The sequence below is a fragment of the Streptomyces sp. NPDC096176 genome (genome assembly GCF_044763255.1).
Taxonomy (GTDB): domain Bacteria; phylum Actinomycetota; class Actinomycetes; order Streptomycetales; family Streptomycetaceae; genus Streptomyces.
Genome location: NZ_JBIWFV010000005.1, coordinates 451,322 through 505,596 on the forward strand (window position 1 = coordinate 451,322; position 54,275 = coordinate 505,596).

Genomic DNA, 54,275 nt, shown 5'->3' on the forward strand with positions numbered 1-54,275 from the left:
GGCTCTCACCGGCGCCGGCTTGCCCCATCTGTCCCCGGGCGAGGAGACGACGGCCGAGTCCCGGCTCACCCTGGTCCCTGCGTCGCTGGCCAAGGGCCTCGAGTACGACCACGTGGTCCTCGAAGAACCGGCCACGATCGTCGCCTCCGAACCGGACCTCCGCACAGGCCTGCGCCGCCTGTACGTGGCCCTGACGAGGGCGGTCTCGGGCCTGACGGTGCTGCACGCGAAGGCGCTGCCCCCGGAACTCGGCTGACGCCCGTCGGCCCGGGCGAGACCGCCACCGGAACTCGCCGGCACCCGCCTCAGGCACCGGCCTGCCGCGCCCCATTCGGGCCACGCCCCGGAACCGACTGACACCCGCGTTCGGGCCACGCCCGGTCGGGGTGCGAACCAAGGCCACCGGACTCGGCACACACTCGCGTCCGGGACCCGGCGGCCGCGCCCCGAACGCCGACTACCCGTCCAGCGCCTCGCGCCACTCGCGGACCGCGGCCGGCGACACGGGTGCCGCCCAGCCCTGCGGGCGGGCCGCCCCGCCGATGTGGAAGCCGGTCACGCCCGCCGCCCTCAGACGAGGGACGTGGTCCAGGCGGAGGCCGCCGCCGACCAGGATCAGCGGCTCGTAGCCCGGTTCGCCCTGCCGCGCCGCCTCCGCCAGGAGCGTCGGCATGCCGGCGTCGACGCCGGACGCGGAGCCCGCGGTCAGGTACGTGTCGAGACCGGGCAGGTCCGCGAGTTGCTTGCGCAGCGCGTCCCGGTCGGGCGCATGGTCGATGGCGCGGTGGAAAGTCCAGCGGCAGCCGTCCAGTACCGCGAGCAGCCGTTCCACGGTGACCAGGTCCGGCTGACCGTGGTCGTCCAGGAAGCCGAGGACGAACTCGTCGGCGCCCGCCTCGCGCAGCTGCTCCGCCGCGCGGACGAGGGCGTCGGCGTCCGCCGGGCCGCCGACCGTGAAGCCGTCGGTGAGGCGGAGCATCACCCGCAGTGGGATGTCGACCGCCGAGCGGATCGCGGTGAACGTGCGGAGGGACGGCGTCAAACCGTCTGCCGCCATGTCGGTGACCAGCTCGAGCCGGTCGGCCCCTCCGGACTGGGCGGCGACCGCGTCCTGCGCGTCGAGAGCGATCACCTCAAGGAGTGCGTGGTTGCTCATGGGACCCATTCCTCCAGGGGGCGGCTGCACAGTCGGCGGTAGAACGATCAGGGTCTAACAGGTCTAGTCCAATGACCAGCCTAATACCCGCCGAGCGCGAAGGCAGCCTCAAACGCTCCCTCCGCGACCATCCCCTTGCATCCCCATGCAGGCAGGGGGTATACATGGAAATCAAGATACCCCCAGGGGGTATTAGCGACTGTCAGGAGGAGTTCATGTCGCAGACGCGGACGGAGCCCGCCACCGAACGTGCGGTGGAGCTCGCCATCGGCGGTATGACCTGCGCCTCCTGCGCGGCACGTATCGAGAAGAAGCTCAACCGCATGGACGGCGTCGAGGCGACGGTGAACTACGCGACGGAGAAGGCGAAGGTCACCTTCGCCAAGGACGTCGCCGTCGCCGACCTGATCGCGACGGTCGAGGCCACCGGATACACCGCCCACGAGCCCGCCCCGCCGCGCACGGAGAGCGCCGGCCGGGCCGACCGGTCCGGGGACGAGGACGAGGACGAGGCGGCCGAGGAGCTGCGGCCCCTGCGGCAGCGCCTCATCGCCGCCGTGGCACTGTCCGTTCCCGTCGTCGCGATGGCGATGGTCCCCGCGCTGCAGATCGAGTACTGGCAGTGGCTGAGCCTCACCCTCGCCGCACCGGTCGTCACGTACGCGGCCTGGCCGTTCCACCGTGCCGCCTGGACCAACGCCCGGCACGGGGCGGCCACGATGGACACCCTGATCTCGGTCGGCACGTCGGCCGCGTTCCTGTGGTCACTGTGGGCGCTGTTCTTCGGCACCGCCGGCACCCACGGCATGACGCACCGCTTCGAGTTGACGATCGCCCGCAGCGACGGCGCGGGGAACATCTATTTCGAGGCCGCCGCGGGCGTCACCGCGTTCATCCTGGCCGGGCGTTACTTCGAGGCCCGCTCCAAGCGGAAGGCGGGCGCCGCGCTCAAAGCGCTCCTGGAGCTGGGCGCCAAGGAGGTCACCGTCGTGCGGGGCGGGCGGCAGGAGACGATCCCCACGGCCGACCTGCAGGTGGGTGACCGGTTCCTGGTCCGGCCCGGGGAGAAGATCGCCACCGACGGCACGGTCGTCGAGGGTGCGTCCGCCGTGGACGCCTCGATGCTCACCGGCGAGTCCGTCCCCGTCGAGGTCGGCGTGGGCGACACCGTCACCGGCGCCACGCTGAACGCCGGGGGACGGCTCGTCGTGGAGGCGACCCGCGTCGGCGCCGACACCCAACTGGCCCGGATGGCCAAGCTGGTGGAGGACGCACAGAACGGCAAGGCCGCCGCCCAGCGGCTCGCCGACAGGATCTCCGCCGTCTTCGTCCCCGTTGTCATCGCACTGGCCCTCGGCACGCTCGGCTTCTGGCTCGGCAACGGCTCCGGACTGACCGCCGCGTTCACCGCCGCCGTCGCCGTCCTGATCATCGCCTGCCCCTGCGCTCTGGGGCTGGCCACTCCGACCGCGCTGATGGTCGGCACCGGCCGCGGCGCCCAGCTCGGCATCCTGATCAAGGGCCCGGAAGTCCTGGAGACCACCCGCAAGGTCGACACGATCGTCCTCGACAAGACCGGCACCGTCACCACCGGCCGGATGACGCTGCTCGCCGTCCACACCGCGGCCACCACCACCGAGACCGAAGTGCTGCGGCTGGCAGGCGCGTTGGAGAGCGCCTCGGAGCACCCCATCGCCCGGGCCGTCGCCACCGGTGCCGCGGAGAGGGTCGGCACCCTGCCCGCCCCCGAGGACTTCGCCAACGTCCCCGGGCTCGGCGTCCAGGGCGTCGTCGAGGGCCACGCCGTCCTCGTCGGCCGCGAAAAGCTGCTGCGGGTGGGGGCGCCTCCCCTGCCCGAAGGGCCAGGGGGGAAGGCCCTGGAACTGCCCGCCGACCTCGCCCGGGCCAAGGACGAAGCGGAAGCCGCCGGCCGCACCGCGATCGCCGTCGCCTGGGACGGCGAGGCCCGCGCCGTCGTCGAGGTCGCCGACGCCGTCAAGGACACCAGCCCGGAAGCCGTCCGCAGACTGCGCGCGCTGGGCCTGACGCCCATCCTGCTCACCGGCGACAACGAGGCCGTCGCCCGGAGCGTGGCCGCTGAGGTCGGCATCGACGAGGTGATCGCGGAGGTCATGCCCGAGGACAAGGTCGACGTCGTCAAAAGGCTCCAGGCCGAGGGCCGCAGCGTCGCCATGGTCGGCGACGGCGTGAACGACGCCGCCGCACTCGCCCAGGCCGACCTGGGCCTGGCGATGGGCACCGGCACCGACGCCGCCATCGAGGCCGGCGACCTCACCCTCGTACGCGGCGACCTCAACGCCGCCGCCGACGCCATCCGCCTCTCCCGCAAGACCCTCGGCACCATCCGCTCGAACCTCTTCTGGGCCTTCGCCTACAACGTCGCAGCCCTCCCCCTCGCCGCCGCCGGCCTCCTCACCCCGATGATCGCGGGCGCGGCCATGGCCTTCTCGTCCGTCTTCGTCGTCGGCAACAGCCTGCGCCTGCGCGGCTTCAAGGCCGCATGAGCCGAAGCGGTTTCAACGCCGCCTGAGCCGAATCACGCACGCGGCCGCCCCGACCCGCCACGGTCGAGGCGGCCGCATCGCGTCTAAAGTCGCCCCATGACCGACCGCACCGCCGACCTCCGCGCCCACTGGGCCCAGGCGCTCCAAGGGGCCCGCGAAGGGGCGAGCGACCCGGACCCGCTCCCGTACGCCGACAACCTGCTCGCCCGATGGGCGGAGCCACAGCGGCGGTACCACACCACCGCCCACCTCGTCGCGGTACTCGACCGCATCGACGAGCTCGAGCAGTACGCGGACGACCCGGACCTCGTCCGGCTCGCCGCCTGGTTCCACGACGCCGTCTATCTGCCGGACCGTTCCGAGAACGAGGAGCGCTCCGCCCGGATCGCCGAGCGCGCGCTGCCCGAGGCGGGGCTGGGCGCCGAGGCCACCGCCGAGGTCGCCCGCCTCGTGCGTCTCACCGTCACCCACGACCCGGCCGACTCCGACCGCAACGGCGAAGTGCTGTGCGACGCCGACCTGGCGATCCTCGCGGCGGCCCCGGAGGCGTACGCCGCGTATGCGGCCGCCGTGCGCGAGGAGTACGCGTTCGTGCCCGAAGAGGCGTTCCGGGACGGGCGCGCCGCGGTACTGCGACAGCTGCTGCGGCTGCCGCGGCTGTTCCGCACTCCGCACGGGGAACGCGAGTGGGAAGCGGCCGCCCGCCACAACCTGACGGTCGAGCTGGAGCTGCTGGCCGCCTCGTGAGAGAGCGCCCCCACGGGGCCTGTCCGTCTTCGCTCCCGGCACCAGCGAGTTCATGCTCTCCGGGCACCTGCCCCCGATCGCGCACGACATGGGCGTCTCGATCCGCCGGGCCGGGCTGCTGTCGTCGGCGTTCGTGGCTCCGCGTCCCGTGTCCTCAGCGTGCTCGCGTGCGCGGGTTTCCGGGCGGTCGGCAGGGCCGTCGCAACCGCCATGGTTCCGGTGACCGGTGGCCCGGTCCATGGCCGTGATGACCGGCGGGCTGTCGATCGCGATGTCCTCGGCGTACCGGCGGGCGCGTCCCTGGGTGAGCACCTCGGGTGGCGGTCCGCACACCGAGCGCGTTGATTCCCCGCGTTGATCACTCCATCGTGGGACGCTGATCCGAACGGTCTCGCGCAATGACCCGCGCCCTAGATTCCGGGTGTCAGGGCCACAGGAAGGAGACCTCACGATGACCACCATGCTGGTCGAGCCCGAGCTGTCGGAGGAAGACATGCCGTCGTGGGACTACCTGCTGAGCACGTGGCAGGAGCTGGACGTGCCGGAAGGCTGGCGCGCCGAGATCGACGAAGGGCTGATCACCTTGGTACCGCCGCCGGACGACGGACACAACCTCATCGCAGACCAAGTGCACTGGGCCGTGCGGAAGGCCGCCCCCGAGGGCTGGGGTGTGTTTCAGACCCTTGGGCTCTTTCTCTACCGCGACGAACGGCTGTTCATCCCCGACCTCGTCGTCGTCCCTCGGAAGCTGATCGCCGAGCGGGCGAGGAAGAAGGAGAAAGCCCCCCTCGCGGCGGCCGAGGCGGCACTCGCTGTGGAGATCACCTCACGCGGCAACGCCTCGCACGACCGGTCGGCGAAGCTGCGCTCCTACGCCGCCGGTGACGTTCCGCTGTATCTGCTGATCGACCGGTTCGACGAGGCCGGACCCACGGTCACGCTCTTCTCCGACCCGCACGAGGGCAAGTACCGCACGGGGCTGCGCAGGCCGTTCGGCGAGACGATCCCGCTGCCGGAGCCGTTCGACGGCGAGCTGGACACCTCGGAGTTCATCGCCTGACGGCGCTCAGGCCCGCCGGCCCTTCGGCCTGCGCAGCCCTGTCGCGGTCAGCAGCCTGACCACTTCGCGGCTCGAGATCTCCACCGCGCCCGCGGCCACGGCGTCCGCGTAGCGGTGGGAGGGCACGTCGTAGTGGTCCCGTTCGAAGGCGCGCGCCGGGCAGCCGATCCTCGCCGCGAAGGTGTGCAGTTCCTCGAACGACACGTCGCTGACGAGGTGCGACCACATCTGGCCGTGGCCCGGCCAGGTCGGCGGATCGATGTAGACCGTCACTGAAGACCGCCCACGGGGGCCACGACCACGCCCGCCTTGCCGCACACCCAGTGCGGATCGGGGCCCAGCTCCGGCTCGACCTCCAGGGCATGCGGGTCACCGGCGTCGCAGACCGGGCACAGCGGCCAGCGGCCGTGCCGCTCCAGCAGCGCGTCCTGGACGTCCTGGGCGACCAGCCCCGCGACGTACGCGACGCCCTCGGGCCACTGCCCGACCCACCAACGGCGGTGGGCGACCGCTTCCTCGACGAGGGAGACGACGTCGGCGTCCGCCACGTCCCTGGCCGCCAGATCCGCGAGGACCAGGGCGCGTGCCGCGTGCAGTGCCCGCTCCAGTGGTATCGAGTCGTCGTCCATACGCCCATTGTCTCCGGGGCTTGACGCCACCCGAAACGCGAAAATATCTTTCATATGTGACCAATCCAGTGAAGGAAATTTTCAGCGGCGACGCTCCCGCCCCTGCCGCCCTGGCGGCCAAGGTCCGCACGCTCTCGCCGTCCATGACCCGCTCCATGCAGCGGGTCGCCGAAGCCGTCGCCGACGATCCCGCAGGCTGCGCCGCCCTCACGGTCACCGGCCTCGCCGAGCTCACCGGCACCAGTGAAGCCACCGTGGTCCGCACGGCCCGTCTGCTCGGCTACCCCGGCTACCGCGACCTGCGTCTCGCGCTCGCCGGCCTCGCCGCCCACCAGGAGTCCGGCCGCGCGCCGGCCCTGACCACCGACATCGCCGTCGACGATCCCATCGCGGACGTCGTCGCCAAACTCGCCTACGACGAGCAGCAGACCCTCGCCGACACTGCCGCCGGACTCGACACCGTGCAGCTCGGCGCGGCCGTCGCCGCCGCGTCGACCGCCCGCCGCATCGACATCTACGGCGTCGGCGCGTCCTCGCTCGTCGGCATGGACCTCGCCCAGAAGCTGCTCCGCATCGGCCTGATCGCGCACGCGCACGCCGATCCGCACCTCGCGGTCACCAACGCCGTGCAGCTGCGCTCCGGGGACGTGGCCATCGCGATCACCCACTCCGGTTCCACCGGGGACGTCATCGAACCGCTGCGGGTGGCGTTCGACCGCGGGGCGACGACGATCGCCATCACCGGCCGTCCCGACGGCCCGGTCTCCCAGTACGCCGACCACGTCCTGACGACGTCGACCGCCCGCGAGAGCGAGCTGCGCCCGGCGGCCATGTCGTCCCGCACGAGTCAACTGCTCGTCGTCGACTGCCTGTTCATCGGCGTGGCCCAGCGCACGTACGAGTCGGCGGCCCCTGCCCTCGCCGCCTCCTACGAGGCGCTCGCGCACCGCCACAACGCCCGAACCCGCTGAACCGAGCCCCCCACGCACCGAGAAAGCCGAGCCGCCTTTCATGACCTACACCCACGGTGAACTCCGCGCCCAGCTCGCCGCTCTCACCACCGAGGCCTTCCGCCCCGAGCTCGCCGACATCGACCGGCTGCCGACACTCGAGATCGCCCGGATCATGAACGGCGAGGACACGAGCGTGCCCGTCGCCGTCGCCGCGCAGCTCCCCGCCATCGCCGCCGCGATCGACGACACCGCGGAGCGCATGGCCCGTGGCGGCCGGCTCGTCTACGCGGGCGCGGGCACGGCCGGGCGTCTGGGGGTCCTCGACGCCAGCGAGTGCCCGCCCACCTTCAACACCGACCCGTCGGAGGTCCTCGGCGTGATCGCGGGCGGCCCCACCGCCATGGTCAAGGCCGTCGAAGGCGCGGAGGACAGCAAGGAACTGGCCGCCGCGGACCTGGACGGGCTGAAACTCACGCCGGACGACACGGTGGTCGGCATCTCCGCCTCCGGCCGGACCCCGTACGCGGTCGGCGCGGTGGAGCACGCCCGGGCGCTGGGCGCGCTCACCGTCGGCCTGTCCTGCAACGCGGACAGCGAACTGGCCGCCGCGGCGGACCACGGGATCGAGGTCGTGACCGGCCCCGAACTGCTCACCGGCTCCACCCGGTTGAAGGCGGGCACGGCGCAGAAGCTCGTGCTCAACATGATCTCGACGATCACCATGATCCGGCTCGGCAAGACGTACGGAAACCTCATGGTCGACGTCCGCGCCTCCAACGACAAGCTGCGCGCCCGCTCGAGGCGGATCGTCGCGCTGGCGACGGAGGCGCCGGACGAGGAGATCGAGGCGGCACTGGCGGCGACGGACGGCGAGGTGAAGAACGCGATCCTGGTGATCCTGGGCGGCGTCGACGCCCCGGCGGCGGCGACGCTCCTGTCCCGCAGCAGGGGCCACCTGCGCGCGGCGCTGGCAGCTGCACCCGGCGAGTAACGGGGCGCGTCCCGGGCCTGGTGGGCGGCCGACCGGTGCCGCGCCGACCTGGCGCGCGGGTCCGGGGCGGCCACGAGCGACGCGCCCGAGGCCCTTGAGCCGCGGGGCCCCACCCCAGCCCCGCCGGCGCTTGAGGCGCGGGGCTCGGGGCAGCGCCCCGAAACCCCGGCCGGCCACCCCCGCAACCCGGCCCACTACGGCCCCCCATGCCCCGCCGGCCCTTGATGCCCGGTGACGCCGGGGCAGCGCCCGAGCGACGGCTGCGGCCTACGCCGCTCCCGGAACCCGGCTCTGCCCCGCCGGCGCTTGAGGCGCAGGGGCCCCACCCCAGCCCCGCCGGCGCTTGAGGCGCGGGGCTCGGGGCAGCGCCCCGACAACCCGGCCGCGCCCACAACCCGGCCCACTACGGCCTACGCCGCCCCCGCCCGTTCCTTCACCGTCACGCGGCCCTTGCGGATCGTCGCCACCCGCCGGGCCCTCCGGGCCAGCGACGAGTCGTGGGTGACCATCACGAATGTGAAGGCGTGCTCCTGCCACAGGCCTTCCAGCACGTCCATGATTTCGTCGCGCATCGACTCGTCGAGGTTGCCCGTGGGTTCGTCCGCGAGCAGCACCGCCGGGCGCTTCACCAGCGCCCGCGCGATCGCCACGCGCTGCTGTTGGCCGCCGGACAGCTCACCGGGCAGGTGCCGCAGCCGCTCGCCCAGCCCCACCGACGCCAACGCCTCCGCCGCCCGTTCCCGGCGCTCGGCCGCCTTGAGGCCGATCGGGACGAGCGCGGTCTCGACGTTCTCCTGGGCCGTGAGCGTGGGGATCAGGTTGAAGCTCTGGAAGACGAAGCCGATCTTCTCGGCCCGCACCCGCGTCAGTCTCGCCTCCGGCAGCGTCGCCAGGTCGGTCCCGTCCAGGACCACACTGCCCTCGCTGGGCCGGTCGAGGCCGCCGAGCATCTGCAGCAGCGTGGACTTGCCGCCGCCCGTCGGGCCCTGGATGACAAGACGTCCGCCGTCCTCGATGGTCAGGTCGACGCCGTCGAGGGCGTTCACGGTGTCCTTGCCCCGCCGGTAGCGCTTGGTGACGCCACTGAGCTGGTACATCATCAACTCCTGTTGCTACGTGGAAGAAAGGGCGCCCGGTCCGCGCCGGGTCACTCGACGCGGCGCAACGCGTCGGCCGGCCGCAGCCGGGAGGCGCGCCAGCCGCCGAAGCCGCCCGCGACGAGGCCGCCGGCCACCGCGAGCGCGACCGCGAGCCCGATCGTGGTGAGCGAGACGGGCGCGGTGAGCGCGATGTCGAGGGCCCGGGAGGCGGACTCCCGTACGGGCCCGCCGCCCCCGGGCCCGGCGACCCGGAGACCGCCACCGCCTCCCGAACCGCCGGCAACGCCCGCACCCCCGCCGAGCTGCGCGGTGAGCGTCGGGCTGAACGTCGTGATCAGCCACGCCCCGGCGACTCCGACGGCGATACCGAGCGCGCCGCCGACGAGCCCGTTGACGAGCGCCTCACCGGCCACCTGACGGGTCACCCGGCCGCTCTTCCAGCCGAGCGCCTTGAGCGTGCCGAACTCCCGTACGCGGCGGCTCACTGCGGACGACGTGAGCAGTCCCGCCACGAGGAACGCCGCGCCCAGTACCAGGACCGACAGCCACTTGCCGACGCCGGAGGCCAGGTCGGACGCGGTGGACAGGGATCCGGAGACGGTGTCGGCGAGGTCGGCGGAAGTCGTCACCGTCGTACCGGAGATGTTCTTCTGGATGGCCTGCTTGACGCTGTCGATCTTCTGGGAGTCGGCCGCCTGGACGTAGACCGTGGTCACCTTGTCCTCGGCGTCGGCGAGCTTCTGCGCCCGGGCGAGCGGCAGGTACACGTTGGCCGCGGCGTCGCCGCTGTCCGCGGTGGCGACGCCGATGATCGTGAAGTCGGTCCCGGAGATGGTCAGTTCCTTGCCGACGGCGAGGTTCTTCTCCTTCGCGTACGCGCTGTCGAGGACGGCGACCGCGGCGTCGGTCTCGGTCTTCTCGAAGGTCCGCCCGGAGGTGATCTTCGAGGAGGTCAGGGGGCCGAGTTCCTGGTGGGTGACGTCCGTTCCGTACGCGGTGTACGAGTCGACGTCGAAGTCGGCGCCGCCCCCGCGGACCGCGCCGCCTCCGGAGCCGTCTCCGGGCCCGCCCTGACCGGGCTGCTTCTCGACCGCGCCGCGCTTGAACTCGCCATTGACCTTCATGACGTTCACGCTCAGCCCGCCGACCGCACCGGCGACGCCGTCCTGCTTGTCGACCTGGCCGACGGTCGAGGCGGCCAGGGTCTCGAAGCCCTGGACCATGACGATGTCCCGGCTCTGCTCGGCGTCGTCGCCCTCGTCCTTGGCGTCGAACCGGAACCGGGGCTTCTGTACGCCGCCCTCGCCGGGCGGCTCCGCGGCCTTGGTGACGGTCATGTCAGTGCCGAGTCCGTACAGCGACTCCAGCACCTTGCCCTGGGCGCGGTTCATCCCGGACGACACCGAGTTGACGACGATGACCAGCGCGATCCCGAGGGCGAGCCCCGAGGCGACGACGAGCGCCGCTTTGCGGCGGCGGCGCAACTCGCGCCGGAGATAGGTGAAGAACATGGCGCGAACGTATGGACGGGGCGTGATGAGGAGTTAAGGCGACGATGAGAGCTGCATGAGTGTTCCGATCGAGACCTGACCGGGGCTCAGCGCCCCGTTTTGTCCGCAGAGGGTGGGCAGCGACGCCGAGCCTCAGACCCCAAAGACATTCTGCAAAAATACTTTTGCTGAATCTCGGGTGCGCTCTAGGGGTCACGCCGGCAATGCTGCTGGATTGAACGCTAAGGAATGATCTTGTTCCCTCGCCGACGGTGGAGGGCAGCCCGTCTCTTAGGACGCCAAAGGCGCGGTCGTCTGTTCGTCGTGCTCGCGCAGCATGCGCATGACGGTCGCGGGTGAGGGGTGCTGGCCCTTCTTCTTGCCGGTGGTGATGACGAGCCGTTTGGCGATGTCGCGCAGGCTCATCTCCTGCTCCCGCAGGTGGAGGGCCATGGAGAGCATGGAGTCGTCGGTGACGCCGCCGATGGTCTTACCGCGCTTGCGGGCAGACTCGTGGCCTTCGAGGGTGCGGTCGCGGATGTATTCGCGTTCCATGCCGGACAGGGCGGCCAGCACGGTGAACACGACGCCGGAGGGGTCGTGCGAGCCCTGGAGCTCACCGGTGAGGACTCCAGACCGACGTCGCTCGCCTTCAGTTCCTCAGCCAGGGTCGCCAGTTCGATGCCGCGGCCGAGCCTCTTGTGCTCGTGGACGACGAGCGTGACCCGCACCCCGGAGGCACGCAGTTCGCCGGCGAGGGCGACGGCCTTGTCCAGTTCGGGGCGCTGGGTGGCGCGGGTGGAGATCTTCTCGGAGAAGATCCGGGTGGCCCAGGCTTCGGTGAGCGAGTCGAGCTGGGAGTCGAGGGACTGCCGGACGGTGGATGCACGGGCGTACCCCAGGCGGGCGTGCCCGACGGGTTCGGCGCCGGCGTTCCTCGGCCGGGGCAGCTCGGCCCAGGCGGAGCCGGGCTTGCGCACGGCGGGGGTCGGCACGTTGAGGATCTTGGCGAGTTGGGGCACGAGGCGGAAGCGGGCGGTGTGGTACTGGATAGCCACCTTGCCCTTGCCAGTTCGGCACGGCGACCCCGCGGGGGCGGCGCAGGAGGACATCGGGCAGTCGTGCGATTGCACGCGCTTGAAGTCGTCACTCACAAGCCCCGACTGTTCATGAGTGGTTTCAAACTGTCGAGCCGTTTGCAACAACCCATGAAACATGGTTCACCCTGGGCACGTCCGCCGGGTGACGGTGTTTCACAGGCCGCCGCCTATGAAACACAGATGAGGCTGGGTGTCGCGGTGTGGCTGGGTCAGCGGTAGCGGTGGCGGCGGCGGTATCCGTACGCGGCGAGCAGTGCTGCTGCGACAGCCGCAACGACACCGCCGACCGTGAGTGCGGCTGCCGAGGTGTTCCCGCCCTTGTGGGGGGCCCGGTGCGGCGTGTGGATGGTGATGCGGCCGCTGGTCTCCCGTTTGACGAGCCCGCTGGTGAGGGTCAGTCGTGCGGTCCACACACCGCTCGCCAGCCCCGGGTCGAGTGTGGCATTCGCCAGTGTCGAGTGGCCTGGGCCGATGGTGTCTGCCTTGACGTTGAACGGGCCTGCGTACATCCCGCCCGGGCCATCTGACAGGGTGAGTTTGCCCGTGAGGTCCAGGGCCCGCCCGCCGGTGTTCTTCACTCGGGCCGTGACCACCGGTACGCCGTTGGCGGCGCGGGCGCCGGCCAGATTTTCGATGCGGAAGTCCGAGCGCGGTTCCCCGCCGGGCCCGACGGACAGATAGATGCGCACCCCGGCGCGGCCTACGTGGTGTACCTGCTCGGAGGGGTCGCGCTTGGGATTGATCTCTGCCCAGATGACACCGTAGTGTTCGCCGCCGGTCGCATTCTTCGCCACGGTGATCTCGGTCCACACTCTTGCCGTCTCGTCGGGCTCCAGGACGAGTTCGCTGTGCTCCAGTGTCACCCAGCCGGTGAGCTCGTTGGCGGGGCGGCCGGGGGCGAAGGTGAAGCCGTCCTGGGCCGCGGCGGCCCCGGGGTAGAGCTGTACGCGCTGTCGCGTGTCCGACTCGTTGGTGACCGCGATCCGTCTGCGAACCTTCTGGCCCGGTGTGACGTGGTCGATGATGTAGCGGTGGGCACGGTAGTCGTCGCGGCGGCTGACGGGTGCGTCGACGAGCCGGACGCCGATGCGCACGTCGTCGGATGACCGCCGTGCCTGTGCGGCCACCGGCGGCGCGATGGATCCGACGAGCAGGGACACCGCCAGGAGTAGGCCACCCACGGGCTCACGAAACCGAATGGGTCACCGTTCCGCTGTAGAGCCCGCCAACGGCGTCCTGCGGGATGGTGATCTCCAGGGTGGGGTTCCAGCTTGCGCTGTTGTTCCCGCTGCCGGAGGTCTTGGAGAACGCGGTGCGTGGCCGCTCCAGGCTGACCCGGTCGGCCCGCGTTGGTTGGCCGGGCACGAAGTTGCCCGTGCCGGTGGTGGCGGTCGCCGGCCCGGACCAGTAGTCCACCAGGTTCGGCGGGATGGTCTCGGTGGGGTCGTCCGTTCCGGTGTCGAACTGCGTCGCGACCACCGAGGCTGTCCATGTGGCGTTCGCCGCGGCCCGCTGGTCGATCACTTTCACGGTGCCGAGCTGACCGCTGACCGTCTGTCCCGGGAACCCGGACCCCAGGTCGCGGGAAGAGGGCACCTCGATCGTGAGATTCGCCGTTGCCACGGTGAAGGTTACGGTCGTGTCCCCCGACGGCTGGGCGACCGCAGGAAGCGGTGCCGCGCCGACCACGGCGATAGCGGCGACACACGAAAGCAATACTTTTCTGCGCACGGCACCACCGTAGTTCGCTGAGTGCCGAAATCTCCGCATTTGGGCAAGTTATGCGACTGAGTGGGTGACCGTCCCGGTGTAGGCGCCGCCCACGACGGTCGCCGGCACCGCGACGATCAACGTCGGCCGCCAGGCGGTGGTGTTGTTCCCGTTGCCCGTCGTCTTGGTGAACGCCGTACGCGGGACGCTGAGGCTCTGTGCCTGCGCGCTCGTGGGCTGGCCCGGCACGCGGGTGCCGGGACCCTGGGTTCTGGTGGCCTGGCCCGACCAGTAGGAGAACTGGTTCCTGGAGATCTGCCGGGCGGTGCCGCCGCCCGGTGTGGTGAAGTCGCTCGCGGCCACCGTCGCGGTCCAGACCCGGCTCTGCCCGCCCCGTCTGTCCGACACCTCGACCTCGCCGAGCTGTCGGCTGATCGATGAACCGGGGAAGGTCGCGCCGAGATTCGCCGTGGCCGGCACGGTGATCGACAGTGTGCTCGGCTGTTGCGTGACGTGTCCCGGGGCGTGGTTCGCCACCGGCGCTGTTGCGCCGGGCAACACCGTCACCACAACCGCCGACCCGACGCCCATCAGCGTCCACGCCATGTGCACGCCGCGACTATAGATCCCGCTGTAGGTGCTTCTGGCCCCTCGTCACCCATTCAGGCGGTTTCTATCTGGCTGCGACCGGTTAGCGTTCCTCAACCGGATTTCGCCCGTCCGCACCCCCCGGGGCGGATCCTCGCCCAGGAGCCCCCATGCGTAACTGCGCGCGCACAGCGACATACACCGTCCTCGCCCTGGTCCTTGCCGCCTCCGCCAGCCCCGCCCTGTCCATGCCCGCGCACCACCACCGCATGGCGAACGGCCGTCCGAGCTGGAGCCCGGCGCCCCAGGACCCCACCCTGATCCGGCTCCGTAACCGCACCTTCGATCCGACCACACCGGAGGCGGAACGCACCCGGCCGCAAGGGCCCCTGCGGTCGAAGAGCGGCCGCGCGTACCTGGTCCAGTTCGCGACCACGCCCCTCGACAGCCACCGCGCCGCACTGACCGCCCTCGGCGCCCGGATCGGCGCCTACATTCCCGACGCAACGTACGTGGTGCACATGAACGCCGCGACCCGAAGGCAGGTCGCCACGCTGCCGTACGTGCGATGGATCGGCCGGTACGACGCCGGCGACAAGCTCGAAGGCGGGGCCGTGCCGTCGAGCACCCGCCGATACCTCATCACGCTCGTGAAACGCAGCGCCGCCGACCAACGGGCAGTGGCCCAGCGGATCAGAACGATCGGCGGGAAAGTACACGTCGCATCGGCGAGCCGACAACTGATCGAGGCAACCCTGGAGCCGGCACAGGCGCTTACCGTGGCGCACCTGGACACGGTGCTCGCCCTCGACGTCTGGACGGCACCGGAAGTCGACATGGACAACGCCCGCGACGCGGGCGGCGCCAACACGGTCGAGACCGCGCTGGGCTATCTCGGCCAAGGCGTACGCGGTGAAGTGATGGACACCGGACTGCGCACCAGCCACCAGGAGTTCGCGGCATTTGCGCCGATCATGCATACCGCCAACACCACCAGCACGAGCCACGGCACCTCGACGTACGGGCAGATCTTCGCCACGGGCGTCAACTCCACTGCCCGCGGTCTGCTCCCTCAGGCGCAGCCCATCTTCGCCGCTCAGACCCTGGTGACCGACCGGTGGGCGCACACCGCGCAACTCGTCGACCCGGCAGGCCCGTACCGGGCGGTGTTCCAGTCCAACAGCTGGGGCAGTGCGCTGACGTTCGGCTACAACTCGACCTCTGCGGCAATGGACGACATCGTCTTCGACCACGACATCCTCATCTGCCAGACCCAGGGCAACACCGGTAACCGCTCCGGCCGGCCACAGGCGTGGGCGAAGAACGTGCTGTCCGTGGGCGGCATCTACCACTACGACACCGTCTCCCGCACCGATGACGCGTGGAACGGCGGCGCGGGCATCGGCCCGGCCGCGGACGGGCGGATCAAACCCGACCTGTCGAACTACTACGACGCGGTCCACACCACCGCGAGCGGCGGCGACGCCGCATACACCAACACATTCAACGGCACCAGCGCCGCCACCCCGATCACCTGCGGCTACGCCGGCCTCATCCACCAGATGTGGGCCGACGGGGTCTTCGAGGGCAGCCCCGGGCAGGACCGCGACGTCTTCGCGTCCCGGCCCCATGCCGCCACCGCGAAAGCGCTGTTGATCAACTCGGCCGACCAGTACTCCTTCACGGGAGACACCCACGACCTGGCCCGAATGAAGCAAGGCTGGGGCACGGCCAGCGCCGGCAACCTGTACCAGCAGGCACAGGGCAACAACTGGCAGCTGCCGATCCTGGTCAACGAGACCGACCTGCTCACCCAGGGCCAGAGCGCGACGTACACACTGACCACCGACGGCAGCGAGCCGCTGAAGGCGACGATGGTCTACACCGACCCGATGGGCTCCCCGTCGGCGGCCCAGGCGCGGGTCAACGATCTGACCCTGAAGCTCACCGCCCCGGACGGCACCATCTACTGGGGAAACAACGGACTCGCGGCAGGCAACTGGTCAACGCCCGGCAGCTCGGCGAACACCATCGACACCGTCGAGAACGTGTTCATCCAAACCCCGGCCGCCGGCACCTGGACGATCCAGGTCATCGCCAGCCAGGTCAATCAGGACGGACACGTGGAAACCCCCGCGACCGACGCTGACTTCGCCCTGGTCACCACCGGAAAGGTCACCGGCTGACTCCAGGGCGATGGCCCGCGGGGCTGTTACGCCGGGTTCTCCTCCATTCAGTCACGGACGGCTTGCTCCAGCGCATCCTGCACTTCGGAGTCCAGGAGTACGCAGCGGGCCTTGAACCGCTCGCACCGACGCTCGACGTGTGCCCAGAGATCAGCCGGGCCCGGCTCTCCTACCGCCGGGCCGAGAAAGTCTTTGGGGAGAACACCCTGCTCCTGGCCAACCCGCTCGCCTCACTCGAGAACATCGAGGATCTGGACGGCTGGACACTGCACCGGCTCAGGCATAGCGCGTTGACACACGACGCGGAGAACGGAACGTGCATGCCGATGCTGCTGGCCGGCTCCCTCCACGCCCCCTGGAACCCTACGCTCCTCCCGGAGTCGACGCCGTCGCCCGGCACGTCGCCGAACGTGACCCCGCTGCCGGCCGTCGGGGTTGATCACAGCAGCCCCCGGCGGAACTCCGGCTCCACCGGGGCGTCCACCACCAACTTCAGACACGACGGATCATCAATCCCCAGCTGCTCCGCGACGAACTCGGCCACCCCGGGCGGTACTTCAGCCGACGCCGACAAGAAGGTGCCCAACATCCGTACGGTGCCCCACTGAACCGCCCAGCCCAGCCGATTGTGAGGCCGACGCTTGGCCGCCGCCTGCCCCAGCGCCACCGCGTTCAGCCGGAAGAACTCCTCCAGCTCCTGCACTGACGGCTCACCGGCGAAGCGCCCGTAACCGTCCCGGCAGTGATCGAACCGAGACTACCGAACCGTGATCATTCCTTAGCGTTCAATCCAGCAGCATCACCGGCGGGACCCGCTCTACGCTCCCCCCGTGACCGATGCCGAACGACACCGCGTGCTCGACCCCCGCGAAGACGCCGCCGCACTCAAGGCCCTGACGCATCCCCTCCCTATCCGCCTGCTGGGCATGCTCCGCATGGACGGGCCCGCCACCGCGAGCGAACTGGCGGTCAGGACGGGCGAGTCGTCCGCGTCGACCAGCTACCACCTGCGCGTGCTCGCCAAGTACGCGTTCATCGCGGAGGCCGAGCACCGCGACGGACGTGAGCGGCGCTGGAAGGCCGTGCACGAGGTCACCAGCTGGAGCAACGCCGCGATGACCGGCTCCGACGAGGCGCAGGCGTTCGTCGACGTGGCACGCCGCGCCCAGCTCGACCACCTCGAGCGTTCCCTCGTCCGCCATCAGGAGGATGTGACCGCCGGGCGGCTCGGCGACGAGTGGCGGGAAGCATCCGGGTTCACCGACGTCGTGGCACGGCTGACACCCGAAGCGCTCACGGAGCTGTCGGAGACCTTCAGCCGCGCCGTCACCGAGCTGGCCGCCCGCGACGAGGGCGATCCGTGCGCCGAGCAGGTCGTGCTCTTCACCGCGGGTCTCGCCGTCCGTCCGGAGGACCACTCATGAACCGGCTCCTGGAACCGCGTTCCGCCCGCCGCCGGTTCGTCGCGGTCACGTTCCTCTTCTGGCTCCCGGTCGGCCTCTACATCCCCTCCCAGGTCCTGCTCCTGACCGAGCGCGGCATGAGTCTGGCCGTCGTCGCCGGGCTGTTCGCCGTCCACTCGATCACCGTGTCCGTGATGGAACTGCCGACGGGTGGACTGTCCGACGTCATCGGCCGCCGTCCCGTCCTCGCCGCCGCGGGGATGCTGAACCTCGCCGCCCTCACCGTGATGGCGCTCGGCACCACCGTCTGGGCGCTGGCAGTCGCGATGTTCCTCATGGGCTCCGGCCGTGCCCTGTCCAGCGGGCCCGCGGAGGCCTGGTACGTCGACACCGTCCAGGCCCACTCCGGCCCCGGCGCCGAGCTGCGCACGGGACTCGCACGCGGCGGCACCGCGTCCGCCGCCGCGCTCGCCGCGGGCACGCTCCTCGGCGGCGCTCTGCCCCTTCTGCTCGGCCTCGGCCCCGACCCGGGCTCCTGGCTGAGCGCGGCCACCGGCGGCCGGGTGCTGCCGCTGTCGGTCCCGGCGCTGCTCGGCGCGGCGGTCGGGGTGGCCTTCGTGGTGTACGTGCTCTCCGCCCTGCCGGAACCGCCCCGGCCGCCGGCGACCCTGCGCTCGGTGTTCCGCGGCGTGCCGGCCACGGTGGCGGGCGGGCTGCGCCTGGGGGCCGGGGACACGCTCATCCGCAGGGTCCTGCTGACGACGGGCGCGGTCGGCGCGGCGCTGGCCACCATCGAACTCCTCACCCCGGGGCGCGCCGCCCGGCTGACCGGGGCGGCCGAGTCAGGCGCCGTGCTCTTCGCCGCGCTGGCCTGCACGGGCTTCGTCTGCACGGCGGTCGGCAGCCACTGCGCACCGCCGGCCGCGCGGCTGACGGGCAGCAGCGAGCACGCCGTACTGGCGAGCATCGGCATCAGCGCGGGCGGCCTGACGCTGCTCGGCGTGACGACCGCGTGGGACGGCCCCGTCGCCCTGGCCCTCGCCGTCACCGGATACGCGCTCGTCTACCTCGGTCTCGGCGCGGCAGGACCGAACGAGAACGACCTGCTCCACCACCGTGTCGACAGCTCGGTCCGCGCTACGGCCCTCTCCGTGAAGTCCCTCGCCCTCCAGTCGGTCGGCGCGCTCGTGGGCCTGGCTGTCGGCTCGCTCCCGATCGGCCCGCTGCCGTGGCTGGTGGGCGCCGCGGCCCTCCTGCTCGGCGCTCTGCTGTGGACCCGCCGGGCGAAGCCCGTGACGCCCGCGGGGACGGCGAGCACCGCTGGGCCGCTGTCCACGAAGGAGCCGGTTCCCGGGAGTTGAGCAGCGGGCAGGCGTCGGTCCGCACGTACGCCCGCCCGGCCCTTGACCGCTTCAGAAGAAATCGTCCTGCCCGCGGTCGCGTCGGGCGCCCTCCCGTGCGGCGGGAACCGCGGCGCTCCGCCGAGGTCCTTCCGCAGCGGCGACATTCAGGCGGCGTCGTCTCCACCAGAACAGCAAGGCCGCTGCGGCTGGAACCACGGGCAGCAGACGCAACACCAACGCGCCGGTGGCCAGCGGCTCTTCCTGCGGACCGGGGTCGGCTGCCCCGCGCTGCGCGGGCACCTGCGGTTCCGGTTCGAGGTCGGCTGCCTGACGCGGTGTGGGCGCGCCGAGCCAGATCGCTCCCTTGCCGTCGTCGGACGGCGCGCTCAGCGAGCGGTTGACCTTCTCGGGGAGGTTCGCGAAGTCCGCAGTGAAACGGTCGCCGGAGACCTTCGTGAAGGGAATCCTGCTGAAGTCGACGCCACCGTAGACATAGCTGCGTACATAGGTGGTCCCGCCTTCGGTGGTCCTGTCGGTGACCTTGAACTCGCCCTTGGTGTACGACTCGACGAACCGGTCGAAGGTGTCGGTCGGCTTCCAGGGGCCGGTGATCCGCCAGTCGTCGATGTCGCCGGTGCCGATGAGGTCACCGTAGGTGGTGTCCTTGCTGCGGCTCAGGTCGCGGTACCACTCGGCGGCGACCCGGGCGAGATAGACGCGGCGCAGTTCGGCGTACTCGGGCGCGGTGTTGATCGCCTTCTTGAGCTCGGTGAGGATCAGGCTGCGGAAGTGCTGCTCGTTGTGGTTCTCGGTGGCCTTGTCCTGCTGGGGGCACGAACCGGTGGCGGACTCGCCCCGCTGCTCCAGGTACTGGGTCTCCATCCTGACGTCGAGGGGCGCGTCGAGGATGTAGAGCTTGTCGCCGTCCTGGCGGACCGATGCGGGTGCGGGCAGGATCCACGTCCGGTACGACATGCAGTCCCCCCGGATGCCGTCCCAGAACTTACGGCCTCGTACGGAGTGGGGGTGAATGAGCTTGCCGATCGTCTTCTTCATCAGCAGATCGGCTTCGAGCAGGACACGTCCGGCGTCCGTACGGCCGAGCCGGTCGTCGACGATGCGGTCCGGCTCGTTGGGATTGAGGTTGACCCAGAACGCCGACGGGTCGAGGGCGAGCCAGACGAAGAACGCGTCGGAACTGCCCTCGGCGGCTTCGAGGCCCGTCGCCGGAGAACTGCCGCCGTCGGCGGAGACGGGTGCCTGGAAGGAGTACTGCAGACCACTTCCGTCGCCGGGGTCGGAGAGATAGCGCAGTTGCAGGGACGAGAAGTCGATCCCGCCGGGCGCCTGGGGCACGGGCTGCGTCAGCGCTCGGCTCAGGCCGTCGGCGGTGCCGCCCGCGGTGTCGCTCTCTCCGCACGGGTCGGCCGCCGTCGGTGCTTTGCGCGGAGCGGTCAGCGCGTTGGTCGTCAGCTGGGAACGCATGCCCAGGGCCTGGCCGTCACACGGTTTGGCGGAGCGGGGGTTCCGGAAGAACTGGTTCTCCTTCCTCATCTGCAGCATCCGCTGCTGCTCCGCGGCCTTGCGCTGCTTGCTCAGCTGCTTCTGTGCCGCCACCTCCCGGGCCACGGTGGCCTCCTCGGCGCGGGCACTCGCCTTGGCACTGTTGATCAGATCGTTCATCTCGTCGGCCGAGCCCAAGCCGTCCACGACGGCGTACATGACATCAGTGGTGGCAGGGATCCTGCCCGCACACCGCGGCTTGCACGGCGAACGATCGCTGTAGATCACGAAGAGCCGTTCCTCGGCCACCGGTTTGCGCGCGTTCTGACTCAGGAAGGCCAGGTCCCAGACGAGGATGTGCTCTTCGGAGTGGTTGCCGACCACGCCCGCCGAGGCCTCGTTGGCGCGCGGGACGACGACGAACTTCTTGATCCCGGGGCGTGCTTCCATGTGTAACCGCTCGTACAGCGCAGGGTCGTCGTGCTTCAACGCGGCGGTCTCCACCACTTCCAGGCCCCGGGTGTCCACGTCGTCGAGTCCCGTGATGTCCACGAACCCGATCGCGACGTTCCGCGACCCGTCGATCCGTTGTGGGTTCGCGCCCCCTTCGAGCTGTGACCGGTGGCCCCACACCGCCTGCCGGTACACGTACGACCGGTGACCGATGGGATCGCGGTACCAGTCGCCGTCGATCCGGGTCATCGATCTGCCGGACGGGGCGGGTTTGCGGTCCCTTTCCGCCGTGGGTTTCTGGGTGCGGACCGACGACTGCGTCTGCGCCCCGGCGGACGCCTCCGCGGGGCCGCCGCCCGCACCCAGCAGTAAACCGAGCATCAGCACGGATGCGGCCAGGTCCCGCGGCCCGGTGCGTCGTCTGGTCAATGACATGTCGCTCCCCCTGATTCCGTTGGTCGGCGAGCCGCGTCCGGCCCGTCGGGGGAGGGCTTTCCCTCCGCCGAACACCCCAATGCCTCCACATGCACCGGCACGTGGCGTGACGTGACCGTTGAGGGGCTCGCCGCCGGGCCCGTCACAGCAGTCTTGCCCGCGCGTTCACCTCCCGCACCCGCGCCCTCAGCGCCTCCCCCGGTGTCGCCGGCCGCACGTCTCCGGGCGGGCAGTCCCACTCCCTGCCACCGCCCGGCGGCCGCAGTTGCACATACGTGCCGACCTGCCCATCAGGATGCCGACCCGCCCGTCCCGGACGTCGACGACGTACCCGCCTTCGCCCGGCGCGCTCACTTCTCCAGCCCCTGCAGCACGGCCGCCAGCCGCAGGGCCGTGTCCAGGTCGCAGCGCCCCAGGTCGATCAGCGGATACGGCGCCTCGCCCGCGAGCGACACCACATCCACCCGCAGCGACGGCAACGTCACCGACACCACCTCCAGCCCGGCCCTGAGCTGCGCCACCACCTCCTCGGCCGTCCGCAGCCGCTCGGCCGATCGCACCACCGTCATGCCCTCCGCACCTCCAGTACACAGTGTTCCGATTCCTCACCCAGCGTGTACAAGCGCGGGCTAGCCTGGGAAGAGACGGCGGCCCAACAACGCGACCTGTCGATCGGGGAGTTGCACCATGCCCGGACCCAAGGACCTCGACCCGTCGACCTCGCCGCGCGCCCTGCTCGGCGCGGAGCTGCGCCACGCCCGCACAAGAGCCGGCCTCACGCAGGACGAGCTGGGTGAGCCGATGTTCGTCAGCGGCTCCTACATCGGACAGATGGAAGCCGGCACGCGCCGCATCCTCCCCGAGCACGCCGTGCGCCTGGACGAGGTCCTGGGCACGGATTCCTTCTTCACCCGCAACTGCGAGGTGTCCAACAAGTCGCGCTATCCGGACCACTTCGCCGAGGCGGCGGAGGCGGAAGCGGCGGCGGAGACCATCAAGGAGTACGCGCCGCTGCTCATCCCGGGCCTGCTCCAGACGGAGGCGTACGCACGGGCCGTGTTCCGCGCGTACCAGCCGACGGCCCCGAACCGGTCATCGACGAGCTGGTGGCGGCGAGGCTGGACCGCGCACGCCTGTTGACCGATCCAACAACGCCGTTGTTGTGGGCAGTGTTCGACGAGGCTGCCTTACGGAGGAAGACGGGCGGTCCGGCGGTGATGACCGGGGCGCTGCGCCACGTGGCGGACCTGGCGCGACGGCACCGGATCATCGTCCAGGTCGTGCCGTTCGCGACGGGCGCGCACGCCTCGATGAACGGCGCGCTCAAACTGATGTCCTTCCCGGACGCGCCCCCGCTCGCCTATCTCGAAAGCCCCGGCGCTGGCCAGTTGGAGGACGATCCGGCCACGGTCACCCGCCACCAGCTGACCTACGATCTCGTCAGGGCCAGCGCACTGTCGCCGGAAACGTCCCTGGCCCTGATCGAGTCAGTGGCGGAGGATTACGCGCATGAAGACGAGCAGCCTTGAGTACGACCTGACGACGGCCGTCTGGCACAAGTCCAGCCACAGCGGCGGCGACTGCCTCGAAGTCGCCACCTGGCGCAAGTCGACCTACAGCGGCGGCGATGGCGGCAACTGCCTCGAAGTCGCGGACGGCCACCCGGACATCGTCCCCGTCCGTGACTCCAAGGACCCCGACGGCCCGCACCTCGCGTTCCCCGCCGCCGCCTGGTCGGCCTTCGTCGCCGACCTCAAGCGCGGCTGAGTCAGTAGTTCCGGAGCTCAAGTCCCGAGATTCGAGCGCTCTTGACAATGATCAGGGCGGTGGGGCCTGTTTCAACCCACCCACCCGCCCTGTCGAGTTGACGTCACGCGACCGACTTGCCACGCAGCGTCATCACGCTCTAGCGTTCCGATAAACGAACAACCCCCGCCAGGTGCTGGAACACCTGCGGGGGTCTGACCATCAAGATCGAAAGAGACTCGATCCATGGCTGACTGCCAGCTTAGTGCTGCCCCGCATCCCCTCGCCAACCCCGGCTACGGCAAGCGTCTCGCGCCGGATCAACGTCCCCGCACGGACCACGACTTCGACCACCTCCCGAAGCGGGACCGGCCCCTCGCCGCGTACATCGACAAGCTCGCCGAGAACAGCGACATCTCGGTGAAGACGCTGGCCAAGCACACCACCTACGGCCAGTACGCCACCGCCCGTATCCTCAGCCGCCTCATCGAGGCCGGTCATTTGCGGCGCGGTCTCGAGCTGGTGGAGAGCGAGGCGGGATCGCTCCTGTGGGTGACCCGCACCTGGTGGTCCCGTACCGCGCGCGACGATGCCTGGTGGGCGGCGTTCCAGCGCGGTGACGTGCCCGTGGAGAAGCGCCGGCCGACCCGCTCGCGGTCGTACGTCCTGCTGGCGGCGCTGGGCCGTGAGCAGCCGGTGATGTCGCTGTCGCACGCCGAGTGCGAGGCGCTCGCGCCGCTCGTGGAGGAGTGGTTCGCGCGCGGCTCGGACGCCCGCCGGATCACCCAGGCGCTGACGGCCGGCCTGCCGTCGCCCGTGCACGCCCCCGCCGCGCTCGCCCGCCGCCGCCTGATCGACAAGCTGCCGCCGGAGCCGGTGCGTGTGCCGCCGCCGATCCGGGTCCTCGAATGCGCCAAGTGCGGGGCCCCGGGCCGGTCCGACGCGTTGGTGGACGGCGCCTGCGCCCGCTGCCGCGGAACGTCCCCGCCCTCACCACCGACTCTCCCCGCCGCCCGCGTCCGCGCCCACGCCGCCGAGGCCCGCGCGGCGGCGACCCGCGCGCTCGAAACGACCGCCGGCCCCACGGCGGCCGTGACCAGCACCGATCCGCAGCGCGCGACAGAGGCCCCGCCCCGGCGTTGAATGGAACCCATGGGTGTCGAACGCGGTTCGGGACACCGCAGGAGTCGAGCGCTCACCGCAGCGGTCATGGCTTCCCTGCTGGCGACGACCTGTGTCACGGCCGCCGACGCTGCAACGCCACCCCCACCACGGCCCCAGCTGACCGACACACAGGTGAACAACGCGGTCGCACGGCTCGACAGCATCGTCCTCGACGGCATGAAGCGGACCGGCGTGCCGGGCGTGGCCGTTGCGGTCGTCCACAAGGACCGGGTCGTCCACATCCGGGGCTTCGGCGAACGGGAGGCCGGCAAGCCCGGAGCCGTCACGCCGGACACGGTGTTCCAGCTCGCGTCGGTGTCGAAGCCACTGGCCTCGACCGTCGTCGCCGGAGCGGTCGGCGACAAGGCGATCGCCTGGGACGACCCCGTGGCCGGACACCTCCCCGGCTTTGCCCTCAACGACCGGTGGGTGACCGAACACGTCACCTTCGCCGACCTGTTCTCGCACCGCAGCGGCCTGCCCGACCACGCGGGCGATCTGCTCGAGGACCTCGGCTATGGCCGCGGCTACGTGCTTTCGCGCCTGCGTCACGAGCCCCTGGCACCCTTCCGTGCCTCGTACGCGTACACCAACTTCGGCGTCACGGCCGCCTGCGAGGCCGTGGCCAATACGAAGAACACTCCCTGGGAGGATCTGGCCGAGGACACGCTCTACGCCCCGGCCGGCATGAACTCCACGAGCTCCCGTTTCGCCGACTACGAGCAGGCGGGCAACAAGGCGGTCATGCACGTCAAGGCGGACGGCGACTGGGAGCCGAAGTACGTACGCGACACCGACGTCACCTCCGCCGCCGGCGGAGTCAGCTCGACGGCCCGCGACATGACCCGCTGGATGCGCCTGCAACTGGCGGGCGGCACACTCGGCGACGACCAGATCATCCCCACGGCCCCGCTCGCCCGCACCCACCTCCCCGCGATCGTCTCCCAGCCCCCCGCCAACCCTGCCGGCCGCGCAGGCTTCTACGGCCTCGGGTGGAACGTGGGCTACGACGCCCAGGGCAGACTCCGGCTCGGCCACTCCGGCGCGTTCGCCCTCGGCGCCAACACCAACGTCAGCATGCTGCCGAGCGAAGAGCTGGGCATCGTCGTCCTCACCAACGGGGAGCCGGTGGGTCTCGCGGACGCCATCTCGTTCAACTTCTACGACACGGCCCAGTACGGAGAGCCGGCCAGCGACTGGCTGACCAGGATCGGCAAGGTCTACGAGCAGGAAGAGCAGAAGGCCCGCTCCCCCACCGACTACACCAGGCCACCGTCCGACGCGGCCAACGCACAGCCCGACGACACGTACACAGGGACCTACCGCAACGACTACTACGGTCCCCTGACAGTCACCGCCGCGGCCGACGGCAGGCTCATCCTCCAACTGGGACCGAAACCTCAGCGGTTCCCGCTCACCCACTACGACGGGAACACCTTCAGCTTCACCACGGTGGGCGAGAACGCGGTCGGCCCGACCGGCGTCACCTTCACCGTCCACTCGGCCGGCAAGGCCTCGAAGGTCCGCGTGGAAAGCCTCGACAAGACGGGTCTCGGCACGTTCACACGCGAGTAGCGCACGCAACGAAACGCGCCGGCGCTTCCCCGAAGAGCCGACGCGTCGCCCTCGATATCGAGAGGCCCGAGGCCCGTCTCCGAGCGTAAGATCGGGCCCATGAGCCGACGACGACATTGATCCACCGCAGCGGGTCCAGGAACGGGCTGTCGCGGGCCGCCGCACGGGTGAGCACCCGGCGTCCCCCGTCCGTTCCTCCGAAGGACCACACGCATGCTCGCCTCTTCGTCGTGCCCGTCCGACCCCCGCGTCCGCAGTCTGCGGCGAAGGCTGTACGCCTACGCGGGCCTTGAGGACTTCGTCCTCCTCTATCCGCTCTACGCCCTGCTGTTCGCCGAGAACGGCCTGACCACCGCCGAGATCTCCTCGCTCTTCGCCATCTGGTGCATCGTCGGCCTCGTGGTGGAAGTGCCGTCCGGCGTGTGGGCCGACGTCGTGTCCCGCCGCGCCATGATGGTCGTCGGCCCGTTGCTGACGGCCGTCGGTTTCGCCCTGTGGGCCCTGACGCCCTCGTACCTCACCTACGCCACCGGCTTCACGCTCTGGGCCGTCGGCGGCTCCCTGCGGTCCGGCTCGACGGAAGCCCTCGTCCACGACGAGCTCGAACGGCTCGGCGCCGCCGACCGGTACGGGCAGATCATGGGCAGGGCCGCCGCGGTGGGCATGGCGGCGACGGCCGCCGCCACCGCCGCCGCCGCGCCCGCGCTCGCCTTCGGCGGTCACGCCCTGGTGTGGGGCGCCAGCATCGCCACCTGCCTGCTGTGCGCGGCGGCCGGCGCGACGCTCCCCGAACACCGCGCCGCCGTCCACCGCGAGAAGGCCGAACGGCCCGGTTGCATCGCGACGTTGTGCGCCGGAATCACAGAGGTGCGCGGCAGCCGGGCCGTCCGGCGGACGATGATCCTCGCCGTCGTGATCACCTCGGTATGGGGTGCGCTGGACGAGTACGTGCCGTTGCTGGCCGCTTCCACCGGCGTCGCGGACGAGACCGTCCCGCTGCTGGTGCTCATGGTGTGGGTCGGCGTGACGCTCGGCTCGCTGCTGGTGGGGCCGGGGGAACGGCTCTCCGGCCGCGCCCTCGGCGCGATGGTCGCGGCAGCGGCGGTGGCGCTCGGGGCGGGCGCCCTGTCCTGCACGGCCGCCGGATTCGCGGCTCTCGGGGCGGCGTTCCTGGTCTTCCAGCTGGCGGACGTGCTGGCCGACGCCCGCCTCCAGGCGGCCATCACCGGGCCGAGTCGTGCGACCGTCACCTCGCTGACCGGCCTGGGCACCAACGTCGCCTCCCTGCTGGCCTTCGGTGCGTACGCGGCCCTGTCCCCGCACGCGTCGCACGGCACGGTCTTCGCCCTGCTGGCCCTGCCGTACCTGGCGGTAGCCGTCGCCCTGGGCCGCCCTGTGCCGTCGACGAACCCGACCCCGGCGCCCTCCGGGCAGGTGGCGGAGTAGGAACCGGTCGAGGACGTCGGCACGAACAAGCCGCTTGCCACACACCACCCCGGCACGTACGGTTTTCTGTACGTACAGGATTATGTACATGATGGGAGCCGACGATGCGCACGATGACCTACACCGAGTCCCGGGCGAAGTACGCCGAGACGCTCAACGCGGTGGTCGACGACCGCGAAGAGGTCATAGTGACCCGGTCCGGTCGCGAGCCGGTGGTGATCGTGGCGCTCGCGGAATACGAGTCCTTGAAGGAGACCGCTTACCTTCTGCGCAGTCCCGAGAACGCCCGACGCCTGCTGGCATCCATCGACCGCCTGGAGAACGGCGGCGGCACCGTCCGGGAGCTTGCCGAATGAAGTTCGTCTGGGACGAGTCGAGCTGGGCGGACTACGTCTGGTGGCAAGCCCAGGACCGCAAGGTCCTCAAGCGGATCAACACCCTGCTCCAGGACATCGCCCGCAACGGCAACGAGGGCATCGGCAAGCCCGAGCCGCTGAGGCACGGCTTCCAGGGCTACTGGTCCCGCCGCATCACCGACGAGCACAGGCTCGTTTACAAAATCGTCGACGACGAGATCCGGGTCGCCGCCTGCAGGTACCACTACGAGCGCTGAGGCAGGACCCCCGCACCCTCCGGGCCCGCCCGAGGGACGCTCGACACCGAGAAGCTGAAGGGGTACGCGGACTGACGGGCGTGCGCGGAAACGCCCGAGGGCGGCACCCCCTGGGAGTGGGGTGCCGCCCTCGGTCAAGGACGGTTGATCAACCTGTCGGTCGATCAGAAGTCCATGTCACCGCCCGGCATGCCGCCACCGGCAGGCGCGGCGGCCTTCTCCGGCTTGTCGGCGATGACGGCCTCGGTGGTGAGGAACAGCGCCGCGATGGAGGCCGCGTTCTGCAGGGCAGAGCGGGTCACCTTCGCGGGGTCGATGATGCCCTCGGCGATCATGTCGACGTACTCGCCGGTCGCGGCGTTGAGACCGTGACCGACGGGCAGGTTGCGCACCTTCTCGACGATGACGCCACCCTCGAGACCACCGTTGACGGCGATCTGCTTGAGCGGGGCCTCGAGCGCGAGCTTCACGGCGTTGGCGCCGGTCGCCTCGTCACCCGTCAGCTCGAGCTTCTCGAAGACCGAGGAGGCCTGGAGCAGGGCCACGCCACCACCGGCGACGATGCCCTCCTCGACGGCCGCCTTCGCGTTGCGAACGGCGTCCTCGATGCGGTGCTTGCGCTCCTTGAGCTCGACCTCGGTCGCGGCGCCGGCCTTGATGACGGCCACGCCGCCGGCCAGCTTCGCGAGGCGCTCCTGGAGCTTCTCACGGTCGTAGTCCGAGTCGCTGTTCTCGATCTCGGCGCGGATCTGGTTGACGCGACCGGCGACCTGCTCGCTGTCACCGGCACCGTCGACGATCGTGGTCTCGTCCTTGGTGATGACGACCTTGCGGGCGCGGCCCAGCAGGTCCAGGCCGGCGTTCTCGAGCTTGAGGCCGACCTCCTCGGAGATGACCGTGCCGCCCGTGAGGATGGCGATGTCGTTCAGCATGGCCTTGCGACGGTCGCCGAAGCCCGGGGCCTTGACGGCGACGGACTTGAAGGTGCCGCGGATCTTGTTCACGACGAGCGTGGACAGAGCCTCGCCCTCGACGTCCTCGGCGATGATCAGCAGCGGCTTGCCGGACTGCATGACCTTCTCCAGCAGCGGAAGAAGGTCCTTCACGTTGCCGACCTTGGAGTTGACGATCAGGATGTACGGGTCGTCCAGGGACGCCTCCATACGCTCCATGTCGGTGGCGAAGTACGCCGAGATGTAGCCCTTGTCGAAGCGCATACCCTCGGTGAGCTCCAGCTCCAGACCGAAGGTCTGGGACTCCTCGACGGTGATGACGCCTTCCTTGCCGACCTTGTCCATGGCCTCGGCGATGAGCTCGCCGATCTGGGTGTCGGCGGCGGAGATGGAGGCGGTGGAGGCGATCTGCTCCTTGGTCTCCACGTCCTTGGCCTGCTCGAGCAGGGCACCGGAGACGGCCTCGACGGCCTTCTCGATGCCGCGCTTCAGGGCCATCGGGTTGGCGCCGGCGGCCACGTTGCGCAGACCCTCGCGGACGAGCGCCTGGGCGAGGACGGTCGCGGTGGTCGTACCGTCACCGGCGACGTCGTCCGTCTTCTTGGCGACTTCCTTGACCAGCTCGGCGCCGATCTTCTCGTACGGGTCCTCGAGCTCGATCTCCTTGGCGATGGAAACACCATCGTTGGTGATCGTGGGGGCGCCCCACTTCTTCTCGAGGACGACGTTCCGGCCCTTGGGGCCAAGGGTGACCTTGACGGCGTCGGCGAGCTGGTTCATCCCGCGCTCGAGACCGCGCCGTGCCTCCTCGTCGAACGCGATGATCTTGGCCATGTGAAGTGGTCCTCCCGGACTGGGGTGGATTGCTTCGGATCGCATCCGGTGCCCGCGACGGACGGCCTGCGTGCCCTGTGGTTCCTTGCCCCACCGGGTGTGCGGACCTCACCGACCCGATCCAAGTTCTGTCACTCTCACTGGGAGAGTGCTAACGCCAATGATTAGCACTCGACCCCCGAGAGTGCAAGCGGCTTCGAAGAAGCCTCGATGCGGCGCGGCGGTCGGGAGACGGAGGGCGCAAGGACTTCGAGGATGCGGACACGCCGGGCGCGGACACGCAGGGCGCGGACACGCAGGGCGCGCCCTGCGCGCACGCACGAGGGGCCCGCCTCCCGTGACCGGGATGCGGGCCCCTCGCGCGTGAGTGCGTCGGTGGCCGATCGCGCCTGGAACAGATCAGACGGCGAGCTTCACCATGTCCGCCTGCGGACCCTTCTGGCCCTGCGAGATCTCGAATTCGACTCGCTGACCTTCTTCAAGGGTGCGGTACCCGTCCATCTGGATCGCGCTGTAGTGGACGAAAACATCCGCACCACCGTCGACCGCGATGAAGCCGTACCCCTTCTCCGCGTTGAACCACTTGACGGTGCCCTGAGCCATGCCTAACTCCCCTATTACTGGCCCTTGCGCAGGACCGCACTTCGCGACCCTGGGTCAGACCTCCACCCCAGCAGGAGGGGTGTGCGCCGGAACGCGTCGACCGCGGCTGAATGTATCCGCCCAACTGCCCTCTGCAACAGGTCAGTCGGACGAGAAATCTGGGCAGGACCGAACGGCCGATTCATATGAATTCATGTAATTCCGGGGCAAGTCGGGCCCGGCAAATGACGCCTAAGAGGCAATTCGATCGCACAGTTTGGCCGCATTCTTGCGGAACTTGAAGGCATTCTCGAGCGGCCGGCGGAGGGGGCTTCCCAGACCCTATCGCGCTCAACCATGCAGAATTGCCCCCTCCGCTTCTCTTGCGGAGGGGGCAATTTCTGTAACTGCGGGTAAATCTCTGGGGAAGGCTCAGTCGCCCGACCCTCTATTTCCGTCAGCCGCCGGCGACCGCGGGAATGATCGACACGCCCGCGCCGTCCGGCGTGGCGGTCTCCAGACCCTGCTCGAAACGGACGTCGTCGTCGTTCACGTAGACGTTGACGAAACGGCGCAGCTTGCCCTGGTCGTCCAGGACACGGGCGGCGATGCCGGTGTGGTTCTTCTCCAGGTCCGCGATGACCTCGGCGAGGGTCGCGCCCTTCGCCGGGACCTCGGCCTGGCCGCCCGTGTACGTACGGAGAATGGTGGGGATGCGGACGTTGACACTCATGTTCGTCACCTCTCGGCGGAGTACGGCGGGTTGCGGATTCAGTGAGCGGCCAGGCCCGCGTCGCGGAACGCGTCCAGGCTCGGGCGGATGACGGCGGTCGCCTGCGAGGTCTCCGCGACCGCGTCGAGGGTCTTGAGGCCGTCACCGGTGTTGAGGACGACGGTGGTGAGCGCCGGGTCGAGGACGCCCGCCTCGATCAACTTCTTCGTCACGCCCACGGTCACGCCACCCGCCGTCTCGGCGAAAATGCCCTCGGTGCGGGCCAGCAGCTTGATCGCGTCGACGACCTGCTCGTCGTTGACGTCCTCGACCGCGCCGCCCGTGCGGCGCGCGATGTCCAGCACGTACGGCCCGTCGGCCGGGTTGCCGATGGCGAGCGACTTGGCGATGGTGTTCGGCTTCTGCGGGCGCACGACGTCGTGCCCGGCCTTGAAAGCCGTGGACACCGGCGAGCAGCCCTCGGCCTGGGCGCCGAAGATCTTGTACGGCTTGTCCTCGACGAGTCCGAGCTTGATGAGCTCCTGCAGACCCTTGTCGATCTTCGTCAGCTGGGAGCCGGACGCGATCGGGACGACGAGCTGGTCGGGCAGCCGCCAGCCGAGCTGCTCGCAGATCTCGTACGCGAGTGTCTTGGAGCCCTCCGCGTAGTACGGGCGCAGGTTGACGTTGACGAAGCCCCAGCCCTCACCCAGCGGGTCGCCGATGAGTTCCGAGCAGAAGCGGTTCACGTCGTCGTAGTTGCCCTCGATACCGACGAGTTCGCCGCCGTACACCGCGGCCATGACGACCTTGCCCTGCTCGAGGTCGTGCGGGATGAACACGCAGGAGCGGAAGCCGGCCCGCGCGGCGGCGGCGCCGACCGCGCCGGCGAGGTTGCCGGTGGAGGAGCAGGAGAGCGTGGTGAAGCCGAAGGCGCGAGCGGCCTCGATGGCCTGGGCGACGACGCGGTCCTTGAAGGAGTGCGTCGGGTTGCCGGAGTCGTCCTTGATGAACAGGCCGCCGGTGACGCCCAGTTCGCGGGCGAGGTTGTCGGCCTTGACGAGCTTGGTCCAGCCCGGGTTCAGGTTGGGCTTGTCGGCCACGTCGACGGGGACGGGCAGCAGGGGGGCGTAGCGCCAGATGTTGGCGGGGCCCGCCTCGATCTGTGCGCGGAGCTTCTCGACGTCGCCGCTCGGCAGGTCGTAGGCGACTTCGAGCGGCCCGAAACACTCGGCGCAGGCGAAGATCGGTCCGAGTGCGAAGCGCTGTCCGCACTCGCGGCACGAAAGTGCGGCGGCGGGTCCGAGATCCACGGGCGTGGTGGCGGGGGTGCTTGCGACAGTCTGCGCAGCCATGATGGCGAGGCCCTTTCTCCTCATCTTCCTCGTGACGCACTTCGCCACAAGACGGAATTGGCACCTTCCCCACCGTGACCTCGCGGTCGGCGGGAGGGTTGCCGGGGCTTCAACGGGCCGTTCCCTCTGCCCCTCTGGATGAGCGGTATGGCACCGGACATGCGGTCCGGGCGTTTGTGTGCGTCGACCCCCCGAGATGCGAGGGTCGTTCGCGTTGCTCAAGACTGTAACCGAACCCTCGGACGGTTGAGATAGTCGTCCGACCCGCGAGATGGATCACACGACCTACTGTCAAGGGAGACGCGACGTGCTCGATGAGGTGGCGCGTTGGTTGAGCCGGCGCTCCTGGTCCGCATCCGACCGCTCGCTCGACCGGCTGATATCCGCCAAGGTCAGGCAAGGGTCGACGGTCAGTGTCGTGCTACCAGCGCTGAACGAGGAAGCGACGGTCGCAGACATCGTCACGATCATCCGCCGGGAGCTCATGGAGGCCGTGCCGCTCGTCGACGAGCTGGTGGTGATCGACTCGGCCTCGAGCGACCGCACGTCCGAGGTGGCCGCCGCGGCCGGGGCCCGGGTGGTGCACCGGGACTCGATCCTGCCGGGACTGCCCGCCGTGGCCGGCAAGGGAGAGGTGCTCTGGCGGTCACTCATGGTGACGAGCGGCGACATCGTCTGCTTCGTCGACGCGGATCTCCGCGACTTCTCCCCCGACTTCGTCTCCGGCATCGTCGGTCCGCTGCTGACCGAGCCCGAGGTCCAGTTCGTCAAGGCCATGTACGACCGCCCGCTGGGCGGGGGCGCCGCGCCCGGCCCCGACGGGACACCGGCCCAGGGCGGCCGGGTGACCGAGCTGGTGGCCCGCCCGCTGCTCAATCTGCACTGGCCGCAGCTCGCCGGCTTCGTCCAGCCGCTGGGCGGCGAGTACGCGGCACGGCGCTCCCTGCTGGAGCGACTGCGCTTCCCCGTCGGCTACGGCGTGGAGCTCGGCCTGCTGATCGACTCGCTGAACCTGGTCGGCCTGGACGCCCTCGCGCAGGTCGACGTCGGCACCCGCAAGCACCGCCACCAGGACGGGCAGGCGCTCGGCAGGATGGCCGCGACGATCTACCGCACGGCCCAACTGCGACTGTCCCGGCCTCACTTGGTGCGCCCGTCGATCACCCAGTTCGAGCGGGTCGACGACGGCTTCGCGCCACGGACCTACCAGGTGGACACCGAGGAACGTCCGCCAATGCTCGAGATCGGTGAGTACGCGGCGCGTCGCGCGGCATAAGCAGGAACCGCCGGTCATTTTGCATACATTTCCGATGTATGGGACTCATCGGATTTCTTGCACCGGCGCGCGGCAGGCACCGCAGGGCCACGCCCTTTGTCGGCCGCGAGCGGCTGACCCGGCTCATCGGCACGCTGGCGGTCACCGCCGCCGCGACTCTCGGCCCGGCCGCCCCTACGACGGCACTGGCGGCCCCCGCGGCGTCGGTGGCTCCGGCGGAGCAGGACACGCCCCGCGAACACCACGTGGAGATGGCCCGCACCGGCGGCACGGCGGAACAGCTGTGGCTGCTCGGCGGTGTCGCGCTGAGCCTCACCGCGGTCGGCATCGTCGCGGTGGCAGCCGCCCGCGGCCGCCGCCGCGACCACTGACCCCGCACCTGGGCCCGGCCCGCCCAAGGGCGCGCAAGCCCCGGACGCAAGCCACCCGCACCGGCCGTGCCCGAGCGAGGCCCGGCCCGCGGCCCGCGACCCGCCCGAAACCACACGTTTGAGGCCCGGCGGTACGGGCTAGGGTTCGGCACATGGTCTCCGACGCAGCACAGATCCTCGTCGCGTCCAACCGCGGCCCTGTCTCGTACACGCTGACCGAGGACGGAGGGCTCGACGCCCGCCGCGGCGGTGGAGGGCTCGTCTCCGGCCTGTCGGCCATCGGCTCCGACGCACAGTCGCTGTGGGTGTGTTCGGCGCTGAGCGAGGGCGACCGGGAGGCGGTACGGCGCGGGGTGGGAGAGCCCGGTGTACGGATGCTCGACATCGACGCGGCCGTCCACGCCGCCGCGTACAACGGCATCGCCAACTCGGTGCTGTGGTTCGTCCACCACATGCTGTACCAGACGCCCCTGGAGCCGGCCTTCGACCAGGACTTCCGGCGGCAGTGGAGCGCGTACCGGCTGTGCAACCGGGCCTTCGCCGAGGCGATCGCCGCGGAGGCCGCCGACGACGCGGTGGTCCTGGTGCAGGACTACCACCTGGCGCTGGTACCCGGCATGGTCCGCGAAATCCGCCCCGACCTGCGGATCGGGCACTTCTCGCACACCCCGTGGGCGCCGCCCGAGTACTTCGGGATGCTGCCGGACGACATCGCGGAGGAGTTGCTGCTGGGGATGCTGGGCGCGGACCGCCTGGGGTTCCTCACCAAGCGCTGGCTGCACTCGTTCCAGCGCTGCGCCTCTTCCGTGCTGTCCCAGTACGACGGGGCGTCGCTGTGGCCCAAGGACCACGAGCCGGCCTTCGAGTACCGGATGCCCGGCCACGGCCGCAGACGGACCCGGCTCGGGGTGCACGGCCTCGGAGCCGACGCCGACTTCCTGCGCGAGCGCGCCGCCCGGCCGGACGTCGAGGAGCGCATGGCCGCCCTGCGCGAGCAGGTCGGAGAGGGCCGCAGGACGATCGTGCGCGTCGACCGCACCGAGCTGTCCAAGAACATCGTCCGGGGGCTGCTGGCCTACCGGGAGCTGCTGGAGCAGCACCCCGAGTGGCGCGAGCGGGTCGTGCACATCGCGCTCGCCTATCCCTCGCGCCAGGATCTCGCGGTCTACCGCGACTACACGGCCGAGGTCTCCCGGCTGGCCGACGAGATCAACGCCCAGTACGGCACGGACGGCTGGACCCCGGTCGTCGTGCACGTCAAGGACGACTTCGCCCGCTCACTGGCCGCGTACCGGATGGCCGACGTGGCCCTCGTGAACCCCATCAGGGACGGCATGAACCTGGTCGCCAAGGAGGTCCCCGTCGTCACCGACCTCGGCTGCGCCCTGGTGCTGTCGCGGGAGGCCGGCGCCCACGAGGAGCTCGGCGACGAGGCGATCACCGTCAACCCGTACGACGTCAGCGGCACGGCCGCGGCCCTGCACGAGGCGCTGTCCATGCCCGCCGACGAACGGGCCGAGCGCTCCAAGCGCCTCGCGGCGGCAGCGACCGCGCTGCCGCCGCGGCAGTGGTTCCTCGACCAGCTGGACGCACTGCGCGAGGGCGCCTAGCTAGGACCTCGTGCCCTCCTGGATCCGCCGCGCCAGGGCGGCGAGGAAGTCGACCAGCTCCGCAGGGCCGGGCAGCAACAGGTCGGCGCGCTCTGCCAGTTCGGGGACCTCGGCGCCACCGCTGCACAGCAGCAGACCGGGCAGGCCGTCCGAGCGGAGCTTGTCGACGGCGCCGTACGCGGGCAGGTCGCCCAGGTCGTCACCGGCGTAGAGCACGACCTCGGCACCGACCTCGCGCACGTACTCGGACAGCGCCACGCCCTTGTCCATGCCGGGCGGGCGCAGTTCCAGGACCATACGGCCCGGCTCCAGGATCAGGCCGTGCCGGGAGGCAAGCGCGGCGAGGGGTTCGCGCAGGGCGTCGAAAGCGGCCTGGGGGTCCTCGGCGCGGCGGGTGTGGACCGCGACGGAACGGCCCTTCTCCTCGATCCAGGTGCCCTGCCAGGCCCCGATCCCGTCGAGGAAGCCGGGGAGCTCGGACCGGACGGCCGCGACGCCCGGGTCGGGGGCCGGCGCTCTCACGGTCCCGGTGACCGCGTCCCAGCGTTCCGCGCCGTAGTGGCCGAGGACGACGAGGTGGTCCAGGCCGTCGACACCGGCGAAGCCGCCGTAGCGGACGGCGACCCCGGCGGGCCGGCCGGTGACCACGGCGACGGAAGCCACGTGCGGCGCGAGCGCGGCCAGTGCGGGGACGGCGCGTTCGTGGGCGCGCGCCTGCTCGGGGTCGGCCACGATCTCGGCGAGGGTGCCGTCGAAGTCGAGAGCGATCACCGCCCTGTCGGGCCGGTCGAGGAGCGCCGCGAGGCCCTCACGGCCGGCTGGAGTGGACGGCGTCGGCATGGAGTCTGCGTACTCTGCGTGCGGGGAGCTGCCCATGCGTCCGACCCTAGCGGCGACTTCTCCTCGCGTCCCTCACACGCCGAAGCCGGTTGACGGTCACCGGGTCGTGGGCAAGGGCGCGGGCGTCGTCGAGAAGGGCGTTGAGCAGCTGGTAGTAGCGGACCGGGGAGATGCCGAGCTGCTCCCTGATCGCCCGCTCCTTGGCGCCGGGCCCCGGCCAGGAACGCCGTTCCATGGCCAGGACGGCCCGGTCGCGCTCGGAGAGCTCCTGGTCGTCGGTCATACGATCCAACATATCGGCGGGCACTGACGGTCCGGTCCATGTACGGGGTGCGGGGCGTACGGGGTGCGGGGCCCGGCGCACCTCGGGGCGTCTACTCGGCGCTCTCGGCCGTCTTGGCGTCGCGGGATATCCGTTCCAGCGTGCGGGTGGGGCTGCCGCCGGGGCCCACGGCGTCGCCGATGTTCTTCTTGATGTTCTCGCTGGCCGACGCCCATGACGTCTTGCCGACCGGCGGGAGCACGGAGCCCGGGAGCACCTCCAGGAACTTCTTGAGGTGCGCCTGTTCCGGGTCGTCCTCCATCGCGTCCCGGGCGGAGACCGTCACCGGCAGCAGGTCGTTCTGACCGGCGAACTCGAGGACGTTCTTGTCGGTGAAGAGGAAGTCGAGGAATTTGCCGATCTCCTCGCGGTGACCGTTCTGCTTGAAGCCCATGATCCAGTCGGCCACGCCCATCGACGCCTCGGCCTTGCCCTGCCGGCCGGGCAGCGCGACCGTGCCGACGTCGACGCCCGCCTTCTCGGCCGCCCGCAGCAGGGAGGGGTGGCCGTTCAGCATGCCGACCTCGCCGCGGGTGAACGCGGCGAAAGCGTCCTTGCGGTTGAGCTCGCCGGGAGCGACCGGGCCGGTGAGCTTCTCGTCGACCAGGTTCTCCTTCAGCCACTCGAAGGTGTTGATGTTCTGATCCGAGGCGATGGCGTACCTGCCGAGCTCGTCGGTGTAGCCGCCACCGCCGCTGAGCAGCCACATCTGCGTCTCCGCCTGGGCCTCCTCGGGGCCGAGCGGCAGCGCGAAGGGGTACGTGACGTCGGTGTTGAGCTTCAGCTTCTCCGCGTCCGCCTGCAGCTCCGCCCAGGTGTCGGGGGTCCCGGTGATCCCGGCCTCCTCGAAGAGCTCCTTGTTGTAGAAGAGCAGCCTGGTGGAGGCGACGAACGGCAGCCCGTACTGGACGCGCTTCGTCTCGCCCGCGTCGACGAGCGGCGGGAGGAAGTTGGACTGGACAGGGATGGAGAGCATCTGGTCGGCGGAGTACAGCTTGTCCGCCGCGGCGTAGTCGGCGTAGGCGCCGATCTGCGCGATGTCGGGGGCCTCACCGGCCTTGACCATCTCGGCGACCTTGCGGTCCACGTCGTTCCACGACTCGATCTGGACCTCGACGTCGATGCCGGGGTTCTGGGCCTCGAACGCGGCCGTCAGATCGGCCCAGTACGTCTTGCTGCTCGCTCCGCCGGCCACGTCGTAGTCGGCGGCCACCAGCTTGAGGGTGACGTCACCGGAACCGCCGGAGGTGCCGCATCCCGCGAGCGAAACCGTCATGCCCAGTGCGGCGACGGCCGCGGTCACACCAAAGAAGCGCCGCTGCACAGCTCTTCCCCACCCTCTGCTTCATAGATCCGTGTTGTCCGTTTGTCCCAGTCGGTCCCCCGCGACGTCCTGTGAGATGGGGAGCGATCTTTCCCCACCCGGAGATACAAGGTCTACACCACTGCGGTCTCACTTTCACAACGCCTGCACCCCGGGTCCGTTCCCCGGCAACGCGTCGCCGCCGCGCCGGGAGAGCCGCCGCCTCCCCGCGGGTCGGCCGGGAGGCGCCGTCGCGGTTTGTATGGAGCGGCAACAATTTCGGGAGTGGACTAGACCTTTTCCGGCTCCACGCGCGAGACTGTTCGCGTGAGACACGTCATCGCCCTCGATGTGGGCGGCACCGGTATGAAGGCTGCCCTGGTCGGGGCGGACGGGACACTCCTTCACGAGGCGCGGCGGGCCACCGGGCGCGAGCGCGGGGCCGACGCCGTCGTGGAGTCGATCCTCGGCTTCGCGGCGGAGCTGCGCGCCCACGGGCAGGAACACCTCGGCCGGCCCGCCGAGGCCGCCGGCGTCGCCGTCCCCGGGATCGTCGACGCCGAACATGGCATCGCCGTCTACGCCGCCAACCTCGGCTGGCGCGACGTCCCCCTGCGCGAGCTCCTGAGCGGGCGGCTCGGCGAGATCCCCGTCGCGCTCGGGCACGACGTGCGCACCGGCGGACTCGCGGAGGGCCGTATCGGGGCCGGTCAGGGCACCGACCGGTTCCTGTTCGTCCCCCTCGGCACCGGCATCGCCGGCGCCATCGGCATCGGCGGCGCCATCGAGGCAGGCGCCCACGGCTGCGCCGGCGAGATCGGCCACATCGTCGTCCGCCCCGGCGGCCCCGCCTGCGGCTGCGGGCAGCGCGGCTGCCTCGAGACGCTGGCCTCCGCCGCGGCGGTCACCCGCGCCTGGGCCGCCGCCTGTGGCGACCCGGACGTCGACGCCGCCGACTGCGCCAAGGCCGTCGAGGCAGGCGACAAGGCCGCGACCGCGGTGTGGCAGGAGGCCGTCGACGCCCTCGCCGACGGCCTCGTCACCGCACTCACCCTGCTGGACCCCCGCACCCTGATCATCGGTGGCGGCCTCGCCGAGGCCGGGGAAACCTTGTTCACACCCCTTCGGGCGGCGGTCGAGGAACGCATCACGTTCCAGAAGCTGCCCACGATCGTCCCGGCGGCCCTCGGGGACACCGCCGGATGCCTGGGCGCAGGGCTGCTCGCCTGGGATCTACTCGCCAAGGAGGTACCCGCCTGATGGCCGCCAGCGCCGCTCGCGCCACGAGCACGGTTCACGCCACGAGCCCGCACCGCCCGCCGAGCACAGTTCTGGCCGGTGCACGGGTGGTGCTGCCGACCGGGACCGTCGACAACGGACGCGTCGTCGTCGAGGGCACGAGGATCGCCGCGGACGCGCCCGCCGACGCTCCCGTGCGCGACCTGTCCGGGCACTGGATCGTCCCCGGCTTCGTCGACATCCACAATCACGGAGGTGGCGGGGCCTCGTTCACCTCCGGCAGTGCCGAGGACGTCCTGCGGGGCGTGCTGACGCACCGGCGGCACGGCACCACCACTCTCGTCGCCTCCACTGTCACCGGCGACATGGCCTTCCTCGCCCACCGGGCCGGTTTCCTGGCCGAGCTCGTCCAGCAGGGCGACCTCGCGGGCATCCACTTCGAGGGGCCGTTCATCTCGCCGTGCCGCAAGGGCGCCCACAGCGAGGAGCTGCTGCGCGACCCCGACCCGGCCGAGGTCCGCAAGCTGATCGACGCCGCCCACGGCACCGCGAAGATGGTCACTCTCGCAACCGAGCTGCCGGGCGGCCTCGACTCCGTGCGACTGCTCGCCGACCACGGCGTCATCGCGGCGATCGGCCACACGGACGCGACGTACGAACAGACCCGCGAGGCCATCGACGCGGGAGCCACCGTCGCCACCCACCTCTTCAACGCCATGCCGGCCCTGGGCCACCGCGCCCCCGGCCCGATCGCGGCGCTGCTGGAGGACGAGCGGGTCACCGTCGAGCTGATCAACGACGGCACCCACCTCCACCCCGCCGCGCTCGAACTCGCCTTCCGCAGCGCGGGCGCGGGACGGGTCGCGTTCATCACCGACGCCATGGACGCGGCCGGCTTCGGCGACGGCCGTTACCAGCTCGGCCCCCTCGAGGTCGAGGTGAAGGACGGCGTCGCCCGGCTGGTCGAGGGCGGCTCGATCGCGGGCTCCACCCTCACCCTGGACACCGCCTTCAAGCGGGCCGTCACCGTCGACCGCATCCCCGTCGAGGACGTCGTCACGGCCATCTCCGCCAATCCGGCGAAGCTGCTCGGCGTGTACGACAGGGCCGGCTCGCTGGAGCCCGGCAAGAACGCGGACCTCGTGGTCCTCGACGCGGACTTCACGCTCAAGGGCGTGATGCGCCACGGTGACTGGGTGGTCGACCCGGCCCTGGTGTGATTCCGCCCGCGATGCACGGCAAGGCGGTCGGTCCACGGGGTCTTGGGCCAACCGCCTTCCGTTTGGCATGATCAGGACCCGTACGAGCATGGCAAACGCGTTCTTCGGGGGTACACGGGTGATCCTGACGGTCACACTCAATGCCGCCCTCGACATCACCTACCGGGTCGCCGCCCTGACCCCACATGCCTCCCACCGGGTCGGCGAGGTCGTGGAACGCCCCGGCGGCAAGGGCATCAACGTCGCGCGCGTCCTCGCCGCCCTCGGCCACGACAGCGTCGTCACCGGTTTCACGGGCGGACCCACCGGGACCGTCCTGCGCCGGATGCTCGCCCCTCTCGCGCCGCACGACGCGCTCGTGGAGATCGCGGGCACCACCCGGCGCACGCTCGCGATCGCCGACGACACGACCGGTGACACCACCCAGCTGAACGAGCCGGGCCCCACGGTCACGCCCGAGGAGTGGGCGGCGTTCCTCTCCTCGTACGACGCGCTGCTGCGCGACGCCGAGGCGGTCGCCCTGTGCGGCAGCCTGCCGCCCGGCATCCACGTCGGCGCGTACGCGGAACTGGTGCGCCGGGCGCGCGGCGCCGGCGTACCCGTGCTCCTCGACACCAGCGGAGAGCCACTGCGCCGCGGCATCGCCGCCCGCCCCGAGCTGATCAAGCCGAACGCCGAAGAGCTCGCCCGGCTCACCGGCTCCCGCGAACCGCTGCGGGCCACCCGCGACGCCCGCCGCCGCGGCGCACACGCGGTCGTCGCCTCCCTCGGCCCCGACGGTCTGCTCGCCGCGACCCCGGACGGCACCTGGCAGGCCGCCCCGCCCGAAGCGGTCAAGGGAAATCCGACCGGCGCGGGCGACTCGGCGGTCGCCGGCCTGCTGTCCGGGCTGGTCGGTGGGCTCCCCTGGGCAGAACGCCTGTCGCGGGCCGTGGCCCTCTCCGCGGCCACGGTCCTCGCCCCGGCGGCCGGCGAGTTCGACGCGGCGGCCTACGAGGAGCTGCTGCCGCGCGTCAAGATCGTCGAGCACCCGTCCACTGCTCCTGACAGGTGAGGAAACGCCTCGTCCCGGCTCGCGGGGCGAACCGGGACGGTGGTGTGGAGGCCCGAGGGCCGTGACGCGAGTGGTCAGCCCTTCTTCTGGCCGGCCTCGAGCCAGACCTGGTCGAGATACGCCTCGCACTGGTTCCCCTGCTCGCAGGAGATCTTGAGGTCGTTCTTGCCCTTCTCCAGGTTCACGTAGGCGTAGGTGTTGGTCCAGCCCTTCGTCCAGTCGCCCTCCGCCGCATGCGCGAAGTTCGACATGTTGATCTCGCGGGGCTGCCCGTCGTTGATCGTCAGGGTGGTCTTGGCGTCCTTGCCGGGCACGCTGTAGGTGATGAACATCGTGTACGCGCCGGCTTCGGGCACGTCCACCGACCAGCCGGCAGATCCGCCGACGCCGTTGAACATCACATACGCGCCGTCCGCGCCCTTCGCGCCCGGAACGTCCTTCGCGAGGGCCGCCGGCGGGCCCAGCCGGAGCGTCGCCGCGTCCTGCTTGGGGAGGTCGGCGGGCTCCGGCTCCTCGGAGGGCTTCGGGCTCTCCCCGACGGACTCGGCCGCCGAGGGGGTGCTGCCCGCGCCGCCCTTGCCGCCGGCCTTGTCCTTCTCGTCGCCGCTGCTCATCAGCGCCGCGCCGATGCCGATCACGACGACCGCGACGACCGCGATCGCGCCGATCAGCAGGCCCCGCGTGTTGGGGCCACCGCTCCGGCCGCCGTGGCCGTGGCCGCCCTCGTGCGACGTGGTCGGGACGTGGCGGGTCTGGGCGGTGGCGCCGGGGTAGGTCTCGGGCGCCGCGTAGGCGGCGGTCGGCTGCTGCCCGTAGCCGGGCTGCTGGCCGTATGTCTGCTGGCCGTACGTCTGCTGGTGCGGGACCTGCTGGCCGTACTGACGCTCACCGACCGTCCGCACCTGGTTGTACGAGGTGCGGGGGACCCCGGGCTGTGCCGCCGGTCCGGGGTAGCCGTAGCCGCCCTGGCGCGGGGGTGTGGCGCCCGCCTGCTGCCCGTCCGCGTACAGGTAGCCGAACGGGTCGTCGTCCTCGGGCGTGCTCGCGCCGTTGTTCGCGGCCGTCATCCCAGTCACTCCTCACCATCTTGTCAGCACAACGCCGACGCGGGCGAGCCTACCCGGTTCGGGCCAACGGATCGGGTGGCGCAGGCCTCATCCGTCCGGCCGGCGCCCGGCCACCAGGGCCGAGGAGCAAGGGTGTCATCCGTCACCCGGCCCGGCGGTGCACCTTGGAGCGGGAGCGCTTCTCGATGTACATCCGCTGGTCGGCCGACTGCAGCACCTCTTCGACGGACATCCCGCAGCTCGCCCATCCGATGCCGAAGCTGGCCCCGACGCGCACGCCGCGACCGCCTACGCGGATGGGCAGGATGATCGCGTTCCTCAGCCGTACGGCCAGATCCGCGGCGTCCGCCGCGCCGAGACCGTCGGCGAGGACGACGAACTCGTCGCCGCCGAGCCTGGCGACCGTGTCCCCGTCACGCACGCCGGTGGTGAGCCGGCGGGCCACCTCGACCAGCACGGCGTCGCCGGTCTGGTGCCCGAACCTGTCGTTGATCGACTTGAAGCCGTCCAGGTCGCAGAAGAGGACGGCGAGTCCCTTGGCGCCGTCGTCGATCTCGCTGTCCGGCGCGACGATGTGCACATGGTGGTCGTACGTCCGGCCGCCGACCGCTTCGAAGTCGAAGCCGTCGGCACGGAACCCGGCGTCGGTCTCGTACGCCGCGTCCAGCGCCTCGATGTCGGTCGCGTACACCGTGGCGTGCGGGCGCTCGCACAGCCGCGAACTGAGCCGGGCGCGCAGCTCCGCGCTGTTGGGCAGGCCGGTGAGCGCGTCGTGCGAGGCGCGGTGCGCCAGCTGCAGCTCGTGGCGCTTGCGGTCCTCGATGTCCTCGACGTGGGTGAGAAGAAAACGTGGCCCGTCCGCGGTATCGGCGACGACCGAGTTGCGCAGCGAGACCCATACGTACGTGCCGTCCCTGCGGCTCAGCCTGATCTCCGCGCGACCGCCCTCCGCGGACGTGCGCAGCAGCGTGCCGACGTCCTCGGGGTGGACGAGGTCGGCGAAGGAGTAGCGGCGCATCGCGGAGGCGGGGCGGCCGAGGAGGCGGCACAGGGCGTCGTTGGTGCGCAGCAGCCGGCCGTGCTGGTCACCGCCCATCTCGGCGATGGCCATGCCGCTGGGGGCGTACTCGAAGGCCTGGCGGAAGGATTCCTCGCTGGCGCGCAGGGCCTGCTGCTCGCGCTCGAGACGGACCAGGGCGCGCTGCATGTTGGCGCGAAGTCTCGCGTTGCTGATCGCGATCGCGGCCTGGGAGGCGTACATCTGCAGGGCCTCCTGGCCCCACGCGCCGGGGTGGCGTCCGTTGCGCGGCCGGTCCACGGAGATCACCCCGAGCAGTTCCCGTCCGCCGCCCGACGCGTACATGGGGGCGTAAAGACGGTCCAGCGGGTGCCACTCGTCCTCGAAGCGCGGCTCGGGACCATCGGTGTGCCACTGCGGCACGTCGTCCTCTATGAGAACCCAGCCCTCGGTGTGCGGTATGAAGCGCAGCTCGCCCCAGGCCTCGCCCATGGACAGCCGGCGGTCCCAGGAGGCACGGGAGCCGACACGGCCGGTGATCAGGGCCTCTGCGGCGGCGCTGCCGGCGAACGCGGCGACGACCAGGTCACCGTCGGGGCGGACGAGGTTGACGCAGGCCAGCTCGTAGCCCAGTCCGGCGACGATGCCGTCGGCGACGGTCTGCAGGGTGTCGGCCAGGCTGCGGGCCGTGTTGAGGTCCGCGACGACCTCGTGCAGCTGCCGCAGGGTCGCAAGACGGACATAGGGCTCCGACTCGGTCTCCATCGCTCGCTCTCCCCGAGACCTCGACAGCAAACTCCAGGGCGTCTGATTGGCGTACTTGTGCGGTATCCCGGCCACTGAATCACAGTGAGCAGCTCACTCGGTACACAGGGTCAACAATTACTGGCCTCTGTGACTCAAGTCACATCAGGTGATGAAGGGTCAGATGCGACCGGGTCGGGCACACCCTCGCTTTCTCGAAGACACTTATTGAACGCAAAACCATCGGAGCGTACCCATGGTTACTCATGGTCGTCGGGCTCCGGTCCTAGGACCGGCCTGGTTCCAGGGCCCGATGCGGTGACGGATCGGCCGAGACTAGCGTTCCAGGTGTGTTGCAGACGACCCCCACTCCAGCCGCCTCCGCCGTCCCCCATCCTGAGGGGGTGAGCAACGAGGAGTTCCGTGCCGCCATGTCCCGGCTCGCGGCGGGCGTGGTGCTGATCACCGCGCACGACGCCGATTACGGGCCACGCGGCGAGGACGTGGGCATGACCGCGACGGCCTTCATGTCCGTCTCGCTCGACCCGCCGCTGGTGCTCGTCAGCCTGCGCAACGGCTCACGCATGGACGACCTGCTCGCCGAGCAGCCGCTGTGGGGAGTGTCCGTGCTCACGGAGAAGCACCGGCAGATCGCCGGACGTTTCGCGATGAAGGGGCGGCTCAGCGACCGCCTGCTGTTCGACGACGTCGCCCACGAACGGGGCGAGGTGTGCGGGGCCCCGCTGGTCGGGGGTGCGCTCGCGACGCTCGAGTGCCGGACTCGGCAGCGGGTGGAGGCCGGTGACCACACGCTGGTGATCGGCCACGTGCTGAAGGTGGGGCTCTCGGACGAGGTCGCGGGGCCACTGACGTACTTCCGGGGGCGCTACCGGCACCTGTCGTGAGGGCCGACTGTCGCGAGGGCCGGCGCGGAGGGGCGAGGCGCAAGGGGCCGGGACCGGCGGAGAACCGGTCGGCACGGGCCCGGTCGGCACGGACCGGTCGGCACGGGCCCGGTCGGCACGGAACTGGTCGGCACGGACCCGGTCGCTGTCCCAGGTGCGGGCCGTCCGGCTCCGGCCTACCAGTCGCGGCCCGTCCGGCCGCGCTTCGTCTCCGCGCGCTGCTTCTTCTCCCGCAGCCGCCGTTCGTTGATCCCGCGCGGGATCTTCGTCGGCCGGCGCGGCCTCGGCGGCGGGGCCGTCGCCTCCGCCAGCAGGGACGCCAACCGCACCGCCGCGGTCTCGCGATTGCGCCACTGAGAGCGGTGCTCCGAGGCGCGTACGGCGATCACGCCACCCACCAGCCTGCCCGCGAGCCGCTCCAGCGCGCGGTCCTTCCAGACCTGCGGCAGCGCCTCGGTCCTCGCAAGGTCGAAGCGGAGCTCCACCTGCGAGTCGCTGGTGTTGACATGCTGACCGCCGGGCCCGGAGGACCGGGAGAAACGCCACAGGAGCTCCGCCTCCGGCAGGGAGACGGAACCGCGGATGATGTAGGGCCCGGACATGTCGTCCATGGTCCCGTGCGCGGGCCGGACCGTCACCCTCTTTTCCGCCGCACGGAATGTGTTCTTTCCGTCGGCATGGAACCTGACGGTCCCCTGCCCGCGTTATGACCGGTGACGGTAGCTTCGGGAGGACCCGTAGCTCGCAGTATCGAACCGAAGGGCACTTCCCCATGGCAGTAAGCCTGTCCAAGGGCGGCAACGTCTCGCTCACCAAGGAGGCTCCGGGCCTGACCGCCGTTACCGTCGGCCTCGGCTGGGACGTCCGCACCACCACCGGCACGGACTTCGACCTCGACGCCTCCGCGATCGGCGTGAACGGCACGGGCAAGGTCGCCTCCGACGCCCACTTCGTCTTCTTCAACAACAAGGCGACGCCGGACCAGACCATCGTCCACACCGGCGACAACCGCACCGGCGAGGGCGGCGGCGACGACGAGCAGATCAACGTCAACCTGGCGGGCCTGCCCGCCGACGTCGACAAGATCGTCTTCCCGGTCTCGATCTACGACGCCGTCTCCCGCAGCCAGAACTTCGGCCAGGTGCGCAACGCCTACATCCGCATCATCAACCAGGCCGGCGGCGCCGAGATCGCCCGCTACGACCTGAGCGAGGACGCCGCCGTCGAGACCGCCATGGTCTTCGGCGAGCTCTACCGCAATGGCGCGGAGTGGAAGTTCCGTGCGGTCGGCCAGGGTTACGCCTCCGGCCTCGAGGGCATCGCCCGCGACTTCGGCGTCAACCTCTGACGCGACTTCCGACGCGACTTCTGACGCGCGGACATGATCCGGGCCCCGGCTCCGGCCGGGGCCCGGACGCGTTCGCTCATGGCCTGCGCGGCTTCTTGTCCCCGTACAGCCACACGTCCCACAGCTTCGTCAGGTCCTTGCCCGACTCCTTCTCCACGAAGTCGATGAAGTCGTCCGTGGAGGCGCTGGAGTGACGGTACTTCTCCGCCCAGCCGCGGGCGATGCCGAAGAACACCTCGTCACCGACCGCCTGCCGGACCTGGTGCAGCACCATCGCGCCCCGCCCGTACACCGGCGCTCCGAAGAGGTCCGAGGAATCCGGCGGTTCGGCGGGTGCGAAGGCCCAGTTCGCCTCGTCCGCGAACGCCTTCTCGAAGTTCTCCTGTACCGGCACGCCGTCGGACTCCTGTTGCCACATCCACTCCGCGTAGGTGGCGAAGCTCTCGTTGAGCCACACGTCCTGCCAGGTCGCGGGCGAGACCGAGTTGCCGAACCACTGGTGGGCCACCTCGTGGACGAGCGTCGTCTCGTCGAACCCGTCCAGCGGGAAGACCGGCCTGGTCTGGGTCTCCAGCGCGTAGCCGAGGTCGCCGGACGGCACGACGATCGCCCCGGCGGAGGAGAACGGATACGGGCCGAAGTTCTCCGTCCCCCACTTCACGATCCGCGGGATGTCGTCCAGCAGCGCCGAACTGCGCCGCGCCACCGCCGGATCGACGGCGGTGACGACGGGCAGCCCGTCGGGCGTGCGCGTGGCCTTCACACGGAAGTCGCCGACGGCGAGCGTGGCAAGGTAGCTCGCCATCGGCTCGGCGGCGCGCCAGGCGAACGCGGTCCGGCCGCCGCCGCGGTCGCGTTCACCGGCCGGCTCGCCGTTGGACACGGCCTCGTATCCCGTGGGCACGGTCACGGTGATGTCGTACGCGGCCTTGTCCGCCGGGTGGTGGTTGCCGGGGAACCACGTGGTGGAGCCCAGGGGTTCGCCGATCGCGAGCGCGCCGTCCGGGCGGCGCAGCCAGCCCTCCCGCGACGCGTCGGCGCCGGTGATCGTCTGCGGGACGCCGGAGTAGCGGACGACGGTACGGAAATCGGCGCCCTTCGCGATGTCCCGGCGCGGCCGCACCGTCAGTTCCGTTCCGGCCCGGTTGACCGCGGCGGCCGCACCGTCGACCGTCGTGCTCTCTACCGTCAGCCCGCGAAGGTCGAGATGGAAGGCGCTCAGGTCCTGCGTGGCGCGGGCGGTGAGCGCCGCCGTGCCTTCGAGCCGGCCGGTGCGGGGCTCGTAGTCGAGCGTCAGGTCGTAGTGCCGGACGTCGTAGCCGCCGTTGCCGAGCTTCGGGAAGTACGGGTCGCGCAGTCCCGCGGCGCCGGGCGTCCCGTCCACGCCCGAACCGCTGCCCGCACAGCCCGCGCCGCCCGCGCCGCCCGCGAACAGCAGCAGGGCGAGGGCGATGCGCGAGAAGGCCGCGCGAGGCTCAAGGACGCGGCGGGTGAGGGCGTGCGGGTCCACACCACGATCCTAGGCAGGCCCTCCCCGGTGTCCGCGCGGCTCAGCGGCCGAGCGCGGCGACACCCGCCTTGGCGAACTTCTCGTCCAGCTCCCCGCTCGGCGCGCCCGCCACTCCGACAGCCGCGATCGGCGCACCCTTGACCTGCACCGGAGCCCCGCCGCCGAGGAAGAGCGTGCCCGGGATGTCCTTCAGGTTCGGGGCCTGCTCAAGACGCTTCACCAGCTCGGAAGTGGGCGCGTTCCACGACACGGCGGTGTACGCCTTCTTTTCCGCCGACTCGTACGACTGCGGGCCCGCGCCGTCGCCCCGCAGGGTGACGACGGTGGTGCCGTTGCGGTCGACGACGGCCACGGTGACGCGCTGGTTCTCCTTCTCGGCGGCGTCGAGCGCCGCCTGCGCGGCCTTGGTGGCGGCGTCGATCGTCAGGTGCATGGTCTGCTGGAGGCCGCGGTCCGAGACGTCGGCGGTGAAGGCCGCCTTCGTCTCTGCGGCGGGGACGGAGGCATTCGCGGCGACGGCGCCGAACGTGCCCGCGGCGACGACGGCGGCGGTGGCGGCACCGATCAGGATCTTCTTCATGGTGATGGCTCCTTCGGGAGGGGCGGCTGGTCCGCCGTTGCTCTCTCGTTCCGCCATCGATCCTCCGGCCGCGCTGGGGCCCGCACGGTCCACGCTCCGGCTCCCGATGCCGCCCATGATGGTCGACAGGTGTGTCAGCCGATCGGTTGATGCCGCAGTGGTCCCGGCGGGCCACGATGAAGGTGCCCCTGGGGCGACCACGAAGGAAGACGCAGGTCGGACGGCCGAGGAGACGGCGGTGGAACAGCAGCAGGACCCCGACGCCCGGTGGCTCGCCCGGGTGATGCACGCGGCGTTCTTCCTGCTGCTCGGTGCCTCGCTCGCCCGCTACCTGCTGCGTCACCCCTGGGAGTCCCGCTCCCCGTGGATCATCGGGCTCTCGGTGGCACTCGCCGTGCTGTACACGGTGGGGCCGGTGTTCGGCCCGCATGCCACGCCCCGCCGGCTCGTCCGGCTGCTCACGGTGGTCGCCGTCTGGGTCGTCCTCGTTGTTCTCGCCCCGAGCTTCGCCTGGTGCGCCGTGCCCCTTCTGTACACCGGGCTGCGCGCGCTGCCGACCCGCGCGGCGCTCGCCCTGGTCGCCCTGCTCACGGTGTTCGTCGTCGCCGCCCAGCTCCAACTCGCGGAGGGCGGCTTCGATCCGAACCTCGTCCTCGCGCCGCCCGCCGTGGCGGCGATCGCGACGGCGGTCTTCGTCCACGCCGAACGGCTCGCCGCCCGCCAGCGGGTGCTCATCGACGACCTGGTCCGCACCCGCCGCGACCTGGCCGCCACCGAACGCCGCGAGGGCACCCTCGCGGAACGCCAGCGGCTGTCCATGGAGATCCACGACACCCTGGCCCAGGGCCTGTCGAGCCAGCAGATGCTGCTCCAGGCCGCCGACCGCACCTGGAACAGCGACCCGGCCGCCGCCCGCGGCCATGTCCGTACGGCGGAGTCGATCGCCGAACGCAGCCTGGCCGAGGCCCGCCGTTTCGTTCACGACCTCACACCGGCCGACCTGGCGGAGGGCGGCAGCCTGCCCGAGGCGCTGCGTGCGCTCGCCGAACGCGAGACCACCGACGCGCTCACCGTCCGCTTCCACCTCGACGGCACGCCCGTGCCGCTGCCCGACCGGATCCAGTCGGCGCTGCTGCGGATCGCGCAGGGCGCGCTGGCGAACGTACGGGAGCATGCCGACGCCACCGCCGCGACGCTCACGCTGTCGTTCCTCGGCGACCAGGTGGTTCTCGACATCGCCGACGACGGCCGCGGCTTCGAGCCCGGCACCGGCCGGGCCCCCGGCGTACGCGGGCACGGCCTGCCCGCGATCCGGGCCCGCGCCGAGCAGCTCGGCGGCACCCTCACCATCGAGTCCGCACCCGGCGAAGGCACCGTGCTGTCCGCCGCGATCCCGCTGGAGTCACCGTGACCGTACGCATCCTGCTCTGCGACGACCACGCCGTCGTACGCGCCGGGCTGCTCGCCCTGCTCGGCAGCGAGGCCGACATCGAGGTCGTCGGCGAGGCGGGCAGCGGCGAGGAGGCCGTCGCGATGGCCGCGAAACTGAAGCCGGACGTCGTGCTGATGGACCTCCAGCTCGGGGCAGGCATCGACGGTGTCGAGGCCACCAGCCGTATTGCCTCGCCGAACATCCACGTACTCGTCCTGACCACGTATGACACCGACGCCGACATCACCCGCGCCATCGGGGCGGGCGCGACCGGCTATCTCCTCAAGGCCGAACGGCCGGAGGAGCTGTTCGCGGCGATCCGCTCCGCCGCGCAGGGCCGTACCGCGCTCTCCGCGCCCGTCGCCGGCCGCGTCATGGACCGGATGCGCGGAGCCGCCGGCCCGACGCTCACCGACCGGGAACGCGACATCCTCCGCCAGCTGGCACACGGCCTCGGCAACCGCGAGATCGCCCGCGCACTGTTCATCAGCGAAGCGACCGTGAAGACCCACCTGGGCCGCATCTACGCCAAGCTCGGCGTCGACACCCGCGCGGGCGCGGTCGCGGTGGCGAAGGAACAGCGGCTGCTGCCTTGAGGCGCTCGGGCCTTGCGACCTTGGGGCCCTTTGAAGCGCTCGGGCCTTGCGGCCTTGGGGCCCCTTGAGGCGCTCGGGCCTTGCGACCTTGGGGCTTTGGGCCTGAGGCCCTGAGCGGACCCAGATCGGGCGCCTTCCCGGGGCTGCGTCCACCTGGCCGTACAGCAGACGTCTGGGCGCATGACACCATCGACCACGTGCTCGACATCGGCTACTCCCTCTCGCGCCGCTTTCCCGACCCGCCACAGACCGACTACCGGCGTGCGGACGTGCCGGCGCTGCGCCACGACCTCTTCTGCGGTGACGTCTACCTCGCCGACACGAAGGAGGACCGGGAGGTCTCCACAGCCTGGGGATGGGTGCCCGTGCTCGACTTCGCCTGGGCCCTGTGCGACATCGTCGAGCAGCTCGACCGCGACCCGCTCGGCAGCCGCGCCTCCAGGCCCCAGCACGCCGAGCTGGACTTCACCGAGTCCAGCGACCGCATGCTCTTCGAGCGCCGCTTCGGCTGGGTCGACGTCGAAGCCGACTGGATGCCCGGCGACGAGCCGCCCCTCACCTTCAGCCACAGTGAACTGCGCCGCGAGGCCCGCGACTTCCTCCACGACCTCATCGCCGACCTCACCGACATGCACGAAGGCCTCGGCGACAACCCGGTGATCTGGGACCTCCAGGCCCGCTTCCCCCGCATGACCTGACGCCCCGCACCCCACGACCCCGCGCAGCCGGGCCGCCCCGCCGGGCCCCCGCCCTGCCGGGGCCACGTCTCAACCCGCGACCGGCCGCTCCCGTCACTCCACCCGCACCCCGACCTGCGCAGCGAACGCCGGTGCCAGGTCGAACAGTTGGGCAGAGCTGATCACCGCGCCGGCCAGCCGCTCCACCCCCCGCGCGATGTCCAGCTCCGTCGCGCCCCGCAGGTCGACGTCCTTCATCCGCACCCCGGAGAAGTCCGCCTGCCGCAGCACACAGCCACGGAACTCGACCCGCTCCAACTTCGCGCCCCCGAAGTCGGCCTCCGCCAGCACGCACCCGTCGAACACCACGTCCGTCAGTTTCGCCTCCCGAAGATTCAGATAGTCGATCTTTCCGCCCCGCAGCACCACCCCCGTCAGCACCGCCCCGTGCAGCTGTGCCCCGCCCAGCCGCGCCTCCCGTATCTCCACATCGCGCAACGACGCCCCCGCGAGGTCGGCCCCCACGCCCCGCACCCCCTCGAGCACGCAGTCGACGAAACGGGCGCTGCCCAGCTCCGTCCCGTCCAACGCGCACTCCCGCAGCGCACAGTCGAGGAAGCGCGCCCCCGCCCCCTGCTGCCCGCCGAGATCCAGCCCGGCGAACTCCACCCCGTCGTAATCACCGTCCGGCTCCAGGGCGCCGCCCTCGAACGCCTCGAGCCGCGGCAGCCGCACCTCCGTCACCCGCGCCGCAGCGACTGCCGGCCTCCGTGTCCTCGCCATGACCCCATAGTGACGTGCACCACTGACAACGCCCCTCGGCCGCCCCGATGTCACATATCGAGGCCCCGTGGCCGTCCCAGTCCGGAGAACGAATCAGGAGAGCGAGTCAGTCGAGCGTCAGTCGAGCGAGTCGACCGAGCCAGGAGAGAGAGTCATGCACGAGATCACCGTCGTCGGCGGCGGCTTCGCCGGCCTCACCGCAGCCATCACCGCCGCCGAGTCGGGCGCCCGGGTGTCCCTGTACGAGGCCCACCACACCCTCGGTGGACGCGCCCGCACCGGCGAGGGCCCCTACAAGACCAACGACGGACCACACGCCCTCTACAACCGAGGTCCCCACTGGACCTGGCTGAAGCAGCGCGACCTCCTCGGCCCCCTGGCCCCGCTGCCCGCCCTCGAAGGCGCGCGCTTCCGCTTCCGCCGCGACGGCAAACTGCGCCGGACTCCGCCGCTCGCCCTGCTGCGGCTCGCCCGCCGTCCCGCGGAGTCGGCCCCTGTCGACGCCGACTTCCTGACCTGGGCCACCGGTATCGCGGGCGAGGAGGGCGCGCGCGCGGCCGCCCACTACGTCGGCGTCGCCCTCTTCCACCGCGACCCCGGCTCGCTCTCCGCCGCCTTCGTGCAGGAACGCCTCCGCCGCGCCACCGCCCTCCCGCCCGAGGCCCACTACCCGCGGGGCGGCTGGGGGCAGGTCGTCGACCGCATGGCCTGCCGCGCCTGCGACCTCGGCGTACGCATCGAGACCACATCGCGTGTCGACACCCTGCCGGAAGGCCACGGCCCTGTCGTCGTCGCCACGACGCTCGCCGCCGCCCGGCGCCTCCTCGGGGACGACACCCTGCACTGGACCAGCGGCCGCACCGCCCTGATCGACCTTGCGCTGCGCACCCGGCGCGGCGACCCGTTCGTCGTCAGCGACCTCGACGCCCCCGGATGGCTGGAACGCTTCACCGCCCAGGACCGGACCCTCGCGCCCTCGGGGGAGCAGCTCGTCCAGGGCCAGCTCCCCATCGGCCGCGACGAGTCCAGGGCCGACGGGATCGCCCACGCGGAGGCCCTCCTCGACCTGGGTTTCCCGGGCTGGCGCCAGCGCACCGCATGGCGGCGCGAAGCGCTCGCCGACGGCCGTACCGGAGCGGTCGACCTGCCCGGTACCACCTGGCGCGACCGCCCCGCCATCGACCGCGGCGACGGCGTCTACCTCGCCGGTGACCAGGTCGCCGCCCCGGGCCTGCTCTCCGAGGTGTCGTTCAACAGCGCGCTGGAGGCGGTCTCGCTGGCGCTGCGCGGCAGCAGGAACACCGGCTCCCCCGGCCGCCTTGACCTCAAGCGCGCTTGAGGTCGAAGAGTGGGCTCGTCACCACCCGGAGCGTCATCCACCGAGAGGGAGCCCACTCCATGCACGCCATCCGCCTGCACGCCTTCGGCCCCGCCGAGAACCTCGCCTACGAGACCGCCGACGACCCCGTACCCGGCCCCGGCCAGGTACGGATCGCCGTCGCCGCCGCGGGCGTCCATGTCCTCGACACCGCGCTGCGCGAGGGCGCACAGGGCCCCTTCGGCGCGCCTGCCGATCTGCCCACCGTCCCGGGCCGCGAGGTCGCCGGAGTCGTCGAATCCCTTGGAGAGGGCACCGACCCGACCTGGCTCGGCAAGCGCGTCGTCGCCCACCTCGGTATGAATCCGGGCGGCTACGCGGAACTCGCCGTCACCGACGCGGACAGACTCCACGAGATCCCCGGCAACCTGGACGAGGCCGAAGCGGTCGCCATGATCGGCACCGGACGCACCGCCCTCGGCATCCTCCAGTACACCGACCTCGGCCCCGACGACATCGCGATCGTCACCGCCGCCGCGGGCGGCATCGGCACCCTGATCGTCCAGTACGCCAAGAACGCCGGCGCCACCGTGATCGGCCTCGCCGGCGGCCCCGACAAGACGGCCCCGGTCCTCGCGGGCGGTGCCGACCTCGCCGTCGACTACAAGCAGCCCGACTGGCCCGACGCCGTACGGGAGCACCTCGGCGAC

53 protein-coding genes, 3 pseudogenes and 1 riboswitch (2 of these 57 running past the window's edge) are annotated in these 54,275 nt (G+C 71.0%); of the genes and pseudogenes, 30 read left to right on the forward strand and 26 right to left on the reverse strand.

Features of this window, described 5'->3' with window-relative positions; genetic code table 11:
* Positions 1 to 256 carry the 3' end of a HelD family protein gene (locus tag ACIQ7Q_RS16815; RefSeq protein WP_403861685.1) on the forward strand. The gene continues 1,895 nt to the left of window position 1, outside the view, so the window shows 256 of its 2,151 coding nt (coding positions 1,896-2,151); its start codon lies beyond the left edge, outside the window; the stop codon is at positions 254 to 256.
* 201 nt (positions 257 to 457) lie between these two features.
* On the opposite strand, the gene ACIQ7Q_RS16820 is transcribed toward ACIQ7Q_RS16815, so the two are convergent.
* Entirely contained in the window at positions 458 to 1,156 is a 699-nt protein-coding gene (locus ACIQ7Q_RS16820) for a copper homeostasis protein CutC (RefSeq protein WP_403861688.1), read from the reverse strand.
* A 215-nt stretch (positions 1,157 to 1,371) separates the two neighbouring features.
* On the opposite strand from ACIQ7Q_RS16820, the gene ACIQ7Q_RS16825 reads away from it, so the two are divergent.
* From ACIQ7Q_RS16825 to ACIQ7Q_RS16840, 4 genes and pseudogenes are all read left to right on the forward strand, one after another.
* Positions 1,372 to 3,681: a heavy metal translocating P-type ATPase gene (locus tag ACIQ7Q_RS16825; protein ID WP_403861691.1), complete on the forward strand. Its 2,310-nt coding sequence runs from the start codon at positions 1,372 to 1,374 to the stop codon at positions 3,679 to 3,681.
* 96 nt (positions 3,682 to 3,777) lie between these two features.
* Positions 3,778 to 4,428, forward strand: coding sequence for a hypothetical protein (locus ACIQ7Q_RS16830; protein WP_403861694.1), 651 nt, complete (start codon positions 3,778 to 3,780; stop codon positions 4,426 to 4,428).
* A 52-nt stretch (positions 4,429 to 4,480) separates the two neighbouring features.
* Positions 4,481 to 4,758: pseudogene (locus tag ACIQ7Q_RS16835) on the forward strand (Cmx/CmrA family chloramphenicol efflux MFS transporter); the annotation flags it as partial.
* A gap of 121 nt (positions 4,759 to 4,879) precedes the next feature.
* Positions 4,880 to 5,488 carry a Uma2 family endonuclease gene (locus ACIQ7Q_RS16840; RefSeq protein ID WP_403861697.1) on the forward strand — a complete coding sequence of 203 codons (609 nt, stop codon included), beginning with the start codon at positions 4,880 to 4,882 and terminating at the stop codon, positions 5,486 to 5,488.
* 6 nt (positions 5,489 to 5,494) lie between these two features.
* On the opposite strand, the gene ACIQ7Q_RS16845 is transcribed toward ACIQ7Q_RS16840, so the two are convergent.
* A complete protein-coding gene (locus ACIQ7Q_RS16845) occupies positions 5,495 to 5,761 on the reverse strand; it encodes a DUF4031 domain-containing protein (RefSeq protein WP_403861699.1) in 267 nt (88 codons plus the stop codon).
* Positions 5,758 to 6,117 (reverse strand): hypothetical protein, encoded by a 360-nt coding sequence (locus tag ACIQ7Q_RS16850; protein ID WP_403861702.1) that lies wholly within the window; start codon positions 6,115 to 6,117, stop codon positions 5,758 to 5,760. Before ACIQ7Q_RS16850 ends, ACIQ7Q_RS16845 begins: the two co-directional genes overlap by 4 nt.
* A gap of 56 nt (positions 6,118 to 6,173) precedes the next feature.
* Between ACIQ7Q_RS16850 and ACIQ7Q_RS16855 the strand changes: the two genes are divergently transcribed.
* Both ACIQ7Q_RS16855 and murQ read left to right on the forward strand, forming a co-directional pair.
* Positions 6,174 to 7,088: a MurR/RpiR family transcriptional regulator gene (locus ACIQ7Q_RS16855; RefSeq protein WP_403861705.1), complete on the forward strand. Its 915-nt coding sequence runs from the start codon at positions 6,174 to 6,176 to the stop codon at positions 7,086 to 7,088.
* A 40-nt stretch (positions 7,089 to 7,128) separates the two neighbouring features.
* A complete protein-coding gene (murQ, locus tag ACIQ7Q_RS16860; RefSeq protein WP_403861708.1) occupies positions 7,129 to 8,061 on the forward strand; it encodes an N-acetylmuramic acid 6-phosphate etherase in 933 nt (310 codons plus the stop codon).
* 410 nt (positions 8,062 to 8,471) lie between these two features.
* On the opposite strand, the gene ACIQ7Q_RS16865 is transcribed toward murQ, so the two are convergent.
* The 7 genes and pseudogenes from ACIQ7Q_RS16865 to ACIQ7Q_RS16895 all read right to left on the reverse strand — a co-directional run bounded on the left by ACIQ7Q_RS16865 (position 8,472) and on the right by ACIQ7Q_RS16895 (position 14,073).
* On the reverse strand, positions 8,472 to 9,158 hold the full coding sequence (locus ACIQ7Q_RS16865; RefSeq protein ID WP_403861711.1) for an ABC transporter ATP-binding protein: 687 nt from the start codon (positions 9,156 to 9,158) through the stop codon (positions 8,472 to 8,474).
* Positions 9,159 to 9,208: 50 nt separating this feature from the next.
* Complete coding sequence (locus ACIQ7Q_RS16870) at positions 9,209 to 10,672, reverse strand: ABC transporter permease (RefSeq protein ID WP_403861714.1); 1,464 nt, start codon at positions 10,670 to 10,672, stop codon at positions 9,209 to 9,211.
* A gap of 270 nt (positions 10,673 to 10,942) precedes the next feature.
* Positions 10,943 to 11,236 carry a hypothetical protein gene (locus tag ACIQ7Q_RS16875; RefSeq protein WP_403862189.1) on the reverse strand — a complete coding sequence of 98 codons (294 nt, stop codon included), beginning with the start codon at positions 11,234 to 11,236 and terminating at the stop codon, positions 10,943 to 10,945.
* A gap of 101 nt (positions 11,237 to 11,337) precedes the next feature.
* Positions 11,338 to 11,868: pseudogene (locus tag ACIQ7Q_RS16880) on the reverse strand (recombinase family protein); the annotation flags it as partial.
* Positions 11,869 to 11,960: 92 nt separating this feature from the next.
* The gene (locus tag ACIQ7Q_RS16885; protein WP_403861717.1) at positions 11,961 to 12,932 is read right to left on the reverse strand and encodes a peptidase; all 972 of its coding nucleotides are present in this window, start codon (positions 12,930 to 12,932) and stop codon (positions 11,961 to 11,963) included.
* A gap of 4 nt (positions 12,933 to 12,936) precedes the next feature.
* On the reverse strand, positions 12,937 to 13,482 hold the full coding sequence (locus ACIQ7Q_RS16890; protein ID WP_403861720.1) for a hypothetical protein: 546 nt from the start codon (positions 13,480 to 13,482) through the stop codon (positions 12,937 to 12,939).
* A 48-nt stretch (positions 13,483 to 13,530) separates the two neighbouring features.
* Positions 13,531 to 14,073: a hypothetical protein gene (locus tag ACIQ7Q_RS16895; protein WP_403861723.1), complete on the reverse strand. Its 543-nt coding sequence runs from the start codon at positions 14,071 to 14,073 to the stop codon at positions 13,531 to 13,533.
* Between the two features lie 146 nt (positions 14,074 to 14,219).
* Here ACIQ7Q_RS16895 and ACIQ7Q_RS16900 point away from each other — a divergent pair, with 146 nt between their 5' ends.
* Positions 14,220 to 16,235: a S8 family serine peptidase gene (locus ACIQ7Q_RS16900; protein WP_403861725.1), complete on the forward strand. Its 2,016-nt coding sequence runs from the start codon at positions 14,220 to 14,222 to the stop codon at positions 16,233 to 16,235.
* 439 nt (positions 16,236 to 16,674) lie between these two features.
* Here ACIQ7Q_RS16900 and ACIQ7Q_RS16905 read toward each other — a convergent pair whose 3' ends face one another.
* Positions 16,675 to 16,938, reverse strand: a complete 264-nt coding sequence (locus tag ACIQ7Q_RS16905; RefSeq protein ID WP_403861728.1) for a DUF4158 domain-containing protein — start codon at positions 16,936 to 16,938, stop codon at positions 16,675 to 16,677.
* Positions 16,939 to 17,065: 127 nt separating this feature from the next.
* Between ACIQ7Q_RS16905 and ACIQ7Q_RS16910 the strand changes: the two genes are divergently transcribed.
* Positions 17,066 to 17,659, forward strand: a complete 594-nt coding sequence (locus tag ACIQ7Q_RS16910; protein WP_403861731.1) for an ArsR/SmtB family transcription factor — start codon at positions 17,066 to 17,068, stop codon at positions 17,657 to 17,659.
* A complete protein-coding gene (locus ACIQ7Q_RS16915; protein ID WP_403861734.1) occupies positions 17,656 to 18,999 on the forward strand; it encodes an MFS transporter in 1,344 nt (447 codons plus the stop codon). Before ACIQ7Q_RS16910 ends, ACIQ7Q_RS16915 begins: the two co-directional genes overlap by 4 nt.
* A gap of 51 nt (positions 19,000 to 19,050) precedes the next feature.
* Here ACIQ7Q_RS16915 and ACIQ7Q_RS16920 read toward each other — a convergent pair whose 3' ends face one another.
* Both ACIQ7Q_RS16920 and ACIQ7Q_RS16925 read right to left on the reverse strand, forming a co-directional pair.
* Positions 19,051 to 21,372 carry a hypothetical protein gene (locus tag ACIQ7Q_RS16920; RefSeq protein ID WP_403861737.1) on the reverse strand — a complete coding sequence of 774 codons (2,322 nt, stop codon included), beginning with the start codon at positions 21,370 to 21,372 and terminating at the stop codon, positions 19,051 to 19,053.
* Positions 21,373 to 21,722: 350 nt separating this feature from the next.
* On the reverse strand, positions 21,723 to 21,941 hold the full coding sequence (locus ACIQ7Q_RS16925) for a hypothetical protein (protein WP_403861740.1): 219 nt from the start codon (positions 21,939 to 21,941) through the stop codon (positions 21,723 to 21,725).
* A 118-nt stretch (positions 21,942 to 22,059) separates the two neighbouring features.
* Between ACIQ7Q_RS16925 and ACIQ7Q_RS16930 the strand changes: the two are divergent.
* The 7 genes and pseudogenes from ACIQ7Q_RS16930 (at position 22,060) to ACIQ7Q_RS16960 (ending at position 27,916) form a co-directional block, all read left to right on the forward strand.
* Positions 22,060 to 22,901 (forward strand): annotated as a pseudogene (locus ACIQ7Q_RS16930) (helix-turn-helix domain-containing protein).
* A complete protein-coding gene (locus tag ACIQ7Q_RS16935) occupies positions 22,882 to 23,139 on the forward strand; it encodes a DUF397 domain-containing protein (protein WP_403861743.1) in 258 nt (85 codons plus the stop codon). The pseudogene ACIQ7Q_RS16930 and the gene ACIQ7Q_RS16935 overlap by 20 nt, the downstream one beginning before the upstream one ends.
* Positions 23,140 to 23,364: 225 nt before the next feature.
* Positions 23,365 to 24,261: a hypothetical protein gene (locus ACIQ7Q_RS16940; RefSeq protein ID WP_403861746.1), complete on the forward strand. Its 897-nt coding sequence runs from the start codon at positions 23,365 to 23,367 to the stop codon at positions 24,259 to 24,261.
* Positions 24,262 to 25,857: a serine hydrolase gene (locus ACIQ7Q_RS16945; protein ID WP_403861749.1), complete on the forward strand. Its 1,596-nt coding sequence runs from the start codon at positions 24,262 to 24,264 to the stop codon at positions 25,855 to 25,857.
* 213 nt (positions 25,858 to 26,070) lie between these two features.
* The gene (locus tag ACIQ7Q_RS16950) at positions 26,071 to 27,303 is read left to right on the forward strand and encodes an MFS transporter (RefSeq protein WP_403861752.1); all 1,233 of its coding nucleotides are present in this window, start codon (positions 26,071 to 26,073) and stop codon (positions 27,301 to 27,303) included.
* Positions 27,304 to 27,407: 104 nt separating this feature from the next.
* Positions 27,408 to 27,659 (forward strand): type II toxin-antitoxin system Phd/YefM family antitoxin, encoded by a 252-nt coding sequence (locus tag ACIQ7Q_RS16955; RefSeq protein WP_403861755.1) that lies wholly within the window; start codon positions 27,408 to 27,410, stop codon positions 27,657 to 27,659.
* On the forward strand, positions 27,656 to 27,916 hold the full coding sequence (locus ACIQ7Q_RS16960; protein ID WP_403861758.1) for a Txe/YoeB family addiction module toxin: 261 nt from the start codon (positions 27,656 to 27,658) through the stop codon (positions 27,914 to 27,916). The genes ACIQ7Q_RS16955 and ACIQ7Q_RS16960 overlap by 4 nt, the downstream gene beginning before the upstream one ends.
* A 164-nt stretch (positions 27,917 to 28,080) precedes the next feature.
* Here the strand turns inward: ACIQ7Q_RS16960 and groL are convergent, their stop codons facing one another.
* The 4 genes from groL to thrC form a co-directional block, all read right to left on the reverse strand.
* The gene (gene groL / locus ACIQ7Q_RS16965; RefSeq protein ID WP_403861761.1) at positions 28,081 to 29,703 is read right to left on the reverse strand and encodes a chaperonin GroEL; all 1,623 of its coding nucleotides are present in this window, start codon (positions 29,701 to 29,703) and stop codon (positions 28,081 to 28,083) included.
* Between the two features lie 399 nt (positions 29,704 to 30,102).
* Positions 30,103 to 30,306, reverse strand: coding sequence for a cold-shock protein (locus ACIQ7Q_RS16970; protein ID WP_005315736.1), 204 nt, complete (start codon positions 30,304 to 30,306; stop codon positions 30,103 to 30,105).
* Positions 30,307 to 30,742: 436 nt separating this feature from the next.
* Positions 30,743 to 31,018 carry a MoaD/ThiS family protein gene (locus ACIQ7Q_RS16975; protein ID WP_403861764.1) on the reverse strand — a complete coding sequence of 92 codons (276 nt, stop codon included), beginning with the start codon at positions 31,016 to 31,018 and terminating at the stop codon, positions 30,743 to 30,745.
* 38 nt (positions 31,019 to 31,056) lie between these two features.
* Positions 31,057 to 32,352 (reverse strand): threonine synthase, encoded by a 1,296-nt coding sequence (gene thrC, locus ACIQ7Q_RS16980; RefSeq protein ID WP_403861767.1) that lies wholly within the window; start codon positions 32,350 to 32,352, stop codon positions 31,057 to 31,059.
* A gap of 17 nt (positions 32,353 to 32,369) precedes the next feature.
* Positions 32,370 to 32,497: riboswitch (SAM riboswitch) on the reverse strand.
* Between the two features lie 162 nt (positions 32,498 to 32,659).
* Here thrC and ACIQ7Q_RS16985 point away from each other — a divergent pair.
* The 3 genes from ACIQ7Q_RS16985 (at position 32,660) to ACIQ7Q_RS16995 (ending at position 35,609) form a co-directional block, all read left to right on the forward strand.
* Positions 32,660 to 33,628 (forward strand): glucosyl-3-phosphoglycerate synthase, encoded by a 969-nt coding sequence (locus tag ACIQ7Q_RS16985; protein ID WP_403861770.1) that lies wholly within the window; start codon positions 32,660 to 32,662, stop codon positions 33,626 to 33,628.
* A 38-nt stretch (positions 33,629 to 33,666) separates the two neighbouring features.
* Positions 33,667 to 33,999, forward strand: coding sequence for a hypothetical protein (locus tag ACIQ7Q_RS16990; RefSeq protein WP_403861773.1), 333 nt, complete (start codon positions 33,667 to 33,669; stop codon positions 33,997 to 33,999).
* 152 nt (positions 34,000 to 34,151) lie between these two features.
* Positions 34,152 to 35,609: a trehalose-6-phosphate synthase gene (locus tag ACIQ7Q_RS16995; RefSeq protein ID WP_403861776.1), complete on the forward strand. Its 1,458-nt coding sequence runs from the start codon at positions 34,152 to 34,154 to the stop codon at positions 35,607 to 35,609.
* Here the strand turns inward: ACIQ7Q_RS16995 and otsB are convergent, their stop codons facing one another.
* The 3 genes from otsB to ACIQ7Q_RS17010 all read right to left on the reverse strand — a co-directional run bounded on the left by otsB (position 35,610) and on the right by ACIQ7Q_RS17010 (position 38,047).
* A complete protein-coding gene (otsB, locus tag ACIQ7Q_RS17000; RefSeq protein WP_403861779.1) occupies positions 35,610 to 36,485 on the reverse strand; it encodes a trehalose-phosphatase in 876 nt (291 codons plus the stop codon).
* 10 nt (positions 36,486 to 36,495) lie between these two features.
* Positions 36,496 to 36,744, reverse strand: coding sequence for a DUF3263 domain-containing protein (locus ACIQ7Q_RS17005; protein WP_403861782.1), 249 nt, complete (start codon positions 36,742 to 36,744; stop codon positions 36,496 to 36,498).
* Between the two features lie 79 nt (positions 36,745 to 36,823).
* Positions 36,824 to 38,047: an extracellular solute-binding protein gene (locus ACIQ7Q_RS17010; RefSeq protein ID WP_403862172.1), complete on the reverse strand. Its 1,224-nt coding sequence runs from the start codon at positions 38,045 to 38,047 to the stop codon at positions 36,824 to 36,826.
* Positions 38,048 to 38,401: 354 nt separating this feature from the next.
* On the opposite strand from ACIQ7Q_RS17010, the gene ACIQ7Q_RS17015 reads away from it, so the two are divergent.
* The 3 genes from ACIQ7Q_RS17015 to ACIQ7Q_RS17025 all read left to right on the forward strand — a co-directional run bounded on the left by ACIQ7Q_RS17015 (position 38,402) and on the right by ACIQ7Q_RS17025 (position 41,587).
* A complete protein-coding gene (locus ACIQ7Q_RS17015; protein WP_403861785.1) occupies positions 38,402 to 39,334 on the forward strand; it encodes an ROK family protein in 933 nt (310 codons plus the stop codon).
* Positions 39,334 to 40,533: an N-acetylglucosamine-6-phosphate deacetylase gene (nagA, locus tag ACIQ7Q_RS17020; protein WP_403861788.1), complete on the forward strand. Its 1,200-nt coding sequence runs from the start codon at positions 39,334 to 39,336 to the stop codon at positions 40,531 to 40,533. The genes ACIQ7Q_RS17015 and nagA overlap by 1 nt, the downstream gene beginning before the upstream one ends.
* Before the next feature lie 118 nt (positions 40,534 to 40,651).
* On the forward strand, positions 40,652 to 41,587 hold the full coding sequence (locus ACIQ7Q_RS17025; protein ID WP_403862175.1) for a 1-phosphofructokinase family hexose kinase: 936 nt from the start codon (positions 40,652 to 40,654) through the stop codon (positions 41,585 to 41,587).
* A 74-nt stretch (positions 41,588 to 41,661) separates the two neighbouring features.
* Here ACIQ7Q_RS17025 and ACIQ7Q_RS17030 read toward each other — a convergent pair whose 3' ends face one another.
* Both ACIQ7Q_RS17030 and cdgB read right to left on the reverse strand, forming a co-directional pair.
* Positions 41,662 to 42,654, reverse strand: a complete 993-nt coding sequence (locus tag ACIQ7Q_RS17030; protein WP_403861791.1) for a carbohydrate-binding protein — start codon at positions 42,652 to 42,654, stop codon at positions 41,662 to 41,664.
* A gap of 142 nt (positions 42,655 to 42,796) precedes the next feature.
* The gene (gene cdgB, locus ACIQ7Q_RS17035; protein WP_403861794.1) at positions 42,797 to 44,437 is read right to left on the reverse strand and encodes a diguanylate cyclase CdgB; all 1,641 of its coding nucleotides are present in this window, start codon (positions 44,435 to 44,437) and stop codon (positions 42,797 to 42,799) included.
* A 383-nt stretch (positions 44,438 to 44,820) separates the two neighbouring features.
* Here cdgB and ACIQ7Q_RS17040 point away from each other — a divergent pair, with 383 nt between their 5' ends.
* Positions 44,821 to 45,321, forward strand: coding sequence for a flavin reductase family protein (locus ACIQ7Q_RS17040; RefSeq protein ID WP_403861797.1), 501 nt, complete (start codon positions 44,821 to 44,823; stop codon positions 45,319 to 45,321).
* 176 nt (positions 45,322 to 45,497) lie between these two features.
* Here ACIQ7Q_RS17040 and arfB read toward each other — a convergent pair whose 3' ends face one another.
* A complete protein-coding gene (gene arfB / locus ACIQ7Q_RS17045; protein ID WP_403862178.1) occupies positions 45,498 to 45,932 on the reverse strand; it encodes an alternative ribosome rescue aminoacyl-tRNA hydrolase ArfB in 435 nt (144 codons plus the stop codon).
* 161 nt (positions 45,933 to 46,093) lie between these two features.
* Here arfB and ACIQ7Q_RS17050 point away from each other — a divergent pair, with 161 nt between their 5' ends.
* The gene (locus ACIQ7Q_RS17050) at positions 46,094 to 46,669 is read left to right on the forward strand and encodes a TerD family protein (protein WP_403861800.1); all 576 of its coding nucleotides are present in this window, start codon (positions 46,094 to 46,096) and stop codon (positions 46,667 to 46,669) included.
* Between the two features lie 76 nt (positions 46,670 to 46,745).
* Here the strand turns inward: ACIQ7Q_RS17050 and ACIQ7Q_RS17055 are convergent, their stop codons facing one another.
* Together ACIQ7Q_RS17055 and ACIQ7Q_RS17060 are read right to left on the reverse strand one after the other, a co-directional pair.
* On the reverse strand, positions 46,746 to 48,179 hold the full coding sequence (locus ACIQ7Q_RS17055) for a M1 family metallopeptidase (protein WP_403861803.1): 1,434 nt from the start codon (positions 48,177 to 48,179) through the stop codon (positions 46,746 to 46,748).
* Positions 48,180 to 48,219: 40 nt separating this feature from the next.
* Positions 48,220 to 48,759 (reverse strand): heme-binding protein, encoded by a 540-nt coding sequence (locus ACIQ7Q_RS17060; RefSeq protein WP_403861806.1) that lies wholly within the window; start codon positions 48,757 to 48,759, stop codon positions 48,220 to 48,222.
* Between the two features lie 283 nt (positions 48,760 to 49,042).
* Here ACIQ7Q_RS17060 and ACIQ7Q_RS17065 point away from each other — a divergent pair, with 283 nt between their 5' ends.
* From ACIQ7Q_RS17065 to ACIQ7Q_RS17075, 3 genes are all read left to right on the forward strand, one after another.
* Complete coding sequence (locus ACIQ7Q_RS17065) at positions 49,043 to 50,170, forward strand: sensor histidine kinase (RefSeq protein WP_403862180.1); 1,128 nt, start codon at positions 49,043 to 49,045, stop codon at positions 50,168 to 50,170.
* The gene (locus ACIQ7Q_RS17070; RefSeq protein WP_403861809.1) at positions 50,167 to 50,787 is read left to right on the forward strand and encodes a response regulator; all 621 of its coding nucleotides are present in this window, start codon (positions 50,167 to 50,169) and stop codon (positions 50,785 to 50,787) included. Before ACIQ7Q_RS17065 ends, ACIQ7Q_RS17070 begins: the two co-directional genes overlap by 4 nt.
* Positions 50,788 to 50,984: 197 nt before the next feature.
* On the forward strand, positions 50,985 to 51,485 hold the full coding sequence (locus ACIQ7Q_RS17075; protein ID WP_403861812.1) for a hypothetical protein: 501 nt from the start codon (positions 50,985 to 50,987) through the stop codon (positions 51,483 to 51,485).
* A 93-nt stretch (positions 51,486 to 51,578) separates the two neighbouring features.
* Here ACIQ7Q_RS17075 and ACIQ7Q_RS17080 read toward each other — a convergent pair whose 3' ends face one another.
* Positions 51,579 to 52,247: a pentapeptide repeat-containing protein gene (locus ACIQ7Q_RS17080; RefSeq protein WP_403861814.1), complete on the reverse strand. Its 669-nt coding sequence runs from the start codon at positions 52,245 to 52,247 to the stop codon at positions 51,579 to 51,581.
* A gap of 154 nt (positions 52,248 to 52,401) precedes the next feature.
* Between ACIQ7Q_RS17080 and ACIQ7Q_RS17085 the strand changes: the two genes are divergently transcribed.
* Together ACIQ7Q_RS17085 and ACIQ7Q_RS17090 are read left to right on the forward strand one after the other, a co-directional pair.
* Positions 52,402 to 53,586 (forward strand): NAD(P)-binding protein, encoded by a 1,185-nt coding sequence (locus tag ACIQ7Q_RS17085; RefSeq protein ID WP_403861817.1) that lies wholly within the window; start codon positions 52,402 to 52,404, stop codon positions 53,584 to 53,586.
* A 59-nt stretch (positions 53,587 to 53,645) separates the two neighbouring features.
* Positions 53,646 to 54,275 carry the 5' portion of a zinc-binding dehydrogenase gene (locus tag ACIQ7Q_RS17090; RefSeq protein ID WP_403861819.1) on the forward strand. 366 nt of this gene lie beyond the right edge of the window, so the window shows 630 of its 996 coding nt (coding positions 1-630); the start codon lies at positions 53,646 to 53,648; the stop codon falls past the right edge of the window.

What these genes read in the sequence shown, in the direction of transcription:
- ACIQ7Q_RS16820 (WP_403861688.1), bottom strand. Translation starts at nt 1,156, where the DNA reads ATGAGCAACCACGCACTCCTTGAGGTGATCGCTCTCGACGCGCAGGAC.
- ACIQ7Q_RS17005 (WP_403861782.1), bottom strand. Translation starts at nt 36,744, where the DNA reads ATGTTGGATCGTATGACCGACGACCAGGAGCTCTCCGAGCGCGACCGG.
- ACIQ7Q_RS16960 (WP_403861758.1), top strand. Translation starts at nt 27,656, where the DNA reads ATGAAGTTCGTCTGGGACGAGTCGAGCTGGGCGGACTACGTCTGGTGG.
- ACIQ7Q_RS17085 (WP_403861817.1), top strand. Translation starts at nt 52,402, where the DNA reads ATGCACGAGATCACCGTCGTCGGCGGCGGCTTCGCCGGCCTCACCGCA.
- ACIQ7Q_RS16945 (WP_403861749.1), top strand. Translation starts at nt 24,262, where the DNA reads ATGGAACCCATGGGTGTCGAACGCGGTTCGGGACACCGCAGGAGTCGA.
- ACIQ7Q_RS16925 (WP_403861740.1), bottom strand. Translation starts at nt 21,941, where the DNA reads ATGACGGTGGTGCGATCGGCCGAGCGGCTGCGGACGGCCGAGGAGGTG.
- thrC (WP_403861767.1), bottom strand. Translation starts at nt 32,352, where the DNA reads ATGGCTGCGCAGACTGTCGCAAGCACCCCCGCCACCACGCCCGTGGAT.
- groL (WP_403861761.1), bottom strand. Translation starts at nt 29,703, where the DNA reads ATGGCCAAGATCATCGCGTTCGACGAGGAGGCACGGCGCGGTCTCGAG.
- ACIQ7Q_RS16975 (WP_403861764.1), bottom strand. Translation starts at nt 31,018, where the DNA reads ATGAGTGTCAACGTCCGCATCCCCACCATTCTCCGTACGTACACGGGC.
- ACIQ7Q_RS16955 (WP_403861755.1), top strand. Translation starts at nt 27,408, where the DNA reads ATGCGCACGATGACCTACACCGAGTCCCGGGCGAAGTACGCCGAGACG.
- ACIQ7Q_RS16830 (WP_403861694.1), top strand. Translation starts at nt 3,778, where the DNA reads ATGACCGACCGCACCGCCGACCTCCGCGCCCACTGGGCCCAGGCGCTC.
- ACIQ7Q_RS16970 (WP_005315736.1), bottom strand. Translation starts at nt 30,306, where the DNA reads ATGGCTCAGGGCACCGTCAAGTGGTTCAACGCGGAGAAGGGGTACGGC.
- ACIQ7Q_RS16865 (WP_403861711.1), bottom strand. Translation starts at nt 9,158, where the DNA reads ATGTACCAGCTCAGTGGCGTCACCAAGCGCTACCGGCGGGGCAAGGAC.
- otsB (WP_403861779.1), bottom strand. Translation starts at nt 36,485, where the DNA reads ATGGGCAGCTCCCCGCACGCAGAGTACGCAGACTCCATGCCGACGCCG.
- ACIQ7Q_RS17010 (WP_403862172.1), bottom strand. Translation starts at nt 38,047, where the DNA reads ATGACGGTTTCGCTCGCGGGATGCGGCACCTCCGGCGGTTCCGGTGAC.
- ACIQ7Q_RS16870 (WP_403861714.1), bottom strand. Translation starts at nt 10,672, where the DNA reads ATGTTCTTCACCTATCTCCGGCGCGAGTTGCGCCGCCGCCGCAAAGCG.
- ACIQ7Q_RS16995 (WP_403861776.1), top strand. Translation starts at nt 34,152, where the DNA reads ATGGTCTCCGACGCAGCACAGATCCTCGTCGCGTCCAACCGCGGCCCT.
- ACIQ7Q_RS16920 (WP_403861737.1), bottom strand. Translation starts at nt 21,372, where the DNA reads ATGTCATTGACCAGACGACGCACCGGGCCGCGGGACCTGGCCGCATCC.
- ACIQ7Q_RS17080 (WP_403861814.1), bottom strand. Translation starts at nt 52,247, where the DNA reads ATGGCGAGGACACGGAGGCCGGCAGTCGCTGCGGCGCGGGTGACGGAG.
- ACIQ7Q_RS16840 (WP_403861697.1), top strand. Translation starts at nt 4,880, where the DNA reads ATGACCACCATGCTGGTCGAGCCCGAGCTGTCGGAGGAAGACATGCCG.
- ACIQ7Q_RS16990 (WP_403861773.1), top strand. Translation starts at nt 33,667, where the DNA reads ATGGGACTCATCGGATTTCTTGCACCGGCGCGCGGCAGGCACCGCAGG.
- ACIQ7Q_RS17050 (WP_403861800.1), top strand. Translation starts at nt 46,094, where the DNA reads ATGGCAGTAAGCCTGTCCAAGGGCGGCAACGTCTCGCTCACCAAGGAG.
- ACIQ7Q_RS16915 (WP_403861734.1), top strand. Translation starts at nt 17,656, where the DNA reads ATGAACCGGCTCCTGGAACCGCGTTCCGCCCGCCGCCGGTTCGTCGCG.
- nagA (WP_403861788.1), top strand. Translation starts at nt 39,334, where the DNA reads ATGGCCGCCAGCGCCGCTCGCGCCACGAGCACGGTTCACGCCACGAGC.
- ACIQ7Q_RS16935 (WP_403861743.1), top strand. Translation starts at nt 22,882, where the DNA reads ATGAAGACGAGCAGCCTTGAGTACGACCTGACGACGGCCGTCTGGCAC.
- ACIQ7Q_RS16825 (WP_403861691.1), top strand. Translation starts at nt 1,372, where the DNA reads ATGTCGCAGACGCGGACGGAGCCCGCCACCGAACGTGCGGTGGAGCTC.
- ACIQ7Q_RS16900 (WP_403861725.1), top strand. Translation starts at nt 14,220, where the DNA reads ATGCGTAACTGCGCGCGCACAGCGACATACACCGTCCTCGCCCTGGTC.
- arfB (WP_403862178.1), bottom strand. Translation starts at nt 45,932, where the DNA reads ATGGACGACATGTCCGGGCCCTACATCATCCGCGGTTCCGTCTCCCTG.
- murQ (WP_403861708.1), top strand. Translation starts at nt 7,129, where the DNA reads ATGACCTACACCCACGGTGAACTCCGCGCCCAGCTCGCCGCTCTCACC.
- ACIQ7Q_RS17030 (WP_403861791.1), bottom strand. Translation starts at nt 42,654, where the DNA reads ATGACGGCCGCGAACAACGGCGCGAGCACGCCCGAGGACGACGACCCG.
- ACIQ7Q_RS17065 (WP_403862180.1), top strand. Translation starts at nt 49,043, where the DNA reads ATGCACGCGGCGTTCTTCCTGCTGCTCGGTGCCTCGCTCGCCCGCTAC.
- ACIQ7Q_RS16950 (WP_403861752.1), top strand. Translation starts at nt 26,071, where the DNA reads ATGCTCGCCTCTTCGTCGTGCCCGTCCGACCCCCGCGTCCGCAGTCTG.
- cdgB (WP_403861794.1), bottom strand. Translation starts at nt 44,437, where the DNA reads ATGGAGACCGAGTCGGAGCCCTATGTCCGTCTTGCGACCCTGCGGCAG.
- ACIQ7Q_RS17060 (WP_403861806.1), bottom strand. Translation starts at nt 48,759, where the DNA reads ATGAAGAAGATCCTGATCGGTGCCGCCACCGCCGCCGTCGTCGCCGCG.
- ACIQ7Q_RS16940 (WP_403861746.1), top strand. Translation starts at nt 23,365, where the DNA reads ATGGCTGACTGCCAGCTTAGTGCTGCCCCGCATCCCCTCGCCAACCCC.
- ACIQ7Q_RS16850 (WP_403861702.1), bottom strand. Translation starts at nt 6,117, where the DNA reads ATGGACGACGACTCGATACCACTGGAGCGGGCACTGCACGCGGCACGC.